The sequence below is a fragment of the bacterium genome, assembly GCA_024742285.1.
In the GTDB taxonomy this organism is placed as follows: domain Bacteria; phylum Myxococcota_A; class UBA9160; order UBA9160; family UBA4427; genus UBA4427.
Map to the genome: position 1 here is coordinate 57,672 of JANSYR010000015.1, position 57,320 is coordinate 114,991.

Below are 57,320 nucleotides of genomic sequence, written 5' to 3' on the forward strand. Positions count from 1 at the left end.
GCTGCTCCCGCCGGACCTCGATCCCGTCGCCGGGCTCGATCCCCTGCCCCGAACCGAGGGTGATGCGGTAGATGTGGCGATCGGCGCCGGGCGCCTTGCGGTGGCCGGTCAGGTGGCCCCGCGGCGCGAGCGCGGCGCCCAGCGGCAGGTCGAGACACGACAGCGCCTCGTCGAGGGCCTTCTCGAAGAGCACGGAGAGGGTGACCGGCGGGAGCGCGCACGCCGGGTCGAGATCCTTCGTCTCCTGCTGTGCCTGGTGTTCGAGGGCGAAGGTGCGCGCGACCGTGTCGTTGCTCCCGACCTCGATCATCTGGATGTCGAGCTCGACCGCCGCCGTGTGTTCACAGGTCCCGGGCTTCGAGGCGACCTCCTCGTCGGACTGCCACGGGAGCTTGAAGGGCTTCTTCCAGCTCGCCGCGTACTGGTACTTCGAGAAGCGGGTCGCGAGCGCGTAGTCGGCGCCGGTCACCTCCTCGGTCTCGCGTCCCTCGAGTTCACCGAGGACGCCCTCGGTCCGGAGCGCACCGAGCTCGCTCAGGGAACGATCGATCACCGTGGCGCCGGCATCGGCCGCCACCCCCTCGAGCGCGCGTCGGACCTGCGCGCGCGGCCGATCGAGCAGCCCCTCCTCGATCCCGACCGCGGGCCGGTCGACGATCACCAGCTCGAAGGCGCGCTTGCGCAGCTCCTCCTGGGACGGATACGGAACGACCCGGTTCATCGGCACGTCGTCATAGGCATCGACGTTCGACACCCGCCCGGTCGCGCAGCCCACGCTCGTCGCGACGACGGCGACGGCCAGTCCTCCCGCGATGCGTTCGACCCGCTTCTTCGACGTGATCCCGCGGTCCTTCATGTCCACCTCCTGCTGGTCCCCTGCCCGCCTCTCGACGGCATCGGGGCGCCGAGGAGCGTACCGCCCGCGGGGCTCGCGGGCCCGTGCGATCCCGCCGCGGTGCTTCGTTCGGCGCCCCCTGATCGTGCCGCGAGCCGACGCCCCGGTTCCGCGTAGAACGACGTCTCGAACTCGATGCATCTCCCTGTTTTTGCTAATGAACCCGCCATCATGAGCATCGAAAACGTCGGAATCGTCGGTTGGCGGGGAATGGTTGGATCCGTACTCCTCGAGCGCATGCGCGCCGAGGGAGATTTCGCCGGGCTGACGACGACGTTCTACTCGACGAGCCAGGTGGGCGAGGACGGCCCGGACTTGTCACAAGGAGGGGGCAGCGGCTCCCTGCCCCTCGGCGACGCCTACGACGTGTCCGCCCTCTCGAAGCACCAGGTCGTACTCACCTGCCAGGGCGGCGACTACACCAAGCAGGTCCTACCCCAGCTGCGCGAGCAGGGGTGGAACGGGTTCTGGATCGACGCCGCGAGCGCCAAGCGCATGGACGAGGACTCGATCATCGTCCTCGATCCGCTGAACCGCGACCTGATCGACCAGGGCATCGCCGAAGGCTACAAGAACTTCGTCGGCGGCAACTGCACGGTGTCGCTCATGCTGCTCGCCCTCCACGGGCTCTTCCGCGAAGACCTTGTCGAGTGGATGACCTGCATGACCTATCAGGCGGCCAGCGGTGGCGGCGCGCGCCACATGCGCGAGCTCGTTTCGCAGATGGGCACGCTCCACGCGGGCGCGGCCGAGCTCCTCGCCGACCCGGCGACGAACATCATCCCGGTCGACACGCAGGTAACCGAGACCCTGCGCAGCGACGCGATGCCGACCGAGAATTTCGGCGCCCCCCTCGCGGCGAGCCTGCTCCCGTGGATCGACTCGGCGCAGCCGTTCGGCGACACCCGCGAAGAGTGGAAGGCGTTCGCGGAGGGCAACAAGATCCTCGGTCGGCCGGCCGACGCACAGATTCCGATCGACTCGATCTGCGTGCGCGTGGGCGCCATGCGCTGCCACTCGCAGGCGTTCACGATCAAGCTTCGCACGGACGTCCCCCTCGACGAGATCGAGCCGATGCTCGACGAGGCCAATGAATGGGTGCGCCTCGTGCCGAACGACAAGGAATCGACGCTCGCGCAGCTGACCCCGACGGCGGTCACCGGCACCCTCGACATCCCGGTGGGCCGCGTCCGCAAGATGCGTCTCGGCGACCACTATCTGGCCGCGTTCACGGTCGGCGACCAGCTCCTCTGGGGCGCCGCGGAACCGCTGCGACGGATCCTGGCGATCCTGCGCGAGAGCGGGGTCTGATCGAGCGGCCTATCGTCTCTTCTTCTGCAGAGGAGTCGATGCCATGTCCGCTTCCATCGAACGGTTCGCCGCCGACCTCCCGCACGAGAAGCTGATCGAGACCCTCGACCGCGACGGCTGCGCGATCGTCGAAGGCGCGCTCTCGGACGAACGGCTCGCCAGCCTGAACGCGGACCTCGACGGACTCATCGCCGAGACCGCGCCGGGCGTCCCGAACCACATCGAGTTCATGCAGCCGTTCTATGGCTTCGAGACGATCCGGATCGACGGTCTGCCGGGCAAGTCGAAGACCTTCGTCGACGTGGTCCAGGACGAGCGCCTGCTCGGCGTCGCCGACCACTATCTGAAGCCCCACTGCGTGCACTACCTGTTGAATACGGCGCAGCTGATCCAGATCGGTCCCGGCGAGACCGTTCAGGACCTCCACCGGGACGACCAGGCGTGGATGCACCATCCGAAGCACGCCCACCCGGATCCCTTCAGCCAGCCCCAGCTCGAGATCGAGGCGATCTTCGCCCTGTCCGACTTCACCCGGGACAACGGCGCCACGCGGGTCGTCCCCGGCAGTCATCGCTGGCCCCTCGACCGCATCGCCAAGGAAGAGGAGATCGCCTACGCGGAGATGCCGGCAGGCTCGGCGGTCTTCTACCTCGGGTCGACCCTGCACAGCGGCGGCGCGAATACGACGACCGACCGGTCCCGCCGCGGCCTGTTCACCGGCTTCGTGGTCGGCTGGCTCCGGACGGAGGAGAACTTCTTCCTGAGCACGCCGATCGAGGCGGTGCGCGAGATGCCCGAACGCGTCCAGGGACTGCTCGGCTACGACAGCTATCTGGGGATCGGCGTCGTCGACGTCGGCAGCCCGCGCGCGCGGCTCTAGTCGAGTCCGTCCCGTCCCGTCCCGCCCCCCCGCCCCGCCCCGCCCCGAAACGACGACGCGGGCGCTCCGAAGAGCACCCGCGTCTCGAATCGCTGGTCGTCGAATCCGCCGCGATCAGGCCGGCTTCGGACCGCCCATGAAGCCCGGCCAGCGCGAGCCGCTGATCGTGTCCACGAAGGGCCAGTAGGCCTCGGGATCGAGCGGGCCTTCGAGGGTGATCTCGCGACCGAGGAACTCGGGCCACCAGAGTCGCGCGCCCTGGTAGTCGCGGACCGGCAGGAGCGACGCGATCGGATCCCAGGGGCTGTCGAGGAGCGCGACGGTTCCTTCGACGGCGAGCTCGGCCTTGGTCGCGTAGGTGCTCTTCACCTGGACGACGTGGGGCGGGAAGTCGTACGCCTTCTCCGCGCCACCGACCGCGCGCAGGACCTTGATCCACCACTCGTACTCGACGTGGTTCTCGCGCTGCGGGAGCGCCTCGCCGGCCTCGCCCTCGAACTCGATGAACGTATAGCCCTGGTGGGTGCAGCGGGCGCTGACCGAGTCCTGGAAGCGGTAGAAGTCGATGTCGCAGGGGTACTTCGGCTGCCCGTTCATGTCGCGCGAGATGAAGACGGCGCTCTCCTGGTCGATCCCGTAGCCGAGGGTGTAGACGCCTTCCGTTCCGCGGTAGTCCGCGTCGACGGTCATGAAGACGCCATACTCCGGGACGTTGGGAACGGCGACCTGGTAGATCGAGAGCTGGACGTGGGGCTCGGCTCCGGGCTCGATGCCCGGCGGCAGGAGCGCGGCGACCTTGTCGGGGTCGGTCAGGTAGTCGACTTTGAGGATCGGCCAGTCGGCGATCTCGCCGGCGTTGATCTGGGGTCCGGACATCGTGGGCTCCTTCGAGAGGGGGCGCGCTTCGCGCGGAATGGGTCCGGAGAGCCTAGAGCGCTCGAAAGGCGCTCGCAGGCCCCGTCTCGGCCGGATCGATCGGCCGAGAAGGCCGCCCGTGAGTCGCTACGATGTCCGGATGAACAAGACGCCCGCCGAGCTCCGCGCCTCCCTCGACCACCCCGTCCTCGATGCCGATGGTCACCTGATCGAGTACGCCCCGACCTTCGATCGCTACCTCAAGGAGGAGGGGATCGAGGGCGGCTTCATGGCCTACAGCCAGGGCGCCAACTTCGACGGGAGCGCGCCCTGGCAGATGCAATCCCCCGAAGAGCGCGAACGGGGACGGGCCTACCGCAGCCCCTGGTGGGGCTTCCCGAACGACGCGAAGGATCTCGCGACGTCGACGGCGATGCGTCTCCTCTACGACCGCCTGGACGAGCTCGGCATCGATCTCGCCGTCGTCTACCCGAGCGTCGGCCTGAACTGTCCCGCCCAGCGCGACGAGAAGATGCGCCGCGCTTCCTGTCGCGCGTACAACCGCTACGCGAAGGACCAGTGCGAGGGCATGGGCGATCGGCTGATCCCGGTCGCCGTGATCCCGACCTTCACGCCCGAGGAGGCCCTCGAAGAGCTCGACTACGCGACCGGTGAGCTCGGGATGAAGGCCGCAGTCCTCGGCGGCTTCGCGCGCCGCACCTTCGAGGACGGGAACGATCACGCGTTCTGGATCGACGGGCTCGGTCTGGACAGCCCCTACGACTACGACCCGGTCTGGGCGAAGCTCGTCGCGCTCGGGATCGCCCCGACCTTCCACTCCTCGTCGATGGGCTGGAGCGGCCGGCGCTCGACCACGAACTTCTCCTTCAACCACATGGGCGCCTTCGCCGGCGCGAACGACACGACCGCCAAGTCGATGTTCTTCGGCGGCGTCTTCCACCGCTTCCCCGAGCTGCGCGTCGGCTTCCTCGAGGGCGGCGTCGCCTGGGCGCTCCAGATGTACACCGGCCTCGTCGAGCACTTCGAGAAGCGCGCGCCGAAGGGTCTCGAGGATCGCGACCCGTCGAAGATGGACGGCGACCGCTTCGATGCGCTCGTCGCCGAACACCGGGGCGCCCTCGAACCGGTCGTCGACGGCTGGGGCAACCTCTTCGCGACGTCGACGAACACGCCCCATGTCGTGAACGACTTCGGGGCGGCGGGGATCGAGTCGAAGGAAGACATCTACCGGCAGGTCACGACGAACTGCTTCTTCGGCTGCGAGGCGGACGACCGCCTGGCGGGCATCGCCTTCGACACGAAGCGGCTGCCCGGCGACCGGCCGATGCGTCCGATCTTCTCCTCGGACATCGGCCACTGGGACGTGGCCCACATGGACGAGGTCCTGCCGGAGGCGTTCGAGCACGTCGAGTACGGCTGGATGGATCCGGCGCAGTTCCGGGACTTCATGTGCGACAACGCGATCCGTCTCTTCGCCGGCGCGAACCCGGACTTCTTCGCGGGCACCGTCCTGGCAGACTACGCGAAGACGGTCGACCTGGACCCGAGCTGATGGCGGCCGCCGACGCGGCGCCCCGCGCCTACCGCAGCTTCGGCGAACAGTCGCTCAAGTACTTCATCCGGGACCACACGGAAATCCCTGCCGCGCCGATCGAAACGCCCTCCGCCTGGCTTGGTCGGGAGCTCCGCGCTGACCCGGATGCGTGGCGAGAAGCGCTTCAGCCGGACGAGATCGCCGAGCTGGACGCCGCGCTCGACCGGATCGAGGCCGACGGGCTTTCCCTCGCCGAGCTCGACGGCCGCGGGCTCCCCACCCTCGAGAAGCGGGCCGCGGCCTGGCGTCGGGCACTCTGCACGGGACGGGGCTTCGTCGTCCTCACGGGCCTGCCGGTCGACCGCTGGGGCGAAGCGCGATCGAGCCGCGCGTACTGGCTGCTCGGCCACCTCGTCGGAATCCCGGGCGCCCAGAACGCGAGGGACGAGCTCCTCGGTCACGTGATCGACTACGGCGAGCAGGCGGACCAGCCGAACGTCCGGCTCTACCGGACGACCGCCGACATCGGCTACCACTGCGACGCCGCCGACGTCGTCGGGCTGCTCTGCCTGGTCGACGCGGCCGAGGGCGGCGCGAGCCGGATCGCCAGCTCGGTCACGATCTGGAACCGGCTCTTCGAAGCGGATCCCGAGGCGGCGCGGCTGCTCTTCGAGCCCTTCGCCGTCGATCGTCGGGACGAGCAGCCGGAAGGCGACCGCCCCTTCTTCGAGATGCCTCCCTGCCGCTTCGGCGCGGACGGCGTTCTCCGCACGTTCTTCCACGGGGCGTACTTCCGGTCCGCCCAACGCCTCGCCGAGATCGGCCCCCTCTCTCCGGCGCGCGCCCGCGCCCTCGATCGCTACGACGCGATCGGGAACGACCCCGAGGTCCGGCTCGACATGGCGCTCGAGCCCGGCGACATCCAGCTCCTCTCGAACCACACCGTGGTCCACGCCCGGAACGCCTACCGCGAACACCCGGACCGCAAGCGCCACCTGCTCCGGCTCTGGCTCTCCCTCCCGGACGCGGAGACCGCGGCGGGCTAGGCGCGGAACGGAGGGCCGCGCGCGATGCGCTGCGGCGATAGACTCGGGGGCATGAGCGAACCGATCGAACGTCAGGAGTGGAGCGCGGCCTTCCAGCGCGCGACGTGGGGCTGTGCCCCGGCCATCGGACGCGCCCTCGGGCTGTCTCCTCGCGCCGTCCAGCAGTGGGGCCAGGCCGAATCGGACAAGCGGTCCCCCGGCGAACGCCTCGAGATCCTGATGCGCGTCGCGAGCGAGCATCGCAAGCCCCACGATGCCCTCGCTCCCCTTCACCTCCTGGCAGGTCGACTCGGCTACCGGCTCGTCCCGGACGAATCCGCGGACTCGACCCCCGCCCCGCTCGCCACCGTCGCCGTCCACGCCAGCGAAGCGATGGTCGAAGCGGGGGAAGCCGTCCAGACCGTGCTCCGGGCGATCGAGGACGACCTGATCTCGAACGACGAGATGGACGCGATCGACCGCGAGTGCGACGAGGCGATCGAAGCTCTGATCCGCCTCAAGCAGGCGGCCCGCCGCGAGCGGTAGTCGACCGTCGTGCCCCTACCGGTTCGCCGCGAAGCTGGGCAGCTCCTCCCGTCCGCTTTCGCCGCGGTAGGCGAGCACGCGGCCGACCTCGGTCAGCACGAAGAGCGGCCGGTGGCGGGCATCGCGCCGCTCGACCAGGGCACGCTCGATCCGGGCGTGGTGGCGCTCGAGGGCGGCACGGTTGCCGCTCACGCGGGGATCCCGGGCCAGGTAGGTCGCCACGTGATCCGGGCCGGAAGACAGACGCACGACCGGGCGCGGACCCGGCTTCGCCACGGCGGGCGCTTCCCAGACGTAGCCGCCGGGCACCGCGAGGATCCGCCCGACGCGAAAGCGGTCCCGGGTCGCCGGATTCGTGTCGGTGCGCAGGGCGGAGAGCGCGTCGAGCGCCGCCCCGTCGAGGGTCGCGAAGACGGCGCTGGTCAGGGGGCGGTCCGCCTCCTCGGCGACGCGCGACATACCGGCGCCGGCGCAGCCGACGGTGGCCAACGCCAGCAGCGCGGCGCTGGCGATCAGGGTTCGGGTCACTCGAAAACGCTTCGTGGTCTCATGGAACATGGTGGGTGTCCTCCTCTGGGCGCGCAGGGTTCGATGGCTCCGCGACGCATGCCTCGTCCATACGGACTAGTCCCGCTTCCATCGTCCTGAGCACGCTCCAGACGCCCCCAAAGCACCTCGTGGGTTCGCTTCCAGCGGCGATGCGAACCCCGGATGCCCTCGACACCCCTCCCCACGAACCCATTCCGGGGCGCTCCGATCGGCCTCGATTCCCGCGCTCGGGCGGCGGCCGATGTGCGCTCGGAGGGGGGACGGTGGCCCGTAGCCCGAGCGACGGCGCCGGTTCGCTTCGGCAGCCATTGCGCACTTCCCGGAATCCGGCGACTCGGACACCCTGCTGTCCATCGAGGGGACAGCGCCCACTCGCCGGGACGAACCCGACAAGGAAGCGCGATCCCCTCGAACGAGGAGAGACACGAGATGGAAAGCGACTCCCCCTCCGAGACGCCGCGGGAGACCCGACTCGACCGACACGCGCACGCCGGCCTCGAGCGGGTCCTCGCCCGGATCCGCCAAGGATCGCCCGTCGAAGAGGAAGCCGTGGTCGCCCTCGCCTGGGACTACTTCGTCGCCGGCTTCACCGCCCACGGCGCCTCGGCCGACGAACTCCCCGCTCCGCCGTCCACGATGACACCGCCCCCGGCCGACGAGACCGACTTCCTCGCCCAACACGTCGCCGCGCTGACCCCGCGCCGCCTCGAAGTCCTCCGCCTCGTCGCCCGCGGCCTCACGAACCGCGAGATCGGCCGCGTCCTCGACATCTCCTGCTACACCGTCAAGAGCCACCTCGCAGCCCTCTTCGAAGCCCTCGACGTCACCAACCGCACCGAAGCCGCCTTCGCCCTCCAACGCTACGAGGCCGCCTACCCCGAAGCCCACAACTGACGAACCACAGATCTCCATCGTTCGGCGTTTCGCATCCACCGAACGACCAACGCCCCGGCTCCAAACGGAGCCGGGGCGTTTCAGTCTCGAGCAACCGGACGAGCTTCAATTGCAGAAGCCGCCGGAGGGCGTGGAGAGTGCGTCAGATTCGAGAGCCTCGGAGCTTCGCACCCGCAGGCGTACTCCCGTACGCCGAGGACCGCGAAGCGAGAAGCTCTCGAAGATGGCGTGCTATCCGCGCCCGCCTACGCAGCCTCGAAGAGGCTGGCGAAGCCCTGTCCGCCGCCGACACACATCGTGACGATCCCATAGCGCTTGCCGGTCCGCTTCAGCTGGCGAACGAGCAGCCCCGTCATGCGGCTGCCCGTCATGCCGAAGGGGTGGCCGATCGAGATCGAGCCGCCGGTCGGGTTCAGCTTGTCGTTGTCGATGCCGAGCTCGCGCTGGCAGTAGAGCAGCTGCGACGCGAAGGCCTCGTTGAGCTCGACGATGTCGATGTCGTTCATCGTGAGGCCGTGGCGCTTGAGGAGCTTCGGGACCGCGAAGACCGGACCGATGCCCATCTCCTCGGGGCCGCAGCCGGCGACGGCGGAGCCGCGGTAGATGGCGAGGGGCTCGATGTTGAGCGCCTTCGCGCGATCCGCGCTCATCAGGAGCGTCGCCGAAGCGCCGTCGGAGAGCTGGGAGGCGTTGCCGGCCGTGACCGTGCCGCCCTCCTCCGCCGGCTTGAAGACCGGCGCGAGCTTCTGGAGGCCTTCGAGGGTCGTCTGCGGACGGTTGCACTCGTCCTTCTCGACCACGAACTCCTCGTCGTAGGCGTCGCCGTCCTTCGGCTGGACCTTGCGGGTGACCTTCATGGGCGAGATCTCTTCCGCGATCCAACCCTTCTCGACCGCCTCGGCGTAGCGCTGCTGGCTCTGGAGCGCGTAGGCGTCCTGGTCCTCGCGGGAGATGCCGTAGCGCTCGGCCACGCACTCCGCGGTGATGCCCATCGGGTGGTAGAGGCCCGGGAAGCGCTCGGCCGCCGTCGCGTTGGCGAGGCGGGTCCGGTTCTGGGTCCCGTCCTGCATCATCGTGATCGTCTCGACGCCCGCGCCGATCGCCACGTCCGCGCCGTCCTGCAGGATCGAGTTGGCGGCCATCATGACGGCCTGCGAGCCCGAGGAGCAGAAGCGGTTGACCGTCGTCGCGGCCGCCGTCTGCGGAATGTCCGCGACCATCGAGGCGATGCGGGCCATGTTCATGCCCATGCAGCCTTCCGGGTGACCGCAGCCGAGGATCACGTCCTCGATCTCGGCCTTGTCGAGGTTCGGCTGCTCGTTCACGACCTCGCGCATCACATGCGCCGTATAGTCGACGGGCTCGGTGAGGTTGAAGGAACCGCGGTGGGCCTTGGTCAGACCGGTGCGGAGGCTTCCGACGATGACGGCTTCACGTGCCATGGATCACTGTTCTCCTCGGGGTACCCGATGGGCTTCCCGGATCGGGTCGGGGGTCGTGCTCCCCAATTCAAGAGGGTCGTCCGCCACGAGACGTGAAGGACGCACGATCCGACGAATGGCGACCCCGAAAACCTTCGTGGGGTCGCGGACTTGGGACGGCCGGACGTTATGACAGCTGGGATGCCCGAACAACTTCGCGGGGGAGACGGCGGGTCCGGCCCCGAAGCACCGCACGAGGGCGATTCCGTGGGGGGCACAGGCCACCTCGTCGTCGGCGACGACCGCTCCGAGCGGCCCTCGCCCTATCAGTCGAGGGCCATCACGTGCGCCACGACGTCCCGGAGATCGCGCGCCGGCAGGACGAGTCCCATCGCAGGCATCCCTGACGTCGGTTCCGTCCGGGACGCCATGTCGCGCAGATCGATCGCCTCGATCACGCCCTCGCCCACGTCGAGGCGGATCGCCGAGTCGTCCTCGCCGACCAGCAACCCGCTCACGGTCGAGCCGTCGCCGCGGGTCACGACGATCGAGGCGAAGCCCTCGGCGATCTCCGCCTGGGGCACGAGGATCGAGCCGAGGACGTGCTCCGCGCCCCGCGCCGAGACGCCGGCGAGCGAGGGTCCGACGCCGCCGCCATGACCCGGCCCCGCGCCGTGGCACCGCATGCAGTCCCCGTTGCCCTGGAAGACGCGCAGACCGCGCTCCGGATCCCCGCCGGCGAGGGCCCAGCGCCGCGCCGCCACCAGCGCGTCGACGTCGCCGACGGAGGTCGGAGAGAGCATCCCGCCCGCGCGCTCCGCGAGCGGCCCCCCGCGTGCCACCGCCGCTTCGAGCAGCTCGAACGCGCTCGCCGCGTCCCCCTCGCCCCGCTCCCAGGCAGTGAGCGCCGTGTCGATCGCGCGGTCGCCGCGCTGCGACGTCGTGCGTCCGAGCACGACCCAGGCCTGCTGCCGCTCGCCCGCCGTGCGCGCGTTCTCCGTCGCGTCGATCACGGCGTCGAGCCCGGCTTCGGGATCCGCGGCCAATAGGAGCGCACGACCGGCCGTCCGAAGGGTCGGATCGTCCTCCGCCAGAACCTCCCGCGCGAGCGCAACGCGATCCAGCCCCTCGGCCTCCCGGCTCGCCAGCGCGCGGAGCGCCGAGACGCGCGCCGCAGTCTCTTTGCCAGCGTCCCGGGCGAGTTCGACCAACTCCTCGTCTTCCAGCGGCAACTCGCCGACTTCGTTCGCAATTTCGAGCGCACGACCGCCCAGGGAAGACTCGACCAGCGTCCGCCCTTCGAGTCGGAAGACGGCGGCGACCAGCTCGGGGTCCGCCGACGCGAGCGGCCGGTAGAAGCCCATCGTGAGATCGCGCAGCGGCGGCTCCGCGTAGCTGCCGAGCGCCTCCAGGGCGATCGAGCGCAGCGACTCGAGCTGCGCCTCATCGGCCGCGTAGCGCGCGAGCGCGGAGGCCCCCGCCTCGCTCCGCAGCCGCACGTTCGCGCCGATCACCCGCCGATGGAGCGCCTGCCCGACCTGCGTGTCGTCTTCGTCCGTCGGCGTGAGCCCGGGCGCGAGCGCCGCCAGCGCGGGCATCGCTGCGTCGATCGGCAGGTCGTAGATCGCCCGGGCGGCCTCGACCGCGAGGAGCGGATCCTCGTCGTCGAGGAAGTGGGCGATCCGCGCGTCCTCCGCGTGGCGCAGGACGAGCAGCGCGCCCATGCGCACGGCCCGGCTCGGATCGCCCCGGCGCGCGAGCACGCGATCGAGCCCGCCCGCACGGTCGGCCAGGCCGTGGATCGCCCAGACCGCCGCATGTCGCAGGAACACGTCCGCGTCGGCGTTCTCCTCCAGCACCGCGAAGAGCGCCTCGATGTCTTCGGCGCGACCGATCTTGCCCAGGGCCTCCGCCGCGAAGAAGCGGATCCGAAGCGAGGGGTCCGAGAGCCAGCGCAGGAGGGTCTCCCGCGACGCGCCCCACCCCGCGTCCCCCGCCGCCTTCGCGGCCTTGGCCCGGAGCTCGACGGGCGCGGACGCGAGCTCGCCGAGTCCACCGGGGAGCGCGGTCGCCAGGGCCTCCGCCCCGCGCTGCCCGAGCCCCCAGAGCGCGTGGAGCCGCGGAACGAGGTCGGCCTCGTCGCTCCGAAGCAGCGCCGCGAGGGGAGTCGCCGCCCCTCGCTCGGCCAGCGCGTATTGCGCGCGGGTCCGGAGCCGCTGGTCCGGGAAAGAGAGCAGCGCGATCAGCTCCGAGGTCGACCGGTCGCGCATGCGGCCCCGCGCGAGGCGCGCGAGGTCGGCGATGCGCGGGTCTTCGTGCGACGGCGCGTGACGCCAGCGCATGATCGTCTGCGACTGGCCGAAGGTGTCGAAGAGCGAGGCGTAGATCTGGCCGTCCCAGCCGAAGTCGACGTCCGTCGCGAGCAGCGACCACGCGAAGGGATGCCGGTCGACCATCTTCATGCCCGCGCCCTCGGGCTCGACGCCGAAGGCCCAGATCCCGCTCCGGCCCGGCGTGTAGCCGTAGTCGCAGAGGAAGAAGGCATCGTCGTAGCGTGCCGGCAGGCCGAGGCCCGGGTAGTGCGCGAAGCCCGCCGGTCCGTTCCCGATGTAGTCGACGGGCGGCAGGACCCAGGCCGGCTGGGTCGGGTGCTGCTTCTCCCACATCCGCTCCGCGACCCAGGGCCCGCGTACGTAGTCGCCCACGAGCGTCTGGTAGGGCATCGCCCAGCCGGTCTCGCCGCCTTCGACCAGGTAGACGAGCCGCGCGCGATCGCCGCCGTCGCCGTTGTTGTCGCCGGTGAAGAGATTGCCGTGGTCGTCGAAGGCGAGCTCCTGCGGGTTCCGGACGCCCGTCGCGAAGACCTCGAGGTCGCTGCCGTCGGCGTTCATCCGGAAGACGGCCCCGCGCCCCGGCCCGAGCCTGGGCTCCAGCACCCGCCCGTCCCGCGTCTCGACCCGGTAGCCGCGGTCCCCCATCGAGAAGTAGAGCTTCCCGTCCGGCCCCCAGACGAGTCCGTGGAGATCGTGCCCGATCAGCGACGTCTTCACGCCGAAGCCCCGGTAGACCGTCTCGATCGACTCGACCTCGCCGTCCGCGTCCCGATCCTCGAGCCGGTAGAGCGACGGAATCGAGGTGACGAAGATCTCGCCCTCCCGCGCTTCGATCCCGGCGACGAGACCGGAGGCCATCTCGTTCCACTCGGCCATCACGACGCGCCGATCCGCGACGCCGTCGCCGTCCTCGTCTTCGAGGACGACGACCCGATCGGGGGCGGCGCTGAAGTGATCGGGGTCCTCGAACTTCCCGGCCCCGACCCACTTCCGGTAGTAGGCCACCCGGTCCTCGACCGAGCGCGACGCCAGATCGTCCATCAGCCAGTACATGTGGCTGCGGTTGTCCTCGGCGCCGCGATTCTGCCGAAGGGTCTCGGCGACCAGGATCCGCCCGCCCTCGTCCACCTCGATCGCGACCGGCGTGGCCTCGAGCCACCCCGCTCCGAACTCGACCGCCTCCATCCCGTCGAGCAGCTCGGGTGGGCAGCCGAGGACCGAGCACTCGGCGAAGGAGAGGAGTGCGCGCCCGACCATCGGGACGATGTTGCCGAGCTCCTCCTCGGGCATCTGCAGGTACTTGATGGCCACCGAGACGCCGAGCCAGAGGACCAGGGACAGGGTGACGAGCCCGACGACGAGCCACGTCGCAATCCGGAGCAGGCGGGCGAGCATGTCAGTCGAGGCCCCCCGAGACGTCGATGTCCGGAATCTCGGGCCGGTAGTAGTCGGGTCGCACGTAGGTCTGTTTCAGCCGGACGGGATTGCGCTTGCGCACGGCGACGTTCACCAGCTCGACCGCGAGCGCGAACGCCATCGCGAAGTAGATGTAGCCCTTCTCGACGTGCTTCCCGAGTCCCTCGAGCATCAGCATCGTCCCGATCAGGATCAGGAACGAGAGCGCGAGGATCTTCATCGTCGGGTGGGCCTCGATGAAGTGGCTGATCTTCTCGGCGAAGACGAGCATCACCCCGACGGCGATCACGACCGCCGTGATCATCACCAGGATCTCGTTGGCCATCCCGACCGCCGTGATGACGGAGTCGAGGGAGAAGACCATGTCGAGGATCATGATCTGAGCGATCACGCTGGCCATGGAGACCGCCACGGGCTTCGTGCCGAGCTCCATCTCCCCCTCGAGCTTGTCGTGGATCTCCCAGACCGCCTTGCCCAGCAGGAAGAGCCCGCCGATCAGCAGGATCAGATCGCGCCCCGAGAAAGGCTGATCCAGGACCCGAAAGAGCTCGGCGGTCAGACCCATCACCCAGCCGATCGCGAGCAGCAGCCCGATCCGCATCACCATCGCGCCGAGCAGGCCGACGCGTCGGGCGAAGGCCTGCCGTTCGAGAGGAAGCTTCGAAGTGAGGATCGCGATGAAGACGATGTTGTCGATCCCGAGCACGATCTCGAGCCCCGCCAGCGTCGCCAGGGCGATCGCGTTCTCGGCGGTGAACAGTGCCTCCAATTGCCCTCTCCTTCCCTGGGGTCGCCCCGCGGATGGCTCGCCCCGACGTCCGGGGGACGAGGACGGGGCACGCCGATGCGGGCGAGTTGCCGCGGGTCTGCGTGTCCGCGAACCGCGCTTGGATTCTACCGGTCGCGAGAACCCCGGAATGCGCCATCCGGGCGAAAAGTTGCAGAAAAAGCGCGCCTCGACGTCCCCTCCTCTGCCGGGCGGCGACCCACCCGGGTGGAGCGGATGCGCCCCGCCCGCCCCCGGCCTGCGCGTCGGACCGGTTCGCGTCCGAGGGCGGGGGTCGGACCGCGTCCGGTTGCGCCCCGCGACCCCTTATACTGGCGTTCCCCGCCGATCGCCGAAGCATCGCGAGCAAGACATGCCCTCCGACCGAACCTCGTTCCCGAACGTGTCCCGCGCCCTACCCCGCGGCTTTCGCGGTGCAGGCCTCGCGCTCGCGTTGCTGCTCGTCGGCGCCGGACCCGCGGCCGCCGCTCAGGCGGTCGACGTCGTCTTCGTCCTCGACAACTCGGGCAGCATGAAGGCGAACGATCCCGAGTTCCTGACTCGCCGCGCCGTTTCCGGCTTCGTCGACGCGCTCGCCGCCGACGGTGGGCTCGACGGTCGAGTGGGGATCGTGCTCTTCGACGGACGCGTCCGTCTGGGCCTCCCGCTCATGCCCGCGAGCGACATCGCCTCGACCCGCCGCCTCGACGCGACCCTCGCGGCCCTCGACTACGCCGGACAGCGGACCGACAGCCCGGCCGGAATCGAACGTGCTCTCTACGAGCTGCGGGAGCGCGGGCGCGAAGAGGCACGCAAGGCGATCGTGTTCCTGAGCGACGGGAAGATCGACACCGGGGACGCGCGCCGCGACGTCGAGGTCGCGCGCTGGCTGCGCGAGGACCTCGCCGGCGAGAGTGCCGACGGCGACGTCCGCATCTTCGGCATCGCCTTCACCGAAGCCGCCGACTATCAGCTCATGCAGGCGCTCGCCCTGCGCACGAGCGCCAGCTACTACCGCGCCTTCGCACCCGGCGAGCTCGCCCCCGTCGTCGAGGACGTGCTGACGAAGATCGCGGCCGCCCCGGTCTACGAGCTCGCCTATGCCGAGCCTCCGACGCCCGCGACGACCGCCGGAAAGGGCGCAACGCCCGCCGCAGACGTCGCCGCGGCGCCGCTTCCCGAAGCCGAAGAGGGCCCCGGCCTGATCGCCTGGGTCCCCGCGTTGCTCTTCCTCGTCGGCGCCGGCTACGTCCTCGCCCGCCGAGCGCGGACGCCCGTCGGGGTTCCTCACCCCGCGAAGGCTCCCGTCGCCCAGCTCCTCGACGTCGGCGGCCAGATCGGCACGACCGGACGCAGCCTGTCTCTCGGCGCCGAACGGACGACCATCGGTCGCGACCCGCACAACGACCTCGTCCTCGAGGACGACACGATCTCGAGTGAGCACGCGGCGATCGAGGTGCGCGACGGACGCTACTGGCTCGAGGACCTGCGCAGCACGAACGGCACGCGTCTCGGGGACCGCCGTCTGGCGGAGGGCGAGCGTCTGCCTCTCAAAGGGGGCGACCACGTCCGCTTCGCCGACGTCGACCTCATGTTCGTCGTCGAGGGCTACGTCCCGGGCGGGGCGACGGTCTACCTGAGCTCGTCGACCACGCCGCCGGCGGACTGGTCGGTCCTCGCCGAAGGGAACGAGCAGCCCGCGGCGCCGATCGAGCGGTCGATCTTCGGTGAAGCACCGCCGGCCGACGAGCCTCGACGGGAGGAGCCGCGCGAAGCGGCCGAGGACGCGCCGAGCGGCGAAGTCGTCTTCGCCGAGCAGCGCGAGCGCCTCGATCCCGCCGACGTCGTCGACCTCGACGAGCACATCGAAGGGGAGCCGGCCGCGGCGGAGGGCGACGCGAGCGAGTCGAAGCCGAGCGAGACCGCCGTGGAGCGTGCCGAGTCGGCCCTGGAAAGGATCGAGGCGGAGTCCGGGGCGCGCCCGACGGGACGACCGAATCTCGAGCTCGTGACGACGCCTCCGACACCGCCGACACCTCCGACGCCTCGGACGTCTTCGACACCTCCGATGAGCGAAGCGCGCGAGGACGAACCGTCCGAAGCCGCCGAGACCGCGAAGGAGACGGCGCCCTCCCCGGTCGTCTCGGCGGTTCCGAACCTCTCGAGCGTCCCGCCGCTCTCCGATGTCCCGCCCCTCTCCGACGTCCCGGACGGTGACGACGAGGCGACCGAGATCTTCTCCGACGAGCCGACCACGCGCGAAGGCGAGCCGGTAGCGCTCGTCGAGGGCGCGTCCGAGGACGATCCGGAGGCGACCGCCGAAGTGACGGTCCCTTCGCTCGAGGACGAGCCCACCCTTCCGCCGGGCGCGCAAGATGCCGGGCGCGTTCCGCCCCTCGCGGCCTGTCTCGACTACCACCTGGCGCGGGTCGCCGAGATCTCTCCGCCGTTCCGACAGTTCGTCGAACGCGCCTTCCCCGACGATCTCCGTCAGGCGCTCCCGGTCACGGCCCTCGAGGTCGTGGAGGCCGCGCGCGCTTCCGGCCACACCGAGCTTCGCCCCTACACCCGAGACCGGGTCCGCTACATCGTCTGCGGCGTCCCGGGCGCGATGACCGACGCGCGAGACCGCTTCGTGGCGGACTTCGGCGGGTTCACGCGGGTCCTCACGGAGCAGCTCCAGGACGAGTCGTTCTCGCGCGACCGCTGCGAGATCCTCGCCCTGTTGACCTGCGGCGTCGACGACCAACCCTGGGTCAGCCTCTCGATCGTGCCCGACGAGGGGCAGGATCCGCGGATCGACCTGCTCTCCTACGAGTTCCTGACCGACGAGGAGCGACGCGAGATCGAGCCTCGGATCGACCCGGAGATCAGCCAGTCCGGACTCGCCTGATCCCCGCGACGCGCGGACCTAGGGAGCGACGCCGTATTCGCGGGCGACGGCCTGCGCCCGAGGATCACCGGGAAAGCGCTCGAGGAATTCGACGACCGCGCGCAGGGCCGCCTCCGTCCCCACCTGGTCCCGCACGAGCGCGACCCGCGCGTGGTGGACCTCCGGATCGTCCGCGCCGCGCTCGATCGCGGCTTCGAGGGCGCGCCGGGCTTCCTCGCCGCGCCCCACGCCGGACAGGGCGAGGGCGTGCGCGAGGACGAGCCGGGGATCGTGCGGAGCCGCGGCGGCTGCGCGTTCGAGCTCCTCGACCGCGCCGGTCGCATCCCCGGTCCGATGGCGCGCGAGCCCCAGGGCGTAGCGCGCGAGGGCGTTGCCCGGGTCGAGCCCGAGCGCGCGTTCGAGATGCGCGATCGCGCCGACCTCGTCGCCCTCTGCGCGCGCCACGTCGGCGAGGTTCACGTGCGCCGGAACGAAGTAGGGCGCCCGCTCGAGGGCCTTCTCGTATGCGGCCCGCGCGCCCTCGACATCTCCGTACCGCAGGGCCAGAGATCCCAGATTCACCTGCGCCTCCGGCCGATCCGCGTTCGCGGCCTGGACCGCCCGATACTCTCGCAGACCCCGCGCGAGGGCCGAGCGCATCGCCGGCGCCAACGCTTCGGAAGGCAACGCACTGAGCGCCTCCGTCGCCGCCACCCGGATGGCGCGTCGCTCGTCGGCCAGACGCGCGCCGAGGTGTCTCACCTGTTCGTGGAGGCGTAGACGCCGGATCACGTCGATGGCGCCGAGCCGCTCGAGATCGGCTCGTTCGTCGAGGTCGCGAACCAGCGAAGCCTCCGGCGGAACGGCGCTCTCCTGCGCGTAGCGCGACCATGCACTCGCCACGACGAAGGGCGTGGCCCGCGGCGATCGCGCGACCTCGAGCCAGCGCTCGGGGTCCGTCCGCGGGGAGGAACCCCGGTGGAGCGCGTCGGACCAGTGCTCCGCGATCGGCCGGTCGCCGCGCCATCGGTCGATGGCCCGCCGCGCCTCGTCGGCGTCCTGTGCCGGATGGCAGCTCGCGCACGCATTCGTGCTGCCGAGCGCTTCGTGTCGGCGCGGCCGCGGGATCGCGAATGCGTGGTCGCGGCGCACGTCCACCTCCATGTACGTCCGCTCGGGCATGTGGCAGTCGATGCAGGCGGCCGTGCCTTCGCGCTGATCGCCGCTGGGAGCGTGACCTCCGCCTGGGCCATGACCTCCGCCTGGGCCATGCCCGAAGTGGGCGTCGCCCGCGTAACGATCGGCGGCGTGGCAGCCCGTACAGAGTGCATCGCCGTCGCGGCGCAGCCTGGCCGAGTGCGGATCATGGCAGTCGCTACAGCGCACACCGGCCGCGAACATCCGGCTCTGCTGGAAGGAGCCCCAGACGTAGACCTCGTCCCGGATCCCGCCGTCGTCGAAGTAGAGACCCGGTGCCAGGAGCCGCGGCGCGTACCCGTCGAGGAGCGGCGCGCCGATCTCGGGCGCCGCGACGAGCTCGCTCCGCCGCGCGTGACAGGGTCCACACACATCGAGCTCGACGTCGTGCTCGCGCGCCCGCATACGACGCGCGATGGGCTGATCGGGCGGCCGCTGCCACGCGTCCGGATCCCAGGCATCGAAGGCGACCGGAAGCGACGGAACGGGACCCTCGCCCGCCGCCGCGCCCTCCGCGTGGAGCGAGCCCGGCCCATGGCAGGCCTCGCACGCGACGTCCTCCTCGGCGAAGGTCGTCGCATAGCGCCCGGTCGCGTCGTCGAAGCCCTTGCGCAGCGCCGTCGAATGGCACGAGGCGCACTGCACGTTCCAGCCGAAAGCGGGTCCGTCCCAGTGGAGCGGATCGCCGGGCGGCGCCGGCGTCCCGGGATGGAGCGCGAACCAGTCGGGCGGCGCAGCCCCCTCACTCCCCCAGGCGACGGGCAACGCCTGCCGCCGACCCTCAGGGCGCGCCACGAGCACCTGCTGGAGCGGCTCGACGCCGAAGGTCGCCACGATCTCGAGGCGCTCCTCCGTCCCGCCCTCCGGCGTATGCCCCACGATCCAGTCGTCTCCCTCCCGCGCAAAACGCCAGACGGCGCCGTCGGCCACGAGCTCCCGGCCATCGAAGACGCCTTCGAGGGTGTCTTCACCGGGCGGCTCCATCGCGCGGTCGTGGTGGGAGCCGCGCCAGGCCGTGGCCTCGGCGGCGTGGCAGGTCGCGCACGCCGCGCTGCCCACGAACGTCGCGGCTTCGGCGACGACTTCGTCCGAGGCTGGCGGGGTTGCCGCCTCCGCCGCTTCGCGATCCGAGGGTCCACAGCCCAATACGGCGAGGGCCGAGACGACGAGAACGGGGAGAAGCCGGAACCGACGAATCGCGGATCTTTCCGGGAGCGGATGAGCCAGGCGCACCGCCGGGTCCGCGGGGCACGGCGCACCCGCAGCGATCGGCGACGCTTCCTGCATCGGCGCAACTTCGCCCAGGGCCGCGCCCGCCGCAATCACCGCCGTGAGGAATCCCGGGAGGGCGTAACCCCGCGCGCGATCGGAGCGTATTCGAGGCGGCCCCCTGCCCCGATGCCTCCGCCAGACGCCTCCCCGGACAGAGACGATCGACCTCCGATGCCCCACGACCCCGTGCGAACAAATCCACCCGAGCACCTCGAGTTCGTCGACGCGCTGGTGGCCGATCTCCGTGTCGTCGAACCGGCCCCGTCCCTCCGGACGGCGACGGCGGAGTGGGTCGGGCTCGGGGTTCTGGCGACGTCACTCGCGCTCCTCGCGCTCGGCGCCTTCCGCGACGGCGCCCTCGCAGATCTCCAGACGCCGCGCGTCGCCCTCGAGTTCCTCTTCGGCGTCGCCACCCTCGTTGCCCTCGCCCGCGCCGGCCTGGAAGCGGGCGTGCCCGGAAGCCCGCCCCTCCTCCGCCTCGTCGCGCCGGCGGTCGCCCTCGGCGTCGTCTGGCTCGGCGTCGCGCTCGGCCCGATCCCGCTCCACGGCCCCGACCCCTCGATGGTCGGAAAGCGCGCGCACTGCTTCCTCGAGGGGCTGGCGATCACCCTTCTGCCTGCCGCGTGGGGCCTTCGTGCGATCCGTAGGCGGAGTCTCGGTGCCGGCGCGCTCGGCGGCGCCTTGATCGGTCTCGCCGCGGGCGCCCTGCCCGCGGTCGCCATGCAGCTCGCCTGCATGTACGACCCGGAACACGCGCTTCACTTCCACTTCACGCCGATGCTCGTCGGTGGGGGCATCGCCGCGCTGCTCGGGGCCTGGCTCGAATTCCGTGACTGACTCGCGGCGCCTCGCCCCGGACACACGACTGATGCATCCTCCGGCCCGACACCACGCGTCCGCCGAGGAGGAGCCGTCCATGTCCGATCCCCACGTGATCCAGAGCGAGGCCGAGCTCAGGGAGCTGATCGGTGAACCGAGACCGGCGACCGAAGCGAAGGTCGAGCCCACCCTCGACGACTTCGCCCGCGACTTCCTCGCCCGTTGTCCGTTTCTCGTGCTCGGAACCGCCGACGAGAGCGGGGCCCTCGACGCGTCACCGAAGGGCGATGCGCCGGGCTTCGTCCTGGTCGAGGACGACCGGACGATCGTGATCCCGGATCGGCCGGGCAACAAGCTCGCCTACGGCCACCTGAACGTGCTCCGGAATCCGCAGGTCGGCGTGATCTTCATGATCCCGGGGACACCGGAGACCCTGCGGATCAACGGCCGCGCCGAGCTGACCCGCGACCCCGCCCTGCTCGACCGACTCGCCGCGCGCGGACGCCCCGCCGTGCTCGGGATCCGCGTCCGGATCGACCAGGTCTTCTTCCACTGCGCGAAAGCCTTCCTGCGCTCGAACCTCTGGAAGCCCGAGAAGTGGGGCGAGCCCCATCGCGTGTCCTTCGGCGAGATCTTCGCGGCGAGGACCGGCTCGGACGAATCGGTCGCGAAGGTCTACGACGAGGCGATCGAGAAGAACTACGTCGAGGAGCTCTGAGCCGGGGCTTCGCTAGCGCCGATACTTGTCCATGCGCTGGACGACGTTGGTCAGATAGCGACGGGTCTCCGCATAGGGCAGCTGCCAGACGAGCCGGCGGTAGACGTCTTCGGGAGAGAGCGCGTTGATCTCCCGGAAGGCGGCCTTCGGGCGCGTTCTCCCCGTGAAGGCCCGAAAGACGTTCCCCGCGCCCGTGTTGTACGCGGCGATCGCGCAGTAGAGCCGGCTGCGCGGATCGCGGATGCCGGCCAGGTAGCGATTCAGCACGATGTCGAGATAGATCGCGCCGATCCGGATGTTGCGCTCCGCATCGAAGAGATACGACGGCGCGAGCAGTCGCGGTCGTCCGTAGAGCACCGCGCTCGCGTCGAGACCGGCGCTCCGCGGCACGATCTGCATCAGTCCGTAGGCCGGCGCGGAGGAGCGAGCGAGCGGATTGAAGGCCGACTCGGTCTCGATGATCGCGAAGACGAGCGCCGGATCGAGGCGCCGCGCCCGTGCGTAGCGATCCACGAGGTCGAGGTAGACCCGCGCGCGCGACGGGAAGCGCTGCGGCACGGGCGGCGGACGGACCGAGGGCGCCTCTGCGCGAGGGAGCGCGGGTGCGGGCTCCGGCTCCAGATCCGAGGGCTTCGGCCGCGGGATCTCCTGCGGCGTGAATCCCGGCATCGGCGCCGCGAAGTCGCCGCGCTCGAGTCGCTCGAGCTGAGCGAGGACGGTCGCCGGATCGAGCGGGATCTCGACCTGCTGCATCGTCTCCGCGCCGATCTCCACCTGCCGGGTCTGCGCCCGCGCCACCAACAGGCCGACGACCGCTTCGAGGGCGCTCTCCTCGACCCGTGCGTCGCCCGTGAGGACCGGCCAGAGGATCGGCGTCGAGGCAAGGGCACCGGATTCGAGAGGCGCCCCGGTTGCAAGGGTGGCGGCGGCCTGCGTCTCGATCCCCTGGGCAATCGGATCGCGAGCGACGGCTTCGTCGATGCTCTCCACGAGCGCAGCGCGCACGCGCCGGCGCAGCGCCTCGCCCTCGATCCCGCCGTCGAGGGACTCGAAGACCAGCGCCTCCCGCGCGAAGTCGATCTGCCGTCGCTCCCGCTCGTCCTCGCTGTACTCGACCCAGACGAAGCGTTCGTCGGTGGTCGGCTCCCCCCAGACTGCGGCGCGCTCTTCCTGGACGGCGGCGACGACCGCGGCCTCGATCTGCCGCAGGTCGGCCGCGGCGGTGTCGAGCTCGGCGATCGCCGCTCGGTAGCGCTCGGCCTCGTCGCCTTCGAAGGCGGCGATGCGCGCCTGCTCGAAGCGCTCGAAGGCGGCGTTCGCTTCCTCGGCCGAAACGGGCGCCTGCCCGGCCGCCAGTGCCGGCGCCAGCACACCGAGGCCGCACGCGAGCAGCACACCCGCGCGGCTGCGGGCGCCGACCGAAACGGCGAAGGCACGTCGGCACTTCGCCTCGTCCGTACCTCGTCGGCCCACCTCACCCCTCCCCGCGTCGCGTTCCGAGCGAGCATAGAGGGTCGACGGGGTTGCCGCGTCCCCGCGGCTACTTCATCGTCGTGCCTTCGCCCAGGAGTCATCCGATGCCCGCCACGTCCCCTGCCCAGCCCCTCCGCGTCGCCGTGATCGGCGCGGGCCCCTCCGGACTGACGGCCGGGCGCGAGCTCCTCCGTGCGGGGTTCGAGCGCTTCACGATCTTCGACAAGGCCGACGCGGCCGGCGGGACCTGGCATCAGCACTCGTACCCGGGGCTCGCCTGCGACGTGAAGGCCGCTGCGTACACCTTCTCCGACGGCCCCAACCCGGAGTGGAGCGCCACCTTCGTCGAACAGAAGGAGATCGAGGCCTACCTCCAGCGCATGGCGGACGAGTTCGGCCTCGCCCCCCACATGACCCTCGACACCGAGATCACGAGCTGTCGCTACCAGCCCGACGGCACCTGGCACCTCGACACCGCCGGCGGCGACCTGCACGAATTCGACGTCGTGATCAACGCGATGGGCAATCAGCACACGCCGCTCTTTCCCGAGGTGCCGGGCATCGACACCTTCGCGGGTCCGTCCTGGCACTCGACCGAGTGGAACCACGAGGTCCCCCTCGAAGGCAAGCGGGTCGTACTGGTCGGCTCCGCCGCAGCGGCGGTCCAGATCGTGCCGGAGATCGCGAAGGTCGCCGGGCATCTGACCGTCCTCCAGCGCACGCCCAACTGGATCCTTCCCCGCGGAAGCAAGCCCTACTCGGATCTCAGCCGGTCGCTCCTGGAGCTCGCCCCGCTGCGGAAGCTCCACCGCTGGTTCCACCACAAGATCATGCACCTCTCGACCGGCGCGTTCATCGTCGGCGACAAGATCCAGGCGCGAGTCGAGAAGATGGGCCTCGACCACATCGAGAAGAGCGTCGCAGACCCGACCCTCCGCGAACAGGTGACGCCGAAGTCGCGCTTCGGGTGCAAGCGCCCGCTGATGTCCGACTTCTACTATCCCGCGCTCCAGCGGGACGACGTCCGTCTGGTCCCGCATGCCGCGCGAGAGGTCGTGCCCGAAGGCGTCGTCACGACCGAGGGGGAGACGCTCGAAGCCGACGTCGTGATCTATTGCACGGGCTACAAGGTGATGGACTTCGAGCGCATCGACGTGATCGGCACGGGCGGCGCCTCGCTCGCCAAGCGGATGGAGGAGGCGCCGGAGGCCTATGTCGGCAGCGCCGTGCCGGGCTTCCCGAACTACTTCTTCGCGCTCGGCCCGAATGCGCTGATCGCCTCGACCTCGTTCTTCGATGCCGCCGAGATCAACCTGAAGGCGATCGTCCGGCTGCTCGGCGAGAAGCAGAAGGCCGGCGCACGGGCGATCGACGTCACGCCCGAGGCACACGAGCGCTACAACGCGTGGGTCGTCGAGGCGCGATCGGTCTTCTCCTGGGGCGTCGACTCCTGCAACAGCTACTACCGCACCCCCTCCGGCCACACGCCCTTCCTCTTCCCCGGCGACATCGACACCTTCTGCCGTCAGCGCGACGAGATGACCCTGGCCGACTTCCAGGTGGTCTGAGGAGACTCTCCGGATGGCCTCCGAACAGCCGCTCGAGTTCCAGCTCTACTGGTCCTTCCGCAGTCCCTATTCGTACCTGATCCTGCGTCGACTGATCGAGTTCGTCGAGGCCCACGACGTCGTCTGCGACGTGCGGCCCGTCTATCCGATCGCCGTCCGCACGCCGGAGTTCTTCGAGAAAGTGAACCCGCTCTGGCCGCCCTATCTCCTGCGGGACACCACGCGAATCGCCGAGATGGAGGGCATCCCCTACCGCTGGCCGCGCCCGGATCCGATCGTCCAGGACATCGCGACCCGAAAGATCGCGGCCGAACAGCCCACCATCCGTCGCCTCACCCGCCTCGGGATCGCCGCGTGCGAGCGCGGCCGCGGCCTCCTCTTCATCGACCGGGTCAGCCGGACGATCTGGGACGGCAGCGTCGCCGGCTGGAACGAAGGCGACCACCTCGCGAAGGCGGCGAGCGCCGCGGGACTCGACCTCGCGGAGCTCGACGCAGCGATCGAAGCCGAGCGCGAGCGCCACGAGGCGGCCATCGAGGCCAACCAGGACGCCCTCGACGCGGCCGGCCACTGGGGCGTGCCGACGATGGTCTTCGAGGGTGAGCCCTTCTTCGGACAGGATCGGCTCGACCTGCTGATCTGGCGGATGGGGCAGCGCGGCCTCCGGCTCCGCTAGCTCCCGCGGTGGCGCCTACGACAGCGCCACGTCCAGCACGAGCCCGACCAGGAAGAACGCGCCATAGCGGCGGGTGAACCAGAAGGCGATCCCCACGAAGTAGAGGGGCCACACGCCTTCCGGAAACGCCTTCGGCGGGTGTTCCGGGCGCGGGTACTTGAAGACCTGGAAGACGCGCCCGAGCGAGAACGCCGAGAGCAGCGTCACCAGCATGACCGGGTGGAAGAACCCGGTCCAGACCAGGTACACGACGACCGGGTACTGCGCGAGCAGGAGCCCCACCGTCACCTTGCGCGAGAGCGACTCCCCGAGGATCACGGGCAGCGTCCGGATCTTCTTGCCCTCGTCGAAGGCGAGCTTGTCCGTGTGCTTCCCGAAGAGGACCGCCGTCGGGCCGAGGGCGTAGGCGAGACTCGCGATCGCGACCTCGTTGCTCCAGTCGCCGGTGATCACGAAGTAGCTGCCGCCGACCATGAGCGGGCCCCAGACGAGGAGCACCGCCGGCTCGCCCATTCCGATGTACTTGAGCGGCCAGGTGTAGAAGAGGACGAAGAAGAGCCCGCTCGCAAGGAGCGCGAGGGTGATGTCCCCGCGATCGGAGACGAACACGAGGTAGAAGCCGATCGCGAGCGCGATCCCGCCGGTGATCGACGCGTAGGTGATCAGCTGCCGGACGGTCAGGAAGCCGTCCTCGACGGTTTGTGGACCGTACTGGGTCCGGAAGTAGTTCCCCTGGTCGACGCCCTTCCAGTGGTCGGTCAGGTCGTTCACCAGGTTGTTCGTCGCGTGCGCGAGGCAGAGCCCCGCCGTCACGAGCACGAAGAGGATGGCATCGAAGAGCCCCGCCTTGTACGCCAGCACACCGGCGAAGGCGGAGGACGTGAAGGTCATCACGATCACCGCCGAACGGGTCGCGATCAGCCACCGCGAGACGAGGTCGAGCCCGTCCCACTCCTGCTTGTCGATCCGGGGCATCTCCGTCAGCGCCCGCCCCCACATCGCAACGTCCGGCATCGTGGTCCTCCTGGGGCCCTGGCCCCGGTGCCGCATTCTACGTCTCCCGGCGCGCTCCGTCCCTCGCTAGATTCGGCGCCGAACCCGCGTCCGCCTCGACACGTGCCAGGAGACCGCGATGCCGTTCGTCGACTACGCCCCGGAAGAGCCCCTGCGTGATGCCCGCGCGCGCTACTTCGCGTCGAGCGGCCTGGGCGACGGCGGCTACCAGGACGCGTGGGTCGTGTTCCGCGCCCGCGGCATCCCCTTCGCCGCCGTCCCCAACTCGCCTCAGCGCGTTCGCTCGGTCCGACTCCACGACATCCACCACGTCGTCGCCGGCTACGACACGAGCTGGACCGGCGAGGCGGAGATCGCCGCCTGGGAGCTCGCATCGGGCTGCCGGGACCACTACGCAGCCTGGGTCCTGAACGGACTGGCACTCCTGATCGGGCTCGTGATCGCGCCGCTTCGTGTCCGCGACGCATGGCGTCGCGGACGCGCGACGAAGAACCTCTACGACGGCGAGTGGGACGAGACGATCCTCGATCGGAGCGTCGGCGAGCTGCGCGCCGAGCTCGAGCTGGCGTAGGAGAGGACGTCAGTCGTCGACCGGAAGGGTGTAGGAGAGGACCTCAGTCGTCGACGGGAAGGGAATAGGCGACGACCGCGTCGCCGGGAACGGTGCCGAGCGTGCCGTGGCCGCCCGCGGCGATCACGACGAATTGCCGTCCGCCCGGCCGCACGCGATAGGTCATGGGCGTCGCCTGCCCGCCCGCCGGGAGTCGATCCTGCCAGAGCAGCTCGCCGGTCAGGGTCGAGTAGGCCCGCAGATACGCGTCCATCGCGGCGCCGATGAAGACGAGGCCGCTCTTCGTGACCATCGGCCCGCCCATGCTCGGCAGGCCGAAGTCGAAGCCGATCGGAAAGAACGGGATCATGTCGCGGGTCGTCCCGAACGGCACCTCCCAGAGCTTCTCCCCGCTCTCGAGGGAGACCGCCATCAATACGCCCCAGGGCATCGGGATGCACGGCACGCCGAAGGGCGAGACGAGCACCGACTGATCGATCAGATACGGCGTCCCCGCCATCTCGCTGATCCCCATGTGGAGATCGGCTTCTTCGGCGCGCACGCCGGTCTCGCGCGGAACCAGCCGGTGGACCTGCGCGACGAAGTTCTGGTTGAGCACGACGACGCGACGTTCGGGGTCGTGGGCCAGGCTTCCCCAGTTCGCGCCCCCCGCGACGCCGGGGTACTGGATCGACCCGCCCAGGCTCGGCGGCGTGAAGATGCCTTCGTTGCGCAGAGTCTCGATCTGCTCCCGGCAGGCCCCGCGGTCCCAGGGCGTGAACCCGAAGGCGTCGTCCGGCTCGAGCCGATGGGGATGGAGCGCCTTCGGGAAGGTCGGAAAGGGCTGGGTCGGCGACGTCGTCTCGCCCGGGACGTCCGTCTGGGGGACGGGTCGCTCCTCGACGGGGAAGATCGGCTCGCCGGTCTCGCGATCGAGCAGGAAGAGATGCCCCATCTTCGTCGGCTGGGCGACGGCGGGAATCGCCCGCCCCCCCTTCTCGACGTCGAGGAGCGTCGGCTGCGAAGCCACGTCGTAGTCCCAGAGGTCGCGGTGAACGCTCTGGAAACGCCACACGGGCTTCCCGGTCGCGGCGTCGAGGGCGACCGTCGAGCTGCCGTAGTAGTCGAAGCCGTTCCGGTGCCCCCCGGCGAAGTCGGGGCTCGGGTTGCCGAAGGGGACGAAGACGAGACCCCGCTCCGGATCCGCAGAGAGGATCGACCAGGCGTTGGGCGTGCCGCGATGGAAGCGCGGCTCCCCGTCGATCGGCGGCAGCGGCGCCACGCCCGGCGGCACGGGATCGAAGGCCCAGCGAAGCGCACCGGACCGCACGTCGAAGCCCCGGATCACCCCGCCCGGCGCATCGATCCGCCGATTGTCCCGGACCATCGCGCCGGTCACCACCACGTCGCCGATCACCGTCGGCGGCGACGTCATGTAGGTCTCCCCGGGCTCGATCTCGCCGAGTCCCCGATCGAGGTCGACGCGACCGGCTTCACCGAAATCGGCGCAGGGTGCGCCGGTCGCGGCATCGACGGCGACGAGCCCGTTGTCGAGGGTCCCCATGAACACCCGCGCCGAGCAGACGCCTTCCGGCTCGCCGGCCGACCAGTACGCGACGCCGCGACAGGTGAGCGTCATGTCGCTCTCGAGACGGGGCTTCGCGTCGTAGACCCAGCGCTCCTCTCCGGTCTCGGCGTCGAGGGCGAAGATCCGTGAGAGCGGCGAGCAGAAGTAGAGTGTGTCCCCTTGGAGGATCGGCGTCGCCTGGAAGGCCGTCTTCTCCGCGCCCGGCCGGACGCCCGCGACGTCGCCCGTGTGATAGGTCCACGCGACCTCGAGGTCTTCGACGTTCGAAGCGGAGATCTCGGTCAGGGGCGAGTAGCGCGTCCCACCGGGATCCCCGCCGTAGGTCGGCCAGCCCGCCGATCCGGCCTCCTCGGCGCCGGCGCCGCCCGGCGTCGCGAGCGCGAGGGCGAAGGCGAGGACGCAAGCGAGGGCGAGCCGACGGATCGCGCGATCGAAGTCGGTCCCCGTCATCGCGCCGACGCGTCCGCCCGAACCGCGAGCGGAACCGAGCCCAGCGCGGCCGCGTCCGAGAAGAATCCACTCTCGGCGGGCGTCGGCGCGCCGTCGGGATCGATCCGCACGACTTTCGGCACGCCCTCCTCGATCTGCCAGGTCGGCCCGTTCGAGTTGGAGGTCCAGATCCGCCCCTCGGTGTCGAAGTCGACCTCCCGCGTATAGGTCACGCGCGTCGGCAGCGGGTAGACCGTGAACGCCTCGCTCTCCGGATCGAAGCGGATCATCGTGTCGCTGTTCGTGCCGCAGATCCACACGACGTCGGTCCCCGGCTCGACCGCGAGGGCATACGGGGTCTCGGTCCCCAGCGGCTCGATCGGCAGGTCCCAGGTCCGGAACGCGCGGCTCTCGAGGTCGAAGTGCGCGATCAGACTCTGGGAGAAGCTCGGGATCCAGAGCCCGCCCTTCGAATCGAAACGCAGACGCCGCGGAGTCTCGAAGGGCGTCGCGACCATCTCGTACTCGAGGGTCTCGGGGTCGATCCGACCGATCTTGTGCTCGTTCAGCTGGCTGAACCAGACGCCCCCGTCGGGCGCGATGTCGATCCCGTAGGGCACCGGCATCTTGATCCCGTCGCCGTCGGCGGCCGCGCCGCGGATGTCGATGATCCGGCCGAGGCGCAGGAAGAACGGCGTGAGGCGCAGGAGCATCGCCTGGGTGAAGTTGCGCGCGGGCAGCCGGACGTGGGTCTGCTCGTTCGTTGCGGGGTCGAACATCCCGACGTGATTGGTCGCGGCCATCGTGTACCAGATGCGCCCTCGCTGATCGAAGCGGAGCGTGTGCGGATAGATCCCGTCGGCGACCTCGTGGATCTCGAAGGTCTCGCTCGCGGGATCGAAGCGCGCGAGCTGATTGCCGCTCGCGAGCGTGATCCAGATCGAGCCGTCGGGGGCGGTCTGGAGCGAGTGGGGACCGACGTACTTGTTGTCCGCTGCCTCCTCGCGCGAGCTGCTCGCGAAGACACCACCGAGGGGCAGATCACCGTGGGGCACGATCCAGCTCCGGCGTTCGGGGACCGGTCCCGAGAGATCGAGGCGGTGGAGCTGGTCCTGGGGCCCGTCCACCGAGTAGAGGCGACCGTCCGGGTGCATCATCACGTCGTGCTGGTTCGAGCCGCGCCCGCCGAGGGGCCACTCCTCGATCACGGCCCGCCGCGCTTCCGGGCTCGGGAGCGCGTAGGTGTGCGGATCGAAGTCCGGAGGCACGAGCTCCGAGACGGCGCGGTCGTGCTCGTAGGCTTCGATCAGGACGCCCGGGAGCTTCTCCCGCAGCGAACGACTGATCATCCCCCCGCGCGTGCCCATCAGCCGGATCAGCTTCTCCCACTCCTCGTGGGTCCGCTCCCGTCGCGTGGCCCAGTTGCCCTGCTGGTGGCAGTAGGTGCACTGCTGCTTCAGCTCGGCGCGTTCCTTCGGATCGTCGATCCGCGCGAGCACGCGGTCGTACCAGACGTTGGCTGGGAGCTGATAGGCGACGTCGACGGGATCGACGGTGCGCGTGAGCGAGAAGTCGAGGGACTCGAGTCTGCTCGGCCCGACGTCTTCGCGGAGATGGTCGTCCCAACCGATCCGACGTACGCGAACGGCATAGTCGTCCGGGTGGTCGAGCTCAGGAGAGACGTAGCGCCCGACGTCGTCGCTGAAGACGGTGATCGCGTGGCCGGGATCGCCGTGCACGAAGCTCACCATCGCCCCCGCGATCGGGCGCCCGTCCGCTTCGGAGGTGATCGTGCCGAAGAAACGGTCGGCGTTCGCCGGAAGCGCGAATCCCACCAGGATCGCCAAGGCGACCGTGGCTCGGGCCCACCGACGCGACCCCGGTCGTGTCACCGTCTTCGCCATCGCGCTCCTCCCCCTCGAAACGCGGGGCCTGGTCGACCCGCGCGCCCGCTCGATACCCTAGCAGGATGCCGATCCGCGTCCGTCGACATCGATTCGTGATCGCGGCGCTCTGCGCGGCTTCCCTCGCCGCGAGCTGCGCGAGCCCGCCGCCGCCCGCGACGCCAGGCTTCGAGACCCCGCGCACACCGGGCACGCTCGAGGTCCGACTCGTCTTCGGCGAAGCCGCCGACCTCGACCTCTTCGTGAGCGACCCGCGCCGGGAGGCCCTCTATTTCGGGAACAACCCGAGCCTCGGCGGCGGACGCCTCGACGTCGACCGGCGCTGTGACGCCGCCGCGCCGCGCGTCGAGATCGCGCGCTTCCAGGGCGCGCGCCCCGGGCGCTACCGGGTGGGCGTGAGCTACGACCGGGAATGCGGCTTCCGACGCGACCCTGTCCCCTTCGAGATCATCGTCGAAGCGGACGGGCTGTCGCTCTCGCGCGAAGGGAGCGTCGACCCCGGCGAGTTCGAACACATCGTGCTCGAGTTCGATCTGCCGCCCGCAGCACGCCCCGAGGACGACGCCGACGTGCGCCGCTAGGCGATCACCTCGCGGCCGCCCCGCCCCGCCGCCGCGATCCGGTCCTGGACGTCGGTCAGCTCGGCGCGGGCCTCCCTTCCGTAGCGCGGCTCGTCGATCGCGACGTCGCCGGGGAGCAGCGGCAGGCGGAAGCCCGAGTAGACGACCTTGCGCGCTCGTTCGGTCGGCGGATGGGCGCGGTGGAGCGTGTCGCTGCAGTGGACCGTCACGTCGCCCGTCTTCGTCTCGAGCATCCGCGGCGACATGTCCATGATCGGATCGACGCCCGGGACCTTCACGTTCGCGCGGTGGGAGCCGGGCAGGACACCGAGCGCGCCGCTCACGCGGTCGGCGCCGGTGACCGAGATGCCGCAGGTAAGCGCGTTGCACATGAGCGAATGCCGTCCCTGACCGCAGTCCTTGTGCCAGGGCAGGTCCGAGAGCCCCTTCACGATCCCGAGCGGCTTGACCAGCCCCTCGGCGGAGCGCCGATACTCGTGCCCGTCGCCGGTCAGCTCGCCGAGCCATCGGTAGCGATCGCTGTGGACGAGATCGCGCAGGGCTTCGGACTTGTCGTAGAACTCGAGGACCCGCACGGCCTGGGCCCGCCCCTCCGCGTCTTCCGCCCACCAGGAGTCGCCGTCGTCGGGCGTGGCCCGCGCGATGAAGTGGTCGATGTCGCGACCCACCGCGTCCATCTCGTCCGGCTCGAAGACGCCGCGCACGTGGAGGAAGCCCGCCTGGCGGAGAAAGTGGGCCATCTCCTCACGGTCGTCCTCGAGGGTGAAGATCCGGTCGAGATCGAGGGGACGGCCGTCGCCGTCGACGAAGGTCACGTCGCCCGTCTCGTAGACGCGTCGCCCGTCCATCAGCGCCCGCAGGACCATCTCCCAGGCGACCCAGTCGTCGACGGTGCCGACGGCGACCTTCACCCGCGCGGTCATCGCGAGGCCCATCGTCGACTGATAGTCCTGCAGGAGATCCGAGAGCGCGGCCTCCTCGAGCTCCGCGATCACGCCGGCGTGCTCCAGCCCGGGCTCGACGACGAGGCGCCCCCGCTGCGGACGGAGCGTGAAGGATCGTGCGCCGACCCGGAAGCCCAGCGGAGCGAGCGCCCGATAGGTCGCGCCCCGGGCTGCGAGATCGCCGTGGGTCGCAAGCGCTTCGGGGAGCACCTCGTCGAGGATCTCCTCGAGACCGAGGGGGCGGACGGACTTCATCAGGCGGGTTCGGCAGTCGACGGACATGGGCGCGGGCCTCCATCGGTTTCCCGCACGAATGCTGCGCCACCCCGCCCGGCCGAGCCAGTCTGGCCGCGCCCGCTCGCCATGGGTTGACAGTGTAAATTTTACGTCGTATAAGAATAGCCATGCCGCGAGCCGCCCTCTCCCAGGATCAGGTCGACGAGTTCCGCGACGCGCTCTGCGCCGCAGCGACCCGGCTCTTCGCCGAGCACGGCTACGAGGGCGTGACGATGCGGGCGTTGGCGAAGGATCTCGGGTGCAGCCCGATGACGCCCTACCGCTACTTCGAGAACAAGGCGGAGATCTTCGAGACGGTCCGTCACGCGGCGGCGGACCGCTTCGCGGATGCGATCGACGGCGCCGTCGAGCGCCACGCTCGCCACCGCGAACGTCTGATCGCGATGACCCACGCCTACGTGGGCTTCGCCCTCGAGGAGCCCGACGCCTACCGGATCATCTTCGAGCTCGACCGGAGCCGTCGGCCGACGGCGGTGACCGTCGAGGAGACCCGCTCCTGGTTCATCATGAAGGCCGCGATCACCGAGGCGATCGAAGCGGGCGTCCTGCAGGGCGACCCGAACGTCGTAGCCCACCTCCTCTGGAGCGGCGTCCACGGGATCGTCGCCCTCCACCTCGCCGGCATGCTGAGCCTCGGCCTCGACCTCGAATCCCTCGTGGATGCGTTCATCGCCCGCGAGGTCGAGCGCCAGAGCGCCGGAAACGGTGCCGCCGCCGTCACGGATCGATCGATTTCCAGCGCGCCGGAAGCGGCGCCGAACGACTGACACGCCCCAAGCCCGACGGGCCCAGGAGGAATCCCATGAGTGCCACCCCCGAGACCACCGCCGCCGCCTTCGCCGAAGTGCTGCGGCCCAACAACGTCGAAGCCGACGCCCCGATCACGCGGATCGAAGGCGAGATCCCGCGCGATCTGAACGGCACGCTCTATCGGAACGGCCCGAACCAGAACGTTCTTCCGGAATCGGGACACGGCGGACTCCACCTCTTCGACGGCGACGCCCTCGTGCAGGCGATCCGCTTCGAGGACGGCCGGGCCCACCATCTCGGGCGCTATGCGCGGACCGAGCGCTTCCTGCGCGACGCGGCGGAAGGGGTCTACGCGAACGGCGGCCTGAAGTCGCCCGCGGAACGCCCCGCGGATCCGCCGCTTCCGAACCACTCGCCCAACACCAACATCGTCCCGCACGCGGGCAAGCTCTGGGCGATGGCCGAGAACATGCCGCCCTTCGAGATGGATCCCGTCACCCTCGAGTCGAAGGGGCTCTGGGACTACGACGGCAGGATGCTCGGCCTCTCGACGACGGCGCACCCGAAGATCGACGGCAAGACGGGCCAGATGTGGATTCACGGCTACCAGCCGATCGAGCCCTTCATCCAGCTCTACTGCGTCGAGCCGGACGGAAGCGTCTCCCTGGCCGAGGCCCATGACGCGCCCTGGGCGTCGATGATGCACGACTTCGCGATCACCGAGAACTACGTGATCTTCCCGGTCGGCGGCGTCGGCTTCGATCTCGACAAGCTGCTGACGGGGACCTTCCACGACGCCGTCCGTGCGAACGACCGGCCGATGATGTTCGGCATCCGCGAGCGCACGCCCGGAAGCGAAGTGCGCTGGTTCGAGGCGCCGTCGAGCGCCTACATGTTCCATCCCGGCAACGCCTACGAGGAAGACGGACGCATCTACATGGATGCGTGCACCTACGAGGATCCGCAGGCCCTGCTCGACTGGCTGAACGTGACCCGTGAGGGCACGCGTGGCGATGGCCTCAAGGCCCATCCCTACGGCTACGAGTTCGATCTCGCGTCGGGATCGTGCAAGGAGACCAAGTACAGCGAATCGACGGCGGAGTTCCCGCGGATCGACGACCGCCTCGTCGGCCACAAGAACCGCTACGGCTACGCCTCGACGGCGGAGCCGGCCGAGGGGCTGCTCGGGTTCTCCCGGCGAATCTCGAAGTACGACCGGACCGGGGCCGCCTCGATCCACCGCGCCGCGGTCGACGGGCAGTGGACGGGAGAGCCGGTCTTCGTCCCGCGAACCGAAACCTCGCAGGAGGACGATGGCTTCGTGCTCTTCCTGGTCCACGATGCGAACCGGGGCGAGACCGCCGTCGAGATCCTCGACGCCGGTGCCGTCGACGCAGCGCCGCTCGCGCGGCTCTGGCTCGACACCCGGATCCCGCTCTGCTTCCACGGCAACTGGGCGCAGGCGACGCGCTAGGACGGGCGTTCGCGCGGCGTCCCGGGCGCGCCCTCGGGCCGCCGCGCGAGCACGATCCAATGGCGGTAGCCGCCTCGCCCGGGGCGCCTCGTCTCGACGCTGAAACCGCGGCGACGGAGCCGCTGCTCGAAACCTTCGTCCCGCGCTTCGGCCCAGACGCCGAGCACGCCGCCAGGCACGAGGGCGTCCCAGGTCCGGTCGATCGCCCCCTGCCCGTAGAGCGGGTCCTTGCGCGGATCGGTCTTCGCATGCGGCCCCTCGAAGAGATCGAGCACGATCGCATCGTAGGGTGCGTCGCGTCCCCGACGGATGACCTCGGCCACGTCGTCGAGCACGACCTCGACCCGTGGATCGAGGACCGCCCCTTCGGTCAGCTCTGCGAGCGGACCGCGGCACCACTCCGCCACGACCGGGTGGAGCTCGGCGATCTCGACCCGACAGTCCGCGTGGACGGTGTCGAGCACCGCGCGCAGCGTGATCCCCATGCCGAGTCCGCCGACCAGCACGCGCCCGCCGCCCGAGGGCTCGGCCAGCGCGGCACACGCTGCGCGGCCGAGGACGACCTCGGACTGGTTCTCGCGGCTGTTCATCAGGACGCGGCCGCCGACCAGGATCAGGAAGTCCCGGGCGTCACGGCGACGCAGCTCGAGCACCCCGTCCGGGGTCTCGCGCTCGTCGAGGGTCACCCAGGGCTTGCTCATGCGGCGCCTGCGCCCTGCCCCGCGCCCTTCTTTCTGCGGCCCTTCGCCTCGCCCCCGGCCTTCGCGGACCGCTTGGACTCCCGCGCGCGCCGGAGCACCTCCTGCGCGTCGAGGTGATCCTCGCCCGCCCGAGCGAGGTACTCGTCGTAGCCACCACTGAAGTCCTGTACGCCCTCGGGCGTGATCTCCACGATCCGCGTGGCGAGCTCGTTCACGAACCACCGGTCATGGGACACGAAGATCACCGTCCCGTCGTAGGCCTTCACCGCGTCGACCAGCGCCTCGATCGCCTCGAGGTCGAGATGGTTGGTGGGCTCGTCGAGGATCAGGACGTTCGGGTGGGTCACCGCCTGCTTCGCGAAGAGCATCCGCGCCGCCTCGCCTCCGGAGAGGGCCTCGAGCTTCTTCTTGCTCTCCTCCCCCGAGAAGAGGACCGCTGCGAGAGCGCCCTTCACGTAGCCGATGCTCTGCTGCGGGATGAACTCGCCGAGCCAGTCGTCGAGGCGTTGCCGAGCGGAGCCGATCTGCTCCTTGTGGTCCTGGGCCACGTAGCCGGGATGGGTCTCGTATCCCCACTCGACCTTGCCCGCGTCGGGCTCGACTTCGCCCATCATGATCTTGAGGAGGGTCGACTTCCCGATCCCGTTCGGCCCGATCACCGCGACCCGCTCGCCGCGCTGGACGACGAGATCGATTCCGTCGAGGACGAGATTGTCGCCGTAGGACTTCGAGACCCCCGCGACCTCGATCACCTGCTTGCCGCTCGGCCGCTTCTGACTGAACGAGAAGGAGGGATAGCGCCGGGAGCTCTCGGGCAGCGACTCGATCTCGATCCGGTCGATCGCCTTGAGCTTGCTCTGCGCCTGCCGTGCCTTCGAAGCCTTGGCGCGGAACCGCTCGACGAACGCCTTGTGATCCGCGATCTCGGCCTCGCGCTTCTCGATCTCGGCCTCGCGCCGATCGCGCTCCGACTTCTTCGACCGGACGAAGTTCGCGTAGTTTCCCGGATAGGCCTTGACCGTCTGGTAGTCGACGTCGACGATCGTCGTCGCGACGTTGTCGAGGAAGCGGTGATCGTGGGAGATCAGGATCGCCACGCCGGGGTAGCTCTCGAGGAACTGCTCGAGCCAGCGGATCGAGAGGATGTCGAGGTGGTTCGTCGGCTCGTCGAGCAGGAGCGCGTCGGGCTCGGCTGCGAGGACCTGCGCCAGGAGCACCCGCAGCTTGAAGCCGCCCGAGAGGGTCGAGAGGGACTCGGTGTGCACGGCGGTCGGGATTCCCAGGCCCTCGAGGATCTCACCGGCGCGCGCTTCGAGGCCGTAGCCGTCGTGCTGGACGATCACATCCTCGAGCTCCGCGTAGCGGTCGCCGTCGAAGTGGTCCTCGGCGTTCGCGAGGATCTCTTCCTTCTCGACCATCGCCTTCCAGAGCGGCGCGTTTCCCATCATCACGACGTCGACGATCCGATCCTCCTCGTACTGGAAGTGATCCTGCTCGAGGACACCGAGGACGGCCCGCTTCGGGATCGAGAGATCCCCGTCGCTCGCGGACTCCTCCCCGGTCAGGATCTTGAGCAGCGTCGACTTCCCGCAACCGTTCGCGCCGACGATCCCGTAGCGCTCGCCCCGATTGAATTGCATCGAGACGTCTTCGAAGAGGGTGCGATCCCCGTAGTGCTTGGCGAGATTCGAGATCGAGATCATGACGGCGCGGGATCCTACCCGCGGTCGTGCCCCCGGCCAACCGGCAATCTCCCCGGCCCGCCCTACCGGCCGGGCACGCGGTACCGCCCCCGACTGACCACCCCCACGATTCCACGCGTATTCCGGATGTCGTCGAGCGGGTTCGCCTCGAGCAGCACGAGATCGGCGAGCTGGCCCGATGCGATCCGACCGACGCGATCCTCGATTCCCATGAAGCGCGCCGGCGCGCGCACGGACGCCGCGAGGGCTTCGGCGGGCTCGAGTCCCGCCTCGACGAGCAGCTCGAGCTCCCGGTGGAGACTCTCGCCCGGGATCGCCAGGCGGATCGGCGTGTCCGTCCCCGCGCCGATCGGAACGCCGGCGGCGTCCATCCGGCCGACGAGGGAGAGGCTCCAGTCGGCGAAGCGCTGATCGCGCTCGCCCTCCTCGGCGAGCTCGCGCACCTTGGCGTCCCAGCGCACGCGGACGTCCTCCGGCAGGGCTTGCGCGGCGCGCGCCCAGACCGGATTCCGATCCGGACGCGCGCGATTGAACGCGTTCAGACGAAGCGTCGGGACCTGCATCGTCCCCCGGAGCGCGACCAGGACCTCGTCGCAGCGATCGGCGTCGTGATCGGCGATCGCCGCGAAGCGCTGGGCGTCGTGGAGCGACTTGCGGAGCGGATGGCCCCGAGGCGAGGTCCACGCGTCGAGCGCCCGCACCCGCTCGGCGTGGAGCGCGCGCCAGTCGCGCGCGCAGGCGAGCTCGACGTTGCGGAGGTGCTCCATCGAGTCGACCCGCGGTCCCGCGACGTCGGCGGTCAGGCTGAGAGGGACGTGGGAGGCGATCGGCAGCCCGTGCTCCCGCGCAGCGGTCACGAGCGCGTCGAAGGCATCGGGCGAGACGAGCTCGTAGATCTTGATCAGATCCGCTCCGCCCTCCGCCAGGAGGGCCACCTGTCGCGCCGCCGCCTCGGCATCCGGGATCGAGGTCCCGAGCGCCGGCTGGGACGGACTCGCGCCGTCATAGACGACGAGCCGACCGTCGAGCAGGGGCCCGGACAGGAAGATGCGCGGCGACGCCGCGTCCGAGGCGCGCAGCCCCTCGCGCATCGCGACCAGCGTCTCGAAGTGGCCGCCGGTGTCGCGGACGCTCGTGATCCCCCAGTCGAGAAAGAGGCCGGACATCGCGTCGGTCAGCGCCTCGTCGTAGAGGAAATGGACGTGGGCGTCCCAGAGCCCGGGGATCAGGAACCGGTCCCGGCCGTCGACCGTGCGCTCCGCCGGCGGCCCCTTTCCCGACGGCCCGACCCAGACGATCCGGTCCCCGGCGACGACCACGCGGTGGTCGGGGCGCTCGAAGATGAGGACGTCGCCCTCCGCCGTGTCGTCGATCTCGACCTCGATCACGGTCACGTCCTCGATCGCGAGGGCGGCGACGATCGGCGTCCGCCGGCGTGACTCCGCGCAGCTCGAGAGGACGAGCCCGAGCGCGAGAAGCGCGCTCCCCCACCGAATCCACTGCGCCACGCCTCGATCCTCCTTCCCGTCCGCCCACTCGGGGTTTCGCCCGAGGCACCCGTCCGGTCGAGTCCGGAATTTCAGGAGCCTGCGGGATTCCGCGAGGTTATCCCTTATCCCCGCGTCCCCGCTGCCGATCCAGGAAGGGATGACGTCCGTCCCCGAACCGTCCCACACGGGCCGCACCCTGCTCCTGCTCGGCTGCGGCGCGGAGCAGATCGAAGCCCTGCGGATCGCGCGCGAGCTCGGCTATCGCACCGTCGCGTTCGACAACGACCCGAACGCCGTGGGCCGCGCGCACGCCGATGCCTTCCGGCGCGTGGACCTCAAGAACCCGACCGAGCTTCTCGGACACGCCGAGCTGGTCGCGCCCGACGGCGTCTTCGTCCACGCCGCGGAGCTCGCGGTCGAAGCCGCGACCGTGGCCGACGCCTTCGACCTGCCCGGGATCTCCGTCGACGCGGCCCTCACCGCCACCGCCAAGGAGCGACGGATCGCCCGCTTCGCCGAAGCAGGCCTCCGCACCCCGGGCTTTCGCGTCCTCGACCGCGAAGCGCCGGTCGGCGCATGGCAGGAAGCGGCCCGCGAGATCGGCTTCCCCTGTGTCCTGAAGCCGACGGACCAGGCCGGCGCGCGCGGGGTCGAACGGATCGACGACGAAGCCGGCGTGGCCGCCTACCACGCGCGCCGCACCCGCTTCGCCTGCCCTCGCTTCGTCTGCGAGCAGCGACTCGAAGGCCTCGAATTGTCGACGGAGAGCGTGCGCGCCGGCGGAAAGATCCGGCACCACGCCATCGCTCTCCGCCACTACGACACGACGGCGCACTACGCCCCCGCCTTCATCGAGGACGGACACTCCCTCCCCTACCGCCTGCCCGCAGCGCTTCGCACCGGGATCGAGGCGCTGATCGAGCGTGCCTTCGACGTGCTCGGGATCCCGGACGGCGTGCTCAAGGGCGACCTGCTGATCGATCCGGAAGGAGGCGTCTTCGTCCTCGAGATGGCCGCGCGGACCAGCGGAGGCCGCTTCGCCGACACCGTCGTTCCCCTCGGCACCGGCGTGAACATCCTCTATCCCTTGATCGAGCTGGCGATGGGCGACGCGTTCTCGCGGGACTGGTTCACGCCGACGCACGAGGTCGGCGTGTCCCAGCGCTTCTTCCTCCACGACGCCCCCGGTCGCGTGCGGCGATGGCCCCTGCTCCGCCAGCTCGTCGCGCGCCCCTGGGTGAGCGACTGGTCGATCGACGACGCGCGCTTCGCGTCCGGGATCCTCCCGCGGATCGAGAGCCACCGCGAACGCCTCGGCTACGTCATCTGCACCGGCGAGACCCGGGAGCAGGCCGACGCGCGCGCGCTCGAGATCACCCGGGACTTCGCCCGCGCACTCGAACTCGACGTCCTCGAGGAAGCCGAAAGATGAGCGGATCGCGAGAGGTCGTCCTCGTCGGAACCGGCGCGTTCGTCACGCGCGACGCCTGGGGCCCGGGCGTACTGGCGCGAAGCATCGCGCAGTGGTGTGGGGACCAACCGGAACGGCCGTGGACGCTGACCGTCGTGCACCGTTCGACGACGGGCCGCGAGCGCTTCGAGCGGGAGTGGAAGGCGATCGAGGCCGAGCTGCCCCGACTCCCGACCCTGCGATTCCTGTCCGCCGGCGACGACGCGCTCGCAGACCACGTCGCGGGCGCACGGGCCCTCTTCGTCTGCGTCCCGGACGACGCGCACGCCGCCTACGTAGAGCTGGGGATCGCGGCACGAACCCCCACCTGGATCGTGAAGCCGCTCACCGGCGAAGGCCCCGCCTCCGCGGCTCTCGTCGAGGCGGCGCGGGTCGCGGACGTCCCGGTCTGGGTCGACTACCACAAGCGCTTCGACGTCTCGAATCGAGGGCTGCGCGACGCCCTCGATCGCGAAGAGCTCGGCGCGCCGCGTCTCGTCAGCGTGCGCTACTCCCAGCCCCGCGACCTCCCCCTCGACGGCTTCACCTGGGCCGGCGGAACCGACGTCTTCACCTACATCGGTTGTCACTACGTCGATCAGCTCTTCTACGTGATGCCCGGCCTCGAGATCGAGCACGTCGAGGCCCACGGGCTGCGCGGCCCGGTCCACGCGCAGCACGGCGGTCAGGCCTTCGACACCGTGCTCGCGCGCTTCGACGGCCGATGGCGCGATCGCCCGCTCAGCGCCCAGTTCGAGGTCGGCTGGTGCAACCCGCTCGGCAGCCCGACCAAGAGCCTGCAGATCGTCGAGGTCGCCTGCGACGGCGGGCGCCATTTTCTCGACCAGGCGCGGCGCGGGAGCGAGCGCTGGAGCGACCAGGGCGTGCACGTCCCGAACCCCTGGTTCTTCTCCCGGGTCCATGACCCGCTCACCGGCTCCGCCCGCTACCAGGGCTACGGCTACGACTCCGTCCGACACTTCCTCGACTTCACCGGCGAGAGCGCCGAGATCCAGGCCGCGATGCGCACGAATGCTTCGCTTCCCTGGATCGAGGAGGCGGCGCGGGTCGACGCGGTCCTCGACCGCGTGCGCGAGGCCCTGGAGGACGCCTAGCGTCGTCGTCCGTCGGATTTCGAGGCGCCTGTGCTATTCGATGGCGGCGCCCGCTCCGAGGACCACCCCCTTGGCCGACCCCGGATTCGTCAGCGGAATCAGCGTGCTCCGCCAGCGGGACGTCGCGCGTCTCTTCGTCGCCTACCTCGTGACCTACACGGGGACGGCAATGGCGCCGATCGCGCTGGCGTTCGGCCTGCTCGAGATGACGGGATCGACCCGCGAGACCGGGATCGTCGTGGCGGCGCCGACCGCGGCGGGCGTCGCCGTCCTCCTCGTGGGCGGCGCGATCGCGGATCGGACGTCGCGCAAGCGGGTGATCGTCCTGGCGGAGAGCCTCGCCATGGCCGCGCAGCTCGCGATCGCAGCGCTCCTGCTCTCGGGGACCGCGTCGATCCCGCTGCTGACGGGGCTCATGCTCGTGAACGGCACGGCGATGGCGTTCAACGCGCCGGCCTCGGCAGGACTGATCGTCCAGATCGCCGCGCGCGAGGAGCTCCAGGCGGTCAACGCGCTCCTCGGCATGGCCCGCAACAGCGCCCTCGCGATCGGCGCGGCCGTCGGCGGCGTGCTGGTCGCGACCGTCGGCGCCGGCTGGACCCTCGCGATCGATGGCCTCTCGTTCGGCTTCTCGGCGCTGCTGATCGCGACGCTGCGCCCGCGGGTGCAGCGCACACCCGAGAGCGCTTCGATGATCGAGGATCTGCGCGCCGGAGCGCGCGAGTTCTTCTCGCACACCTGGCTCTGGGTGATCGTCGCGCAGTTCTCGCTGATCGTGGCCGTCCACGAGAGCGTGTTCGGCTTGATGGGGCCCGCGGTCGCCCGCGAGACCCTCCGAGGCTCGACGGACTGGGGCACGATCGCCGCCGTCTTCGGGCTCGGCACGCTCGTGGGTGGACTCCTCAGCCTCCGCATCCAGCCGAAGCACCCGATGCGAACGGCCACCCTGCTGACGTTCACCTTCGTACTGATCCCGGCGGCGCTCTCGGTTCCCCTTCCGGTCCCCGTGATCGCCGCGGCGGCCTTCGTCGAAGGCGCGACGGGCAACCTCTTCGCGGTCCTCTGGTACACCACGCTCCAGAAGAAGATCCCGGAAGACATGCTCTCCCGGGTGAGCGCGTACGATCACCTGGGCTCGATCGCCCTCGCGCCGATCGGCATCGTCGTGGCCGGCGTCCTCTTCGAGGAGCTCGGGGCGCGCGCGACCCTCTGGCTCTGCGTCGCGACCGTCCTCCTTCCGACGATCGCCGCGTTCTCGGTCCACGACGTGCGCCACATGACGAGCGCCGACTGAAGCGCTCCGGAGATCCCATGTCCCTCTACGTTCCCGAGCACTTCCAAAGCGCCGATTCGGCGACCGCGCAGGATCTGATCGAGAGGCACCCGTTGTGCCTGCTCGTATCCGTCGAAGAGGGCACGCCACGCTTCAGTCCCGTCCCCGTTCTTCTCGATCGCGACCGGGGCGCGCTCGGACGGCTCCGTTTCCACCTCGCCCGGGCGAACCCGCAGAGCGCGCGACTCGCCGAGCGAAGCGAGGCGAGCCTGGTCTTCCAGGGCCCCGAGACCTACATCTCTCCCGACTGGTACGTCGACACGAGGCTCCCCCCGACCTGGAACTACGAGCTCGTGATCGCGCGCGGCCGGGCGACACCGCTCGACGACGACGAGCTCCTTCGGCTCCTCGGGGACCTCTCCCATGACCAGGAGCGACGCCTCGACAAGGTGCCGTGGACGATGGCGAAGATGGGCGAAGACCGCGTCCGAGGACTCCTGCGTGGAATCATCGGCTTCGCTTTCGAGATCGATCGGCTCGAAGCCAAGTCGAAACTCAGCCAGAACCGCTCGCCCGCGGACCGGGCCTCCGTTCGGCGAGCGCTCGCGGCGCAGCCAGGGCCGCGGGCGCACGAAGTGGCCGCTCGCATGGCCGCCGTCGACCCGGACCGCGAGGCGTGATCCCCCGCTAGAGCGTGATCCAGACCGCTTCGCCGTGCCGACTGGCGCGCTGGAACACGTCGACGAGGCGCACGAGGGTCACCTGGTACTCGCGATTGTGGACGGCGACGCGGTACTCGGTCGGCGGCGCGTCGCCTTCCCGGCCGACGACGAACTCGTGTTGCGCGCCGTAGGTCTGTCGATCGGCCGCGTACAGGACGCTGCGTGCGTCCTCGATCAGCGCGGGGCGGAAGAGGACCGGCGCCCCGCTCCCGAGCGTCCCCTCGAGCCCGAGCGCGTTCAGCCGGTCGACGACGCCGTGACCGACCATCGCGTGCAGGGAGTTCGCCGAGATCCGGACGCGCTCCTCGAGCTCGAACTCGCCTTCGGCATCCAGACGTACGAGACCCGCCGCGCCCGTCCGAAAGGGCGGCGGCGGGTCGTCGAAGTCGTGGGCCGCCAGATAGATGCGCTGGACCGATTCCTCGGCCCGCCGGAGCGACTCCTCGGAAGGGGCGCGCATGCGTCTCTCGGCCTCGTCCGGCGAGCGCGCGCTCAGGCGGAGGCCTGGGCCTCGAGCTCGGCGAGCGCGCCCCGGAACAGGTAGCACTGCGAATCCCGCGGAATGTCTTCGGCCGGAAGCGGCGTGTTCACCTGCTCGGGCGTCGGACCGTGTTCCTTGGCTCGCACGCGAAGCGCATCGAGGTCGAAGTCGTAGAGCGCCGCCGCGTTCTCCCCGAAGATCTTTCGGCGGTCCGACTCGGACACGTCCGAGAAGGTGAGCCGCAGCGACTCGAGGTTGTACGGGAACGTTCCCTCGTAGTGGGGGTAGTCGTTCCCCCAGCAGACCTTATCCACGCCGACGAGATCGATGCCCTCGAGCTCCTGCTTGCTCGGGAAGCTCGCCCCGTAGTAGCAGTGCTCGCGGGCGTACTCGCTCGGGAGGCGCTTCAGGCCCCACTCCTCGTCGTCGTACATCATCTCGCCGATCGCGCCGGCCTTCACGCCCATGTGGATGCGGTCGAGCTGGGCGAGCATTTCGGGGGCCCAGGAGCAGCCCGACTCGGTCAGGATGTACTTGAGCTTCGGGAAGCGCTCGTAGACGCCGCTCATCAGGAGATGGCGGTAGCCCGCGCGGCAGTAGAACGACACCTCCGAGATCCAGAGAGCGTCGGCGAGGGCCCCCTCACCGAAGTCCGGCGCGCCCTGCCCCGAGTGCTGGTTGATCACGAGACCGTGATCCTGGATCGCGGCGAAGACGCGGTCCCACGCGCGGTCGTAGAGCGGCGTGAGCCAATGGGCGTCCGGCGGAATCAGCGGAAGGAGCACGCCGCCGCGCAGTCCGGCCTTCGCGATCCACTCGATGTCCTTGACCGCCTCGTCGAGATCGTTGGGCAGGATCACCCCGATCCCCGCGCGTCGAACCGGATCCTCGGCGCAGAAATCCGCCAGCCAGCGATTGTGGGCACGGACGCCGGCGAGGCAGCGTTCGTACTCCTCGGGCTTCGGCGGCCCCGCCGTCACGATGCTCTTCCGGTAGAAAGGCGGCACGGTATTCGGGAACACGACCTCACCGACGACGCCCTGGCCGTCCTGGTCGGTGTTGCGGATGTCGAAGTCCCAATTGCGCTTCTTCTTGGAGCCGTAGTGCTCCTCGCCCGGGTTCTTGTATCCCCCGCGCCAGTCGTCGAAGGCCGCTCGGTACTCGGGATCGAGGTACTCGCGATACTGGGCGTGGGATCCGCCGGCGTGGGTGTCCGAGGTGATCAGGATGTAGGGGTCGTGGGTGGTCGAGTCCGACAATGGGAGGCTCCGGGGCGTACCCCCCGGATGGGTGGGGTCGCGAGTGGGCCGGCACGCGAATTCGCGCGGCAGCGGCACCGTAGCCTGTCGACCGCGCGTGTCGAGATCGAGCTGAGGGGCGCGCCCGGAGGGCTTCGAGAGGGTCGGTCGGGGGCGCCCGGACTGAGGGGAGAGCGTGGCGAACCCCGGGTCGACGCGGGCCGTCGAGGATGTGCGACTCTCCGACCGTCGAGGTCGCCCGCTGCGTCCCGCCCCGAGGAGAACCGCGATGATCAAGCTCTACGGCCTGCGCATGAGCAACTACTACAGCCTGACGAAGGCCCTGCTGATCGAGAAGGGGCTCGACTTCGAGGAGGTCAAGGCACCGCCGTCCCAGAAGGAGGACTACCTGGCGCGCTCGCCGATGGGCAAGATGCCTTCGATCGAGGTGGACGGTCGATTCCTCTCGGAGTCCCTGGCGATCTTCCACTACCTGGAGAACGTGGCGCCCGAGCCGGCGCTGCTGCCCGCCGACCCCTTCGAGGCGGCCAAGGCGATGGAGCTCTGCTGTCACCTCAAGCTCGACGTCGAGCTGGTGGCGCGACGGTGTCTCCCGGAGCTGCTCTTCAAGCAGCCCGTGAGCGACGAAACGAAGGATCAGGTCCGCGCGGACCTCGCCAAGGGCGTGAAGGCGGTCGACCGGCTCCTCGTCGCGGCCCCCTTCGCCCTCGGCGCCGAGTTCACGATCGCGGATCTCTACGTCCACTACTGCTACCCGCTCGCCAACTCCCTGGCGACGGCGGTCTGCGGCATGAACCTCCTCGAGGACCAGCCGCGGGTGACGGATCTGCTCAAGCGACTGGGCGAGCGCCCGTCGATCGCCCGGGTCACGGCCGAGGCTGCCGGCTGAACCGACCCGTCCCCCCAACGCGCCCGCCGAAGGGGACTCCATGCGCATCTCCCGCCGAGCGATCCTTGCGATCGTCCTCCTCTCCGTGCTGGTCAGCGTGCTCGCCGTCGCCGAGGGCGGAGGCGAGACCCGCTGGCTCGCCCCGGCCCCGCGCCTCGAGAACGGTCGCTTCGAGAACCCGGTCGGCCCGATCGGGCACGGCACGCTGGGCGTGCGCTTCCCCTTCATGCTCCGGCGGATCCGCGCGTCCTTCGACGTGCGCGAAGGAGCGCCGGTCCACGCGCCCGTCGACGGCGCCTTCTTCCGCGGACCGAACGACGGCCCCCGGGTCACCTGGATCGGGCACGCAACCGTCCTGGTCGAGATGGACGGCGTCCGATTCCTGACCGACCCGACCTGGTCCGAGACCGCGAGCCCGGTCTCCTTCGCCGGACCGCCTCGCCTCGCGCCGCCCGGGGTCGCGATGGAGGCGCTGCCGCCGATCGACTTCGTGGTCGTCTCGCACAACCACTACGACCACCTCGACCTCGCGTCGCTCGTCGCCCTCGCCGAGCGGGACCCGCTCACGCAGTTCATCGTGCCCCTGGGCAACGGCGAGCTCCTCCGCGATTCAGGGATCGCCCGGGTGATCGAGCTCGACTGGACGGAGACGACCCGCGTGGGCACGGTCGACGTCCACTGCCTGCCGGTCCAGCACTGGAGCAAGCGCAGTCTCATCGACGACGATCGCGCGCTCTGGTCGTCCTGGGCCGTCACGGGTCCCACGCGCCGCTTCTACTTCGGGGGCGACACGGGCTACTTCGACGGCTTCCGTGAAATCGGCGAAGCCCTCGGCCCCTTCGATCTCGCGGCGCTCCCGATCGGCGCCTACGAACCGCGTGAGATGATGGCGCTGTCGCACATGAATCCGGAGGAGGCATGGCAGGCCGCCCTCGACGTACGCGCAGAGGCGGCGCTCGGTGTCCACTTCGGGACCTTCGATCTCTCGGACGAGGACTCGGACGAGCCCCCGAGGCGCTTCCGCGCGCGGGCCCGCCAGGGCGAGCGCGAAGCCGATGCCTGGGTCCTCGACGTCGGCGAGAGCCGGTCGTTCTGACCGGTCTCCGCGCACGCGCGGGAGAACGCGCGGTTCTACCCACCCCTGATCGATGACCTATGCTCGGCCTCCGCCTGTGGGCCATCCGGCCGGCAGAAGGTCCCCCGTCATCGATCCGAACGAAGCCCGTGCTTCTGGCGCGGCGACCTCGTCCCACTCAGACAGGAAGCATCCCATGTCCGACGACGCGAACCTCGAATCCTTCCGCGAAGAGGCGCGAGCCTGGCTCGCCGACAACTTCCCGAGCGCCATCTCCGGCCGCGGCGCCGAGCTCGTCGGCATGGAGAGCGTCTCCCGGGACCCGGATCTCGAGAAGTGGCGCGTCGCCCTAGGCGAGAAGGGCTGGGGCACGCCGACCTGGCCGGCGGAGTACGGTGGTGGCGGCCTCTCTCAGAAGCAGGCCCAGATCATCGACCAGGAGATGCGCAAGATCGGCGCCTTCAACCCCCTCCCGGTGATGGCCGGCATGGGCATCACGATGGTCGGTCCGACGATCCTCGAGTACGGAACGGAGGCGCAGAAGCAGAAGCACATCCCGCCGATCTGCCGCGGCGACGTCTTCTGGGCACTCGGCTACTCCGAGCCCAACGCCGGATCCGACCTCGCGTCGCTCCAGTGCAAGGCCGAGGACAAGGGCGACCACTGGCTGGTCAACGGTCAGAAGACCTGGACCTCCGGCGCGGACCATGCCCAGTGGATCGGCTGCCTCGTGCGAACGGACTTCGACGCGCCGAAGCGCGACGGCATCAGCTTCCTGATCCTCGACATGGACCAGCCCGGGATCGAGACGCGGCCCATCGAGCTGATCGGCGGATCCTCGCCTTTCTGCGAGACCTTCTTCAATGATGCGAAGGCCGACAAGGACGAGGTCCTCGGCGAGCTGAACGGCGGCTGGACGGTCGGCAAGCGCCTCCTCCAGCACGAGCGCCAGAGCCAGACCGGCGCGCGCGCGTCGGGCGGTGCAGCGGCCAAGGTCACCCTCCAGGATCTCGCGCTCAAGTACGTCGGCGCCGACGACGACGGCAAGCTCGCCGACCCGGATCTGCGCGCACGGATCGCCGACCACCTGATGAAGGCGCAGGCCCAGCGGCTCACGACCCAGCGCGTGATCGCCGAGGCCAAGGGCAACCACAAGGTGAGCGCCGCGGCCTCCATCCTGAAGAACGCCGCCTCGGCGGTCTCCCAGGAAAAGGACGAGCTGACCCTCGAGATCCTCGGTCACCAGGGCCTCGGATGGGAAGGTCACGACTTCCAGGATCACGAGCTCGCCGCCGTCCGCGGTTGGCTCTCGGCGAAGGCGATGTCGATCTACGGCGGCTCCTTCGAAATCCAGAACAACATCATCGCGAAGAACATCCTCGGCCTGCCCGAGACGACCCAGAAGGGCTGAGCGCACACCTCGGGCGAGCCCTCCTCCTTCTCACCTCCGCATCTCCCTACACCTACATCTCCCCCTCCCCTCCCCCTCCCCCGCAAGCGAGAGAACGAAATCATGGCGGCATTGACCGAAGAGCAGGAACTCCTCAAGGAACAGGCGAAGTCCTGGGCGAACGAAGAAGCGCCCGTCTCCAAGTTTCGAGAGATGCGCGACGCGCGGACCGAGGAAGGCTTCGACCGCGGGACCTGGAAGAGCATCAGCGAGATGGGCTGGGCCGGCATCCTCGTCTCCGAGGAACACGGCGGTGTGGCGATGGGCCACCTGACGGCCGGCGTCGTCCTCGAAGAGCTCGGTCGACAGCTGACGGCTTCCCCCCTCCTCGCTTCCGGGATCGTGGGCGCCTCGGCGCTCGCCCTCGCGGGTAGCGACGCCCAGCAGGCGGCCTGGCTCCCGCGGATCGCGGACGGCTCGGCGATCGTGACGCTCGCGGTCGACGAGGGCCCGCGCCACGCGCCGCTCCAGACCAAGCTCTCGGCCACGGCGGACGGCGATGGCTTCGTACTCGAGGGTCGCAAGGCGCACGTCCTCGAAGGGCTCGCCGCGGACGCCTTCGTCGTCGCGGCGCGCTCGAGCGGAAGCGCCGGGGACGCCGAGGGGCTGACCCTCTTCCTGGTCGACGGGGACACGGCGGGCATCGATCGTTCGCGGCTCTCTACGGCGGACAGCCGCGGCTACGCCAACGTCACCTTCACGGGCGTTCGCGTCGGCGCAGACGCCGTGATGGGGGAAGTCGGAGGCGCGGCCGAGGTCCTCGACCGGATCCTCGACCGGGCGCGCGCGGCGCTCTCGGCGGAGATGCTCGGCACGGCGGCCCAGTCCTTCGACATGACCCTCGACTACCTGAAGAACCGCGTGCAGTTCGGTCAGGTGATCGGCTCCTTCCAGGCCCTCGGCCACCGCGCCGCGACCCTCTTCACCGAAATGGAAATGGCGCGCTCCTGCGTCGAGGCCGCGCTGACCGCGATCGACGAGGACGCCGACAACACCGCCGTCCTCTGCTCCCTCGCGAAGGCGAAGGCCGGCGACTTCCTCCACCACATGTCGAACGAGCTGATCCAGATCCACGGCGGCATCGGCATGACCGACGAATTCGACGCCGGCCTCTACCTGAAGCGCGCTCGTGCCGCCGAGGCGACCTACGGCAACCAGGCCTTCCATCGGGATCGCTACGCGACGCTGCAGGGCCTCTAGTCCGTCCGGCCTCGTTCTCGATGGCGAGCAGCATCTCACGGATCTCCTCCCGGCCGGCGAGACGGGCCAGAAGGTCCGCCGTGGCGGGGAGCACCATCTCACGACCGGCGACGTCCGTCCCTATGTGGAGCGTGACGGAGACGAAGGTGCACTCATCTTCTACGGCCACCATACGACCGACTGGCGGACGTACGAGCTCCTCGACGACGATCTGAACGTCGCCCCTTCCGTCACCCTCGACCAGATGATCGAGACCAGGGAGAACGCATGATCGACCTCGCGAACGCCGACGAGCTCCTCACGACCACGCGCGGAGTTCGCAAGCGGATCGACTTCGAACGCGAAGTCCCGCTCCCGTTGATCGAGGAGTGCATCGACGTCGCGCTCCAGGCGCCGTCCGGAACCGGCGCGAAGGCGAGCGCCGAGGTCGGCGTCGCGGTCCCACATTTCGTGGTCGTACAGAGTCCGGAGAAGAAGAAGGCGGTCGGGGACGTCTACCGCGCTGCCCACCACCCCTACCTCGACCAGCACGCCCGAGCCGACCCCGAGCGCGATGCGGCCGGCGGATTCGATCTCGCGCGCTGGCAGACGGACCACTTCGAGGATTATCCCGTCCTCGTGCTCGTCTGCGCGAACGCGCCGATCGAGAAGCTCTCTCCAGGCATGCAGGTCGGCGCGTGGGGCTCGATCCTTCCCGGCGCCTGGTCCTTCATGCTCGCCGCCCGGGCCCGCGGACTCGGCAGCTGCTGGACGACGATCCATCTCGACGGCTACGTCGAGCCCATGGCCGAAGCTCTGGGGCTCCCCGATCACGTCTCCCAGGGCGTGCTGATCCCGGTCGGCTACTACACCGGCGAATCGTTCAAGCGCGCCACCCGCCCCGCCGCGAAGGACGTGATGCACGTCGACGGCTGGTAGCACGCGCAGGCACGTGGCAGGGCTAGGGCCGGACCTCGTAGTAGAGGTTCGTCGGGTCTTCGAAGTCGTGCATCCGGAAGTGCTCGAATCCGGCCTCGCGGACCATGCGCTCCGCGACCTCCGGATTGAAGCCGAGGGTCCCGAGTCCGGCGCCCCCCGGCTCGGAGAGCGCCGACGACATACAGGCCGAGACCGAGAAGCCATAGAACATCGCGAGCATCGGGTGCCCGAGGTTGTCTTCGAAGCGCGGCTGACTCCGGATGTCCTTGATGAGCCAGGTGCCGTCGGGACGCAGCGCGCGACGGATCGACGCGATCACCTCGGCGGGCCGGGTCATGTCGTGCAGACAGTCGAATGTGAGCAGGAAGTCGAAGCGCTCGTCGGAAGGCAGCGATTCGCCACCCGCGACGTGGAGGTGGACGTTCTCGAGCCCCGCTTCCTTCGCCTTCGCGCGGGTCCGCTCGATGGCGATCGAGGACGGGTCGTAGCCGTGGAACTCGGAGGCCGGGAAGGCCGCCGCCATCGCGAGGAGCGCGACGCCGGAACCGCAGCCCACGTCCGCCGCCTTTGCGCCGGCCTCGAGCTTCGGGACGACGCCGTCGAGGGCGGGCAGGATCCGCGGCACGAGCGCCTGGCGCGTCCACGGCCCGAGCATGCGTTCGGTCCGATGGGCCGCGTTGGGCCCGAGGTCCTCGTAGGACAGGCCGATGCCGGTCCGGAAGGCATCGACGAGGCGCTCGGCGATCTCCGGCCCCATGGGCGCGCCGAACGCGCCGGCCGCGAAGACCAGGCTGTCGGCCTCGTTCGCCAGCACCAGCGAGCCGGTCGGCGTGAGCTCGAACCGATCGGGCTCGTGGTAGTCGAGCAGTCCCGCCGCAGCCTGCCCCCGGAGCCACTCGAGGAGCCAGCGCTCCTGGAGATCCGTCTTCTCGGCCAGCTCCGGGGCCGACATCGGCCCGGCACCGTCCAGGGCGCGGTAGAGCCCGAGCTGGTCGCCGATGAAGATCATGAGCGAGACGACCTCGCCCTTCTTGTATCCCCAGACGTTCAGTGAGAAGGCCTTGATTTCTTCCGGCGTGGGGGCGTTCCCGACCTGCGAACTCATGCGCGATCTCCTCGTTTGCGGACCGGCCACGTTACGTGCGGCGGAGTCCGCTCGCAAAGCGGCGGCGCCAGCGCGGGCGCTCTTCTAGGCTCGACCCCGAGGAGTCCTGGATGAGCGAGACCGAGAGCAACGCCGACTGCATCTTCTGCGCGATCATCGCCGGCCGCGCGACCGCCCACCGCGTCTACGAGGACGAGCGGATCCTGGTCTTCATGGATCTCTTCCCCGCCCACGAGGGGCATACGCTGATCGTCCCGAAACGACATGGAGAGAACCTCTTCGAGGTCGAGCCGGGAGATCTCGACGCGATCATCCGCGCTTCCGTCTCGCTGGGCGAGGCGCTGAAACACGTCTTCGCCCCGGACGGAATCGCGGTCATGCAGCTGAACGGCGCCGCCGCGGGGCAGACCGTCTTCCACTACCACATGCACCTGATCCCGCGGATGGAGGGCGAGCCCTTCGGCGTCCACGGCAAGAGGCAGGGCGACGCCGCCGTGCTCGCAGATCAGGCTGCCCGGCTCGCCGCCGTCTACACGCCGGCCGATTGAGCGAGGGATCTCCGGGTTCTCTCACTCGCCGCCGCCCGTAGGCTCTCCGCCCGCCCACCAGCGAGGTCCCGATGTCCGACGACTCTGCGCCCCTCGTCCTCGAGGACGACCCGCGGCCCTTCGTGCGCCGCCTCACCCTGAACCGGCCGAAGAAGCACAACGCGCTCTCGAACCCGCTTCGCGGCGAGCTCTTCGACGCGCTGCATCGCGCCGACGCGAATCGCTGCTTCCCCGACGACGACCTCGAAGAGGAGGTCCTCGCGATCGCGGAACGAATCGCGAAGATCCCGACGGATCTGCAGCAGCTGAACGAGCGCTCCGTCCACCGGGCGATGGAGATCATGGGCATGCGCGCCGCGATCCGCGCCGGCACGGAGATCCAGACCCTCGGCTTCCACCAGGAGTCGGCGAAGGAATACCTGCGCAAGATCACCGAGGACCTGAACGAGGCCCTCGAGGAGCGGGACCGCGCCTTCGGGGATTTCCGGGGTCGCGATCGCGAAGGAGACGGGAGCGAATGAGTGGAGCCCCGAACCCCTTCGATCTGACGGGTCGCGTCGCCGTCGTGACCGGCGGCAACAAGGGCATTGGCCTGGGCTTCGCGCGCGGCCTCGCGCGCGCCGGCGCCGACGTCGCGATCTGGGCCCGCACCGAAGGCGACAACGCGCGCGCCGCGGAGGAACTCGCCGCGTTCGGCACCCGCGTGATCGGACTCCCCTGCGACATCACCGAGCCCGAGTCGATCACCGACGCGTGCCGACGGACCCTCGAAGCGCTGGGGCGGATCGACGCCTGCTTCGCCAACGCCGGCGCCGGCGACGGCTACGACCCGCTGAAGGTGAGCCCGGAGCGCTTCGCGCGAATCCTCGACATGAACGTCGACGGCACCTTCTTCACGCTCCAGGAGGTCGCGAAACACATGAAGGAGCGCGGGGGCGGCGGCAAGCTCGTGACCGTCTCGTCGATCACCGAACGCTTCGGTGCCGCCAGGATGCCCGGCTACGCCGCGGCGAAGGCCGCCCTCGGTGGAATCGTGCGCTCCCTCGCGATCGAGTTCGCCCGCTACGACATCCAGGTGAACAATCTTCAGCCCGGCTGGATCGAGACCGATGCGACCCAGCCCATGCGCGACAACGACAAGCTGCGCGAGACCGTCGTCCAGAGGACGCCCGCGAGGCGCTGGGGCACGACGGCGGATTTCGAGGGCATCGCGGTCTATCTCGCCTCCCGCGCCTCCGACTTCCACACGGGCGACACGCTCTGCATCGACGGCGGCTACTCGATCTTCTGAGGCGGTCACCGCAGCACCGCCCGCCCCCTTCCACCCACCCCGGCCCGCCCGATCCGAAGCGAGCGCGCCTCCCTCAGGCGACAGGAGACCCGAACATGATCGAAGCCGAGATCCCGCTCCAGACGAGCGACGGGACCATGAGCACCTTCACGACCCGCCCGGACGAAGGCGGGCCCTTCCCCGTCGTCTTCTTCTACATGGACGCGCCCGGAAAGCGGGAAGAGCTCCACGACATGGCGCGCCGAATCGCGACGACCGGCTACTACGTCGTCCTGCCGAACCTCTACTACCGCTGGAGGGACCGCTTCGAGCTGGACTTCGAGACGGGCTCGAATCGGGACGAGATGTTCGGGCTGATGGCCAAGCTGTCGAATGCGATGGTCGTCGACGACACGAAGGCCATGCTCGACTACGTCGGCGGCGCGCCGGAGGCGGACGCCTCCCGGATCGGCTGCGTGGGCTACTGCATGAGCGGGCCCTTCTCGCTCGTCGTCGCTTCAGCCCATCCCGAGCAGGTGAAGTGCGCGGCGTCCATCTACGGTGTCCGCCTGGCCGTCGACGAGGACGACTCGCCTCACCGGGGCTTCGGCGACGCGAAGGGCGAGCTCTACGTGGCCGCGGCCGAGACCGACGAATACGCGCCGCGGGAGATGATCGAGCGCGTCGAGTCGGCGCTCTCGGAGTCGGGTGCTCGAGGCCGCGTCGAGTGGTACCCGGGCACCCATCACGGCTTCGCGTTCCCGACGCGAACGGGCGCCTTCGACAAGGCCGCCGCCGAGCGCCACTGGGCTCGGCTCCACGCCCTCTTCGACCGGAATCTCCGAAACGGCTAGCGGTCCTCGTAGACCGGCGGCCGCTTCTCCAGGAAGGCCGACATGCCCTCCTGGAAGTCCTTCGTCCGCGCACACATCAGCTGATTGCGGTTCTCGATCGCCATCGCGGACTCGAGACTCTGTGCGTCGATCGCCATGTTCAGCCCTTCCTTCGTGAGGCGCAGGCCCTGCGGCGTCGTCGCGAGCATCTCCTCGAGGTAGGGCTTCGCCGCCCCCTCGAGCTCGTCCTCCGGCACGACCTCCGAGACGAGGCCGCGCGCGAGGGCACGGTCCGCGTGGAGGAAGCGCCCCGTGAGCATCAGCTCCGACGCGAGCGACGTCCCCACCAGCCGCGGCAGGAAGTAGCTCGTGCCCATGTCGCAGGCGGAGAGGCCGATCTTGATGAAGGCCGCGTTCATGCGCGCGTTCTCCGCCGCGATCCGGACGTCCGAAGCCAGGACGAAGGCGAACCCACCACCGCAGGCGTTGCCCTGGACCAGACTGATGATCGGCTGCGGGCAGCGACGCATGAGGACGTAGACGTCCGCGAGAAAGCCCTGGAAGCCGAAGCCCCGCCCGCGCGGCTCCCGCCCCGCGCTGTCCACGGGATTCCCACCGGAGCGCAGATCGAGCCCGGCGCAGAAGCTCGAACCGGATCCGCGCATCACGACGATCCGCGTCGACGTCTCCTCCTGGAGGCCCCAGAAGTAGTCGCGCAGCTCGGTCGCCATCTGTCCGTTGATCGCGTTGAGCGAGCCGGGACGATTCAGCGTCAGCCAGTCGACGCCTCCGTCGTGGGTGATCTCGATCGTCTCCAGCGTCTCGGTCTCCATGGGTCTCTCCTCGGGTTCGACCGGCGAGGCTAGCGCGACCGGCAGGCGGTCGAAGTCGCGCGGCGCCGTGGGCGATGCGAGAATGCGCCGCGCATGGCCCGCCCCGAACGTTCCCGCGTGTTCGCCTCGCTCTCGGAGCGCAACGTCCGGATCTTCTTCACGGGCCTCGGCCTCTCCAACATCGGCACCTGGGCCCAGACGACGGCGGTCGTCCTCCTCGTGACCCGACTCGGGGGCGAAGGGCTCGAGATCGGCCTCGCCGTCGCCGCCCAGTTCCTCCCCGTGCTCCTCCTCGGGCTCCAGGCGGGCTCGATCGCCGACCGCCGCGATCGCCACCGGATGACCCTGCTCACCCAGATCGGCATGGCGATCCAGGCCTTCGCCCTGGGTCTGCTCGACCTCGCCGGTCTCGCCACGATTCCCCTCGTCTGCGTGATGACGGCCGTCTACGGGACGCTCTCGGCCTTCGACATTCCGGCGCGACGTGCCTTCGCGACGGAGCTGGTGCCCCCGGAGCGGCTCGCGAACGTCCTCTCGCTGAGCACGTCCGTGATGACCGGTGCACGGATCTTCGGCCCGTCGATCGCCGCCTTCGTCGCCGCCGAGATCGGAACGGCCTGGGTCTTCCTGGGCAACGGCGTCTCGTTCCTCGCCATGATCGGAGGCCTGCTCCGGATCGACCGGAGCCGGCTGCATCGAATGCCCGCCCCTTCCCGGTCGCCCCACCCGATTCGCGAGGGCTTGCGGGCGGTGTGGTCCGATTCCGCGATGCGGACGCTGCTCGTGGTCTTCGCGCTGGTCGCGACCTTCGCCTTCAACCACCTGGTCTACCTGCCCCTCGTGGTTCGAGACCAGCTCCTTGCGTCGGAGCAGACCTTCGGCTGGGTCCTCTCGTGCATGGGGATCGGCAACGTCCTCGGCGCGCTCCTCGTGGCGCGCCTCGTCGTCGTGCCCCTCGGCTGGTTCTACGTCCCGACGATCGCCCTCGGCGCCTTCATGAGCGCCATCGCGTTCGCGACGCGGACCGAGATGGTCTTCCTGCTCGCCGTCCCGATGGGCATGGCGATGACCGCGCTCATCTCCTCCGCGGGCGTGATCCTGCAGCAGCGATTCGACGCATCGATGCGCGCGCGACTCATGGCGCTCACCTCGGTGATCCTGATGGGCTCGACGCCGATCGGCGGACCGGTCACCGGCTGGATCGCGGACGAAGCGGGCGTGTGGTCCGCGACGGTCTACGGGGGCGTGATCGCGGTCGTCGCGGGCGGGATCGGCCTGCTGCTCGCGGGACGCCCGCGCGGGAGCCGGTGACCCGACGGCGCCCTCCACGATCCACCACCGACGCCGCGAGAGCCGCGCCGAAGCTGCACGGAACCTGCGTCCGTTGACGACGGGATCGGGGTGGGTGAGCCTCGATCCGCGCCCAGGACCCCTGCCGCGCCCCGAGCCCGCTTTCCCATCCAGCACCCACCCTCCGGAGGCCCCATGCTCGATACCAAGATCACGAACGCCCGCATCGTCGACGGCACCGGCGCCCCCGCCTACGACGGCGACATCGGCATCCGCGACGGCAAGATCGTCGCCATCGGCGCGGTCGACGAAGACGCGCGCGAGGTCCTCGACGCCCAGGGTGCGCTCGCGACGCCCGGCTGGGTCGACGTCCACACCCACTACGACGGGCAGGTCACCTGGGACGACCAGGTCGACCCCTCCGCGTCCCACGGCGTGACCACGATCGTCATGGGCAACTGCGGCGTCGGATTCGCGCCGGTCCGCCCCGGCGGCGAGAACGAGCTGATCGAGCTGATGGAAGGCGTCGAGGACATCCCCGGCACCGCCCTCCACGAAGGCATGCCCTGGGGCGCGTGGGAGAGCTTCCCCGACTACATGCGCTTCCTCGACGGTCGCGAGTACGCCCTCGACGTCGGCGCACAGCTCGCCCACGGTGCCCTGCGCAACTACGTGATGGGCAAGCGCGGTCGGGACAACGAGGATCCGACCGCTGCGGACCTCGAGGAGATGAGCGGCCTCGTCGAGGAAGCCATGCGCGAAGGCGCGGTCGGCTTCTCCACGTCGCGCACGATCGGCCACCGCTCGATCGCCGGCGATCCGGTCCCCGGCACCTTCGCCGAGACCGACGAGCTGATCGCCGTCGCGGAAGCGATGGAGCGAGCGGGCTCCGGCGTCTTCGAGCTGATCCCGGCGGGCACGGTCGGCCTCCTCGAGAGCATCGGCGGCGAGCACAAGACGCTGCAGGAAGAGCTCGAGATGATCCGGGCGATCGGCAAGGTCGGCCGCCCCGTGACCTTCACGACGGTCCAGAACGTCGACTATCCGGACACCTGGCGCGACTACCTCGAGGTCTGCGCGAAGGAGAACGAGCAGGGCTCGAACCTCCGCCCCCAGGTCTCCTCCCGCCCGATCGGGTTCGTG

Annotated in this window: 50 protein-coding genes (2 of these 50 cut by a window edge); 31 read left to right on the forward strand and 19 right to left on the reverse strand. The window is 70.0% G+C overall.

Features of this window, described 5'->3' with window-relative positions:
* On the reverse strand, positions 1–856 hold the 5' portion of the coding sequence (locus NXI30_23050) for a hypothetical protein (GenBank protein ID MCR9097110.1). Its footprint begins 221 nt before the window's first position; only the first 856 of its 1,077 coding nucleotides appear in the window; the start codon lies at positions 854–856; its stop codon lies off the left edge, out of view.
* Positions 857–1,072: 216 nt separating this feature from the next.
* On the opposite strand from NXI30_23050, the gene asd reads away from it, so the two are divergent.
* Positions 1,073–2,206, forward strand: a complete 1,134-nt coding sequence (gene asd, locus NXI30_23055) for an aspartate-semialdehyde dehydrogenase (protein ID MCR9097111.1) — start codon at positions 1,073–1,075, stop codon at positions 2,204–2,206.
* Between the two features lie 43 nt (positions 2,207–2,249).
* Positions 2,250–3,086 carry a phytanoyl-CoA dioxygenase family protein gene (locus NXI30_23060; protein ID MCR9097112.1) on the forward strand — a complete coding sequence of 279 codons (837 nt, stop codon included), beginning with the start codon at positions 2,250–2,252 and terminating at the stop codon, positions 3,084–3,086.
* 114 nt (positions 3,087–3,200) lie between these two features.
* On the opposite strand, the gene NXI30_23065 is transcribed toward NXI30_23060, so the two are convergent.
* Positions 3,201–4,001, reverse strand: a complete 801-nt coding sequence (locus NXI30_23065) for an acetoacetate decarboxylase family protein (GenBank protein ID MCR9097113.1) — start codon at positions 3,999–4,001, stop codon at positions 3,201–3,203.
* 79 nt (positions 4,002–4,080) lie between these two features.
* Here NXI30_23065 and NXI30_23070 point away from each other — a divergent pair, with 79 nt between their 5' ends.
* Genes NXI30_23070 through NXI30_23080 form a run of 3 tightly spaced genes read left to right on the forward strand, consistent with a single transcriptional unit; the run spans position 4,081 to position 7,067 of the window.
* Entirely contained in the window at positions 4,081–5,514 is a 1,434-nt protein-coding gene (locus tag NXI30_23070; protein ID MCR9097114.1) for an amidohydrolase, read from the forward strand.
* Complete coding sequence (locus tag NXI30_23075; GenBank protein MCR9097115.1) at positions 5,514–6,542, forward strand: TauD/TfdA family dioxygenase; 1,029 nt, start codon at positions 5,514–5,516, stop codon at positions 6,540–6,542. The genes NXI30_23070 and NXI30_23075 overlap by 1 nt, the downstream gene beginning before the upstream one ends.
* Before the next feature lie 51 nt (positions 6,543–6,593).
* Entirely contained in the window at positions 6,594–7,067 is a 474-nt protein-coding gene (locus tag NXI30_23080; GenBank protein MCR9097116.1) for a hypothetical protein, read from the forward strand.
* 15 nt (positions 7,068–7,082) lie between these two features.
* Here the strand turns inward: NXI30_23080 and NXI30_23085 are convergent, their stop codons facing one another.
* A complete protein-coding gene (locus tag NXI30_23085) occupies positions 7,083–7,625 on the reverse strand; it encodes a hypothetical protein (GenBank protein ID MCR9097117.1) in 543 nt (180 codons plus the stop codon).
* A gap of 420 nt (positions 7,626–8,045) precedes the next feature.
* On the opposite strand from NXI30_23085, the gene NXI30_23090 reads away from it, so the two are divergent.
* Complete coding sequence (locus NXI30_23090; protein MCR9097118.1) at positions 8,046–8,510, forward strand: LuxR C-terminal-related transcriptional regulator; 465 nt, start codon at positions 8,046–8,048, stop codon at positions 8,508–8,510.
* Between the two features lie 245 nt (positions 8,511–8,755).
* On the opposite strand, the gene NXI30_23095 is transcribed toward NXI30_23090, so the two are convergent.
* The 3 genes from NXI30_23095 to NXI30_23105 form a co-directional block, all read right to left on the reverse strand.
* The gene (locus tag NXI30_23095) at positions 8,756–9,952 is read right to left on the reverse strand and encodes a thiolase family protein (GenBank protein ID MCR9097119.1); all 1,197 of its coding nucleotides are present in this window, start codon (positions 9,950–9,952) and stop codon (positions 8,756–8,758) included.
* Between the two features lie 305 nt (positions 9,953–10,257).
* Positions 10,258–13,659: a PQQ-dependent sugar dehydrogenase gene (locus NXI30_23100; protein ID MCR9097120.1), complete on the reverse strand. Its 3,402-nt coding sequence runs from the start codon at positions 13,657–13,659 to the stop codon at positions 10,258–10,260.
* Position 13,660: 1 nt separating this feature from the next.
* Positions 13,661–14,449, reverse strand: coding sequence for a TerC family protein (locus NXI30_23105; GenBank protein ID MCR9097121.1), 789 nt, complete (start codon positions 14,447–14,449; stop codon positions 13,661–13,663).
* 370 nt (positions 14,450–14,819) lie between these two features.
* Here NXI30_23105 and NXI30_23110 point away from each other — a divergent pair, with 370 nt between their 5' ends.
* Positions 14,820–17,339: a VWA domain-containing protein gene (locus NXI30_23110; protein ID MCR9097122.1), complete on the forward strand. Its 2,520-nt coding sequence runs from the start codon at positions 14,820–14,822 to the stop codon at positions 17,337–17,339.
* 18 nt (positions 17,340–17,357) lie between these two features.
* On the opposite strand, the gene NXI30_23115 is transcribed toward NXI30_23110, so the two are convergent.
* On the reverse strand, positions 17,358–19,661 hold the full coding sequence (locus NXI30_23115) for a tetratricopeptide repeat protein (protein MCR9097123.1): 2,304 nt from the start codon (positions 19,659–19,661) through the stop codon (positions 17,358–17,360).
* A gap of 297 nt (positions 19,662–19,958) precedes the next feature.
* Here NXI30_23115 and NXI30_23120 point away from each other — a divergent pair, with 297 nt between their 5' ends.
* Both NXI30_23120 and NXI30_23125 read left to right on the forward strand, forming a co-directional pair.
* On the forward strand, positions 19,959–20,624 hold the full coding sequence (locus NXI30_23120; protein ID MCR9097124.1) for a DUF1109 domain-containing protein: 666 nt from the start codon (positions 19,959–19,961) through the stop codon (positions 20,622–20,624).
* Between the two features lie 79 nt (positions 20,625–20,703).
* The gene (locus NXI30_23125; GenBank protein ID MCR9097125.1) at positions 20,704–21,324 is read left to right on the forward strand and encodes a pyridoxamine 5'-phosphate oxidase family protein; all 621 of its coding nucleotides are present in this window, start codon (positions 20,704–20,706) and stop codon (positions 21,322–21,324) included.
* A gap of 12 nt (positions 21,325–21,336) precedes the next feature.
* Here NXI30_23125 and NXI30_23130 read toward each other — a convergent pair whose 3' ends face one another.
* The gene (locus NXI30_23130) at positions 21,337–22,797 is read right to left on the reverse strand and encodes a transglycosylase SLT domain-containing protein (protein MCR9097126.1); all 1,461 of its coding nucleotides are present in this window, start codon (positions 22,795–22,797) and stop codon (positions 21,337–21,339) included.
* 104 nt (positions 22,798–22,901) lie between these two features.
* On the opposite strand from NXI30_23130, the gene NXI30_23135 reads away from it, so the two are divergent.
* Together NXI30_23135 and NXI30_23140 are read left to right on the forward strand one after the other, a co-directional pair.
* Complete coding sequence (locus tag NXI30_23135; protein MCR9097127.1) at positions 22,902–24,365, forward strand: NAD(P)/FAD-dependent oxidoreductase; 1,464 nt, start codon at positions 22,902–22,904, stop codon at positions 24,363–24,365.
* A 13-nt stretch (positions 24,366–24,378) separates the two neighbouring features.
* On the forward strand, positions 24,379–25,041 hold the full coding sequence (locus NXI30_23140; protein ID MCR9097128.1) for a DsbA family protein: 663 nt from the start codon (positions 24,379–24,381) through the stop codon (positions 25,039–25,041).
* A gap of 15 nt (positions 25,042–25,056) precedes the next feature.
* Here the strand turns inward: NXI30_23140 and NXI30_23145 are convergent, their stop codons facing one another.
* Positions 25,057–26,055, reverse strand: a complete 999-nt coding sequence (locus NXI30_23145; GenBank protein MCR9097129.1) for a prenyltransferase — start codon at positions 26,053–26,055, stop codon at positions 25,057–25,059.
* Between the two features lie 118 nt (positions 26,056–26,173).
* On the opposite strand from NXI30_23145, the gene NXI30_23150 reads away from it, so the two are divergent.
* Positions 26,174–26,626, forward strand: coding sequence for a hypothetical protein (locus NXI30_23150; protein MCR9097130.1), 453 nt, complete (start codon positions 26,174–26,176; stop codon positions 26,624–26,626).
* Positions 26,627–26,669: 43 nt separating this feature from the next.
* Here NXI30_23150 and NXI30_23155 read toward each other — a convergent pair whose 3' ends face one another.
* Both NXI30_23155 and NXI30_23160 read right to left on the reverse strand, forming a co-directional pair.
* Positions 26,670–28,643, reverse strand: a complete 1,974-nt coding sequence (locus NXI30_23155; protein MCR9097131.1) for a pyrroloquinoline quinone-dependent dehydrogenase — start codon at positions 28,641–28,643, stop codon at positions 26,670–26,672.
* Positions 28,640–30,469: a carboxypeptidase regulatory-like domain-containing protein gene (locus tag NXI30_23160; GenBank protein ID MCR9097132.1), complete on the reverse strand. Its 1,830-nt coding sequence runs from the start codon at positions 30,467–30,469 to the stop codon at positions 28,640–28,642. The genes NXI30_23155 and NXI30_23160 overlap by 4 nt, the downstream gene beginning before the upstream one ends.
* 122 nt (positions 30,470–30,591) lie before the next feature.
* Here NXI30_23160 and NXI30_23165 point away from each other — a divergent pair, with 122 nt between their 5' ends.
* Complete coding sequence (locus tag NXI30_23165) at positions 30,592–31,107, forward strand: hypothetical protein (protein ID MCR9097133.1); 516 nt, start codon at positions 30,592–30,594, stop codon at positions 31,105–31,107.
* On the opposite strand, the gene NXI30_23170 is transcribed toward NXI30_23165, so the two are convergent.
* The gene (locus NXI30_23170; GenBank protein MCR9097134.1) at positions 31,104–32,333 is read right to left on the reverse strand and encodes a phytanoyl-CoA dioxygenase family protein; all 1,230 of its coding nucleotides are present in this window, start codon (positions 32,331–32,333) and stop codon (positions 31,104–31,106) included. The genes NXI30_23165 and NXI30_23170 overlap by 4 nt on opposite strands.
* Positions 32,334–32,455: 122 nt before the next feature.
* On the opposite strand from NXI30_23170, the gene NXI30_23175 reads away from it, so the two are divergent.
* The gene (locus NXI30_23175) at positions 32,456–33,115 is read left to right on the forward strand and encodes a TetR/AcrR family transcriptional regulator (protein ID MCR9097135.1); all 660 of its coding nucleotides are present in this window, start codon (positions 32,456–32,458) and stop codon (positions 33,113–33,115) included.
* A gap of 35 nt (positions 33,116–33,150) precedes the next feature.
* On the forward strand, positions 33,151–34,572 hold the full coding sequence (locus NXI30_23180; protein ID MCR9097136.1) for a carotenoid oxygenase family protein: 1,422 nt from the start codon (positions 33,151–33,153) through the stop codon (positions 34,570–34,572).
* Here NXI30_23180 and NXI30_23185 read toward each other — a convergent pair.
* From NXI30_23185 to NXI30_23195, 3 genes are all read right to left on the reverse strand, one after another.
* Positions 34,569–35,273 carry a spermidine synthase gene (locus NXI30_23185; GenBank protein ID MCR9097137.1) on the reverse strand — a complete coding sequence of 235 codons (705 nt, stop codon included), beginning with the start codon at positions 35,271–35,273 and terminating at the stop codon, positions 34,569–34,571. The genes NXI30_23180 and NXI30_23185 overlap by 4 nt on opposite strands.
* A complete protein-coding gene (locus NXI30_23190; protein ID MCR9097138.1) occupies positions 35,270–36,976 on the reverse strand; it encodes an ATP-binding cassette domain-containing protein in 1,707 nt (568 codons plus the stop codon). Before NXI30_23190 ends, NXI30_23185 begins: the two co-directional genes overlap by 4 nt.
* Before the next feature lie 62 nt (positions 36,977–37,038).
* Positions 37,039–38,484, reverse strand: a complete 1,446-nt coding sequence (locus NXI30_23195) for an amidohydrolase family protein (GenBank protein MCR9097139.1) — start codon at positions 38,482–38,484, stop codon at positions 37,039–37,041.
* 139 nt (positions 38,485–38,623) lie between these two features.
* Here NXI30_23195 and NXI30_23200 point away from each other — a divergent pair, with 139 nt between their 5' ends.
* From NXI30_23200 to NXI30_23215, 4 genes are all read left to right on the forward strand, one after another.
* Positions 38,624–39,898 carry a hypothetical protein gene (locus tag NXI30_23200; GenBank protein ID MCR9097140.1) on the forward strand — a complete coding sequence of 425 codons (1,275 nt, stop codon included), beginning with the start codon at positions 38,624–38,626 and terminating at the stop codon, positions 39,896–39,898.
* Positions 39,895–41,031 carry a hypothetical protein gene (locus NXI30_23205; protein MCR9097141.1) on the forward strand — a complete coding sequence of 379 codons (1,137 nt, stop codon included), beginning with the start codon at positions 39,895–39,897 and terminating at the stop codon, positions 41,029–41,031. Before NXI30_23200 ends, NXI30_23205 begins: the two co-directional genes overlap by 4 nt.
* A gap of 70 nt (positions 41,032–41,101) precedes the next feature.
* Positions 41,102–42,325, forward strand: coding sequence for an MFS transporter (locus tag NXI30_23210; protein ID MCR9097142.1), 1,224 nt, complete (start codon positions 41,102–41,104; stop codon positions 42,323–42,325).
* A gap of 17 nt (positions 42,326–42,342) precedes the next feature.
* Entirely contained in the window at positions 42,343–42,984 is a 642-nt protein-coding gene (locus NXI30_23215) for an FMN-binding negative transcriptional regulator (GenBank protein ID MCR9097143.1), read from the forward strand.
* Between the two features lie 7 nt (positions 42,985–42,991).
* On the opposite strand, the gene NXI30_23220 is transcribed toward NXI30_23215, so the two are convergent.
* Positions 42,992–43,486 carry a hypothetical protein gene (locus NXI30_23220; GenBank protein ID MCR9097144.1) on the reverse strand — a complete coding sequence of 165 codons (495 nt, stop codon included), beginning with the start codon at positions 43,484–43,486 and terminating at the stop codon, positions 42,992–42,994.
* 32 nt (positions 43,487–43,518) lie between these two features.
* Complete coding sequence (locus NXI30_23225; GenBank protein ID MCR9097145.1) at positions 43,519–44,766, reverse strand: amidohydrolase; 1,248 nt, start codon at positions 44,764–44,766, stop codon at positions 43,519–43,521.
* A gap of 268 nt (positions 44,767–45,034) precedes the next feature.
* Here NXI30_23225 and NXI30_23230 point away from each other — a divergent pair, with 268 nt between their 5' ends.
* The 6 genes from NXI30_23230 to NXI30_23255 all read left to right on the forward strand — a co-directional run bounded on the left by NXI30_23230 (position 45,035) and on the right by NXI30_23255 (position 50,298).
* On the forward strand, positions 45,035–45,655 hold the full coding sequence (locus tag NXI30_23230) for a glutathione S-transferase family protein (protein ID MCR9097146.1): 621 nt from the start codon (positions 45,035–45,037) through the stop codon (positions 45,653–45,655).
* Positions 45,656–45,695: 40 nt separating this feature from the next.
* On the forward strand, positions 45,696–46,751 hold the full coding sequence (locus tag NXI30_23235) for an MBL fold metallo-hydrolase (GenBank protein MCR9097147.1): 1,056 nt from the start codon (positions 45,696–45,698) through the stop codon (positions 46,749–46,751).
* A 175-nt stretch (positions 46,752–46,926) separates the two neighbouring features.
* The gene (locus NXI30_23240) at positions 46,927–48,141 is read left to right on the forward strand and encodes an acyl-CoA dehydrogenase family protein (GenBank protein MCR9097148.1); all 1,215 of its coding nucleotides are present in this window, start codon (positions 46,927–46,929) and stop codon (positions 48,139–48,141) included.
* Positions 48,142–48,243: 102 nt separating this feature from the next.
* Entirely contained in the window at positions 48,244–49,380 is a 1,137-nt protein-coding gene (locus NXI30_23245; protein ID MCR9097149.1) for an acyl-CoA dehydrogenase, read from the forward strand.
* Between the two features lie 124 nt (positions 49,381–49,504).
* Complete coding sequence (locus tag NXI30_23250; GenBank protein ID MCR9097150.1) at positions 49,505–49,651, forward strand: hypothetical protein; 147 nt, start codon at positions 49,505–49,507, stop codon at positions 49,649–49,651.
* Positions 49,648–50,298, forward strand: a complete 651-nt coding sequence (locus tag NXI30_23255) for a nitroreductase family protein (GenBank protein MCR9097151.1) — start codon at positions 49,648–49,650, stop codon at positions 50,296–50,298. Before NXI30_23250 ends, NXI30_23255 begins: the two co-directional genes overlap by 4 nt.
* Before the next feature lie 22 nt (positions 50,299–50,320).
* Here NXI30_23255 and NXI30_23260 read toward each other — a convergent pair whose 3' ends face one another.
* Positions 50,321–51,403 carry a methyltransferase domain-containing protein gene (locus NXI30_23260; protein MCR9097152.1) on the reverse strand — a complete coding sequence of 361 codons (1,083 nt, stop codon included), beginning with the start codon at positions 51,401–51,403 and terminating at the stop codon, positions 50,321–50,323.
* A gap of 110 nt (positions 51,404–51,513) precedes the next feature.
* On the opposite strand from NXI30_23260, the gene NXI30_23265 reads away from it, so the two are divergent.
* The 4 genes from NXI30_23265 to NXI30_23280 all read left to right on the forward strand — a co-directional run bounded on the left by NXI30_23265 (position 51,514) and on the right by NXI30_23280 (position 54,075).
* Complete coding sequence (locus NXI30_23265) at positions 51,514–51,951, forward strand: HIT family protein (GenBank protein MCR9097153.1); 438 nt, start codon at positions 51,514–51,516, stop codon at positions 51,949–51,951.
* Between the two features lie 71 nt (positions 51,952–52,022).
* The gene (locus tag NXI30_23270) at positions 52,023–52,472 is read left to right on the forward strand and encodes a hypothetical protein (protein MCR9097154.1); all 450 of its coding nucleotides are present in this window, start codon (positions 52,023–52,025) and stop codon (positions 52,470–52,472) included.
* Complete coding sequence (locus NXI30_23275; GenBank protein MCR9097155.1) at positions 52,469–53,242, forward strand: SDR family oxidoreductase; 774 nt, start codon at positions 52,469–52,471, stop codon at positions 53,240–53,242. The genes NXI30_23270 and NXI30_23275 overlap by 4 nt, the downstream gene beginning before the upstream one ends.
* Before the next feature lie 95 nt (positions 53,243–53,337).
* Positions 53,338–54,075 carry a dienelactone hydrolase family protein gene (locus NXI30_23280; GenBank protein ID MCR9097156.1) on the forward strand — a complete coding sequence of 246 codons (738 nt, stop codon included), beginning with the start codon at positions 53,338–53,340 and terminating at the stop codon, positions 54,073–54,075.
* Here the strand turns inward: NXI30_23280 and NXI30_23285 are convergent.
* Positions 54,072–54,887, reverse strand: coding sequence for an enoyl-CoA hydratase/isomerase family protein (locus NXI30_23285; protein MCR9097157.1), 816 nt, complete (start codon positions 54,885–54,887; stop codon positions 54,072–54,074). The two genes, NXI30_23280 and NXI30_23285, sit on opposite strands and share 4 nt — an antisense overlap.
* Before the next feature lie 93 nt (positions 54,888–54,980).
* On the opposite strand from NXI30_23285, the gene NXI30_23290 reads away from it, so the two are divergent.
* Entirely contained in the window at positions 54,981–56,198 is a 1,218-nt protein-coding gene (locus tag NXI30_23290) for an MFS transporter (protein MCR9097158.1), read from the forward strand.
* A gap of 174 nt (positions 56,199–56,372) precedes the next feature.
* Positions 56,373–57,320, forward strand: the 5' portion of a protein-coding gene (locus NXI30_23295; GenBank protein ID MCR9097159.1) for an amidohydrolase family protein. It continues 825 nt past the right edge of the window; only the first 948 of its 1,773 coding nucleotides appear in the window; it begins with the start codon at positions 56,373–56,375; its stop codon lies off the right edge, out of view.

Bases quoted from the DNA above. Each gene is read 5' to 3' on its own strand.
- NXI30_23075 (MCR9097115.1), top strand. From the start codon at position 5,514: ATGGCGGCCGCCGACGCGGCGCCCCGCGCCTACCGCAGCTTCGGCGAA.
- NXI30_23140 (MCR9097128.1), top strand. From the start codon at position 24,379: ATGGCCTCCGAACAGCCGCTCGAGTTCCAGCTCTACTGGTCCTTCCGC.
- NXI30_23265 (MCR9097153.1), top strand. From the start codon at position 51,514: ATGAGCGAGACCGAGAGCAACGCCGACTGCATCTTCTGCGCGATCATC.
- NXI30_23155 (MCR9097131.1), bottom strand. From the start codon at position 28,643: ATGACGGGGACCGACTTCGATCGCGCGATCCGTCGGCTCGCCCTCGCT.
- NXI30_23275 (MCR9097155.1), top strand. From the start codon at position 52,469: ATGAGTGGAGCCCCGAACCCCTTCGATCTGACGGGTCGCGTCGCCGTC.
- NXI30_23180 (MCR9097136.1), top strand. From the start codon at position 33,151: ATGAGTGCCACCCCCGAGACCACCGCCGCCGCCTTCGCCGAAGTGCTG.
- NXI30_23230 (MCR9097146.1), top strand. From the start codon at position 45,035: ATGATCAAGCTCTACGGCCTGCGCATGAGCAACTACTACAGCCTGACG.
- NXI30_23280 (MCR9097156.1), top strand. From the start codon at position 53,338: ATGATCGAAGCCGAGATCCCGCTCCAGACGAGCGACGGGACCATGAGC.
- NXI30_23260 (MCR9097152.1), bottom strand. From the start codon at position 51,403: ATGAGTTCGCAGGTCGGGAACGCCCCCACGCCGGAAGAAATCAAGGCC.
- NXI30_23165 (MCR9097133.1), top strand. From the start codon at position 30,592: ATGCCGATCCGCGTCCGTCGACATCGATTCGTGATCGCGGCGCTCTGC.
- NXI30_23170 (MCR9097134.1), bottom strand. From the start codon at position 32,333: ATGTCCGTCGACTGCCGAACCCGCCTGATGAAGTCCGTCCGCCCCCTC.
- NXI30_23220 (MCR9097144.1), bottom strand. From the start codon at position 43,486: ATGCGCGCCCCTTCCGAGGAGTCGCTCCGGCGGGCCGAGGAATCGGTC.
- NXI30_23135 (MCR9097127.1), top strand. From the start codon at position 22,902: ATGCCCGCCACGTCCCCTGCCCAGCCCCTCCGCGTCGCCGTGATCGGC.
- NXI30_23120 (MCR9097124.1), top strand. From the start codon at position 19,959: ATGCCCCACGACCCCGTGCGAACAAATCCACCCGAGCACCTCGAGTTC.
- NXI30_23145 (MCR9097129.1), bottom strand. From the start codon at position 26,055: ATGCCGGACGTTGCGATGTGGGGGCGGGCGCTGACGGAGATGCCCCGG.
- NXI30_23085 (MCR9097117.1), bottom strand. From the start codon at position 7,625: ATGTTCCATGAGACCACGAAGCGTTTTCGAGTGACCCGAACCCTGATC.
- NXI30_23215 (MCR9097143.1), top strand. From the start codon at position 42,343: ATGTCCCTCTACGTTCCCGAGCACTTCCAAAGCGCCGATTCGGCGACC.
- NXI30_23200 (MCR9097140.1), top strand. From the start codon at position 38,624: ATGACGTCCGTCCCCGAACCGTCCCACACGGGCCGCACCCTGCTCCTG.
- NXI30_23185 (MCR9097137.1), bottom strand. From the start codon at position 35,273: ATGAGCAAGCCCTGGGTGACCCTCGACGAGCGCGAGACCCCGGACGGG.
- NXI30_23290 (MCR9097158.1), top strand. From the start codon at position 54,981: ATGGCCCGCCCCGAACGTTCCCGCGTGTTCGCCTCGCTCTCGGAGCGC.
- NXI30_23150 (MCR9097130.1), top strand. From the start codon at position 26,174: ATGCCGTTCGTCGACTACGCCCCGGAAGAGCCCCTGCGTGATGCCCGC.
- NXI30_23240 (MCR9097148.1), top strand. From the start codon at position 46,927: ATGTCCGACGACGCGAACCTCGAATCCTTCCGCGAAGAGGCGCGAGCC.
- NXI30_23270 (MCR9097154.1), top strand. From the start codon at position 52,023: ATGTCCGACGACTCTGCGCCCCTCGTCCTCGAGGACGACCCGCGGCCC.
- NXI30_23235 (MCR9097147.1), top strand. From the start codon at position 45,696: ATGCGCATCTCCCGCCGAGCGATCCTTGCGATCGTCCTCCTCTCCGTG.
- NXI30_23255 (MCR9097151.1), top strand. From the start codon at position 49,648: ATGATCGACCTCGCGAACGCCGACGAGCTCCTCACGACCACGCGCGGA.
- NXI30_23100 (MCR9097120.1), bottom strand. From the start codon at position 13,659: ATGCTCGCCCGCCTGCTCCGGATTGCGACGTGGCTCGTCGTCGGGCTC.
- NXI30_23095 (MCR9097119.1), bottom strand. From the start codon at position 9,952: ATGGCACGTGAAGCCGTCATCGTCGGAAGCCTCCGCACCGGTCTGACC.
- NXI30_23245 (MCR9097149.1), top strand. From the start codon at position 48,244: ATGGCGGCATTGACCGAAGAGCAGGAACTCCTCAAGGAACAGGCGAAG.
- NXI30_23060 (MCR9097112.1), top strand. From the start codon at position 2,250: ATGTCCGCTTCCATCGAACGGTTCGCCGCCGACCTCCCGCACGAGAAG.
- NXI30_23175 (MCR9097135.1), top strand. From the start codon at position 32,456: ATGCCGCGAGCCGCCCTCTCCCAGGATCAGGTCGACGAGTTCCGCGAC.
- NXI30_23285 (MCR9097157.1), bottom strand. From the start codon at position 54,887: ATGGAGACCGAGACGCTGGAGACGATCGAGATCACCCACGACGGAGGC.
- NXI30_23125 (MCR9097125.1), top strand. From the start codon at position 20,704: ATGTCCGATCCCCACGTGATCCAGAGCGAGGCCGAGCTCAGGGAGCTG.
- NXI30_23205 (MCR9097141.1), top strand. From the start codon at position 39,895: ATGAGCGGATCGCGAGAGGTCGTCCTCGTCGGAACCGGCGCGTTCGTC.
- NXI30_23190 (MCR9097138.1), bottom strand. From the start codon at position 36,976: ATGATCTCGATCTCGAATCTCGCCAAGCACTACGGGGATCGCACCCTC.
- NXI30_23110 (MCR9097122.1), top strand. From the start codon at position 14,820: ATGCCCTCCGACCGAACCTCGTTCCCGAACGTGTCCCGCGCCCTACCC.
- NXI30_23080 (MCR9097116.1), top strand. From the start codon at position 6,594: ATGAGCGAACCGATCGAACGTCAGGAGTGGAGCGCGGCCTTCCAGCGC.
- NXI30_23090 (MCR9097118.1), top strand. From the start codon at position 8,046: ATGGAAAGCGACTCCCCCTCCGAGACGCCGCGGGAGACCCGACTCGAC.